This window comes from Arsenophonus endosymbiont of Crataerina pallida (assembly GCF_964020125.1).
Classification (GTDB): domain Bacteria; phylum Pseudomonadota; class Gammaproteobacteria; order Enterobacterales; family Enterobacteriaceae; genus Arsenophonus; species Arsenophonus nilaparvatae.
Window position 1 is genome coordinate 3,717,196 of sequence record NZ_OZ026540.1, and the last position, 56,569, is coordinate 3,773,764.

64 protein-coding genes, 5 tRNA genes, 3 rRNA genes, 4 pseudogenes and 1 other annotated feature (2 of these 77 running past the window's edge) are annotated in these 56,569 nt (G+C 38.2%); of the genes and pseudogenes, 21 read left to right on the top strand and 55 right to left on the bottom strand.

Features of this window, described 5'->3' with window-relative positions:
* Positions 1-490 carry the start of an NADP-specific glutamate dehydrogenase gene (gene gdhA / locus AACL31_RS20045; RefSeq protein WP_310512028.1) on the bottom strand. It extends 851 nt beyond the left edge of the window, so only the first 490 of its 1,341 coding nucleotides appear in the window; it begins with the start codon at positions 488-490; the stop codon falls past the left edge of the window.
* 257 nt (positions 491-747) lie between these two features.
* Positions 748-1,179 carry a universal stress protein UspA gene (uspA, locus tag AACL31_RS20050; protein ID WP_032115767.1) on the bottom strand — a complete coding sequence of 144 codons (432 nt, stop codon included), beginning with the start codon at positions 1,177-1,179 and terminating at the stop codon, positions 748-750.
* A 455-nt stretch (positions 1,180-1,634) separates the two neighbouring features.
* Here uspA and uspB point away from each other — a divergent pair, with 455 nt between their 5' ends.
* Positions 1,635-1,910, top strand: coding sequence for a universal stress protein UspB (gene uspB, locus AACL31_RS20055; RefSeq protein WP_238565692.1), 276 nt, complete (start codon positions 1,635-1,637; stop codon positions 1,908-1,910).
* A 116-nt stretch (positions 1,911-2,026) separates the two neighbouring features.
* Here uspB and pitA read toward each other — a convergent pair whose 3' ends face one another.
* Positions 2,027-3,514 carry an inorganic phosphate transporter PitA gene (gene pitA / locus AACL31_RS20060; protein ID WP_310512027.1) on the bottom strand — a complete coding sequence of 496 codons (1,488 nt, stop codon included), beginning with the start codon at positions 3,512-3,514 and terminating at the stop codon, positions 2,027-2,029.
* A 290-nt stretch (positions 3,515-3,804) separates the two neighbouring features.
* Here pitA and AACL31_RS20065 point away from each other — a divergent pair, with 290 nt between their 5' ends.
* On the top strand, positions 3,805-4,998 hold the full coding sequence (locus AACL31_RS20065; protein WP_310512026.1) for an NAD(P)/FAD-dependent oxidoreductase: 1,194 nt from the start codon (positions 3,805-3,807) through the stop codon (positions 4,996-4,998).
* Between the two features lie 521 nt (positions 4,999-5,519).
* Here AACL31_RS20065 and pckA read toward each other — a convergent pair.
* The 4 genes and pseudogenes from pckA to AACL31_RS20085 form a co-directional block, all read right to left on the bottom strand.
* Positions 5,520-7,142: a phosphoenolpyruvate carboxykinase (ATP) gene (gene pckA, locus AACL31_RS20070; RefSeq protein WP_339053598.1), complete on the bottom strand. Its 1,623-nt coding sequence runs from the start codon at positions 7,140-7,142 to the stop codon at positions 5,520-5,522.
* Between the two features lie 198 nt (positions 7,143-7,340).
* Positions 7,341-8,208: pseudogene (hslO, locus tag AACL31_RS20075) on the bottom strand (Hsp33 family molecular chaperone HslO).
* A 26-nt stretch (positions 8,209-8,234) separates the two neighbouring features.
* Positions 8,235-8,650, bottom strand: a pseudogene (gene hslR / locus AACL31_RS20080) (ribosome-associated heat shock protein Hsp15).
* Positions 8,651-8,677: 27 nt separating this feature from the next.
* Positions 8,678-10,810, bottom strand: a complete 2,133-nt coding sequence (locus AACL31_RS20085) for an IgaA/UmoB family intracellular growth attenuator (protein WP_310512024.1) — start codon at positions 10,808-10,810, stop codon at positions 8,678-8,680.
* A gap of 349 nt (positions 10,811-11,159) precedes the next feature.
* Here AACL31_RS20085 and nudE point away from each other — a divergent pair, with 349 nt between their 5' ends.
* From nudE to trpS, 11 genes are all read left to right on the top strand, one after another.
* Complete coding sequence (nudE, locus tag AACL31_RS20090) at positions 11,160-11,711, top strand: ADP compounds hydrolase NudE (protein ID WP_310512023.1); 552 nt, start codon at positions 11,160-11,162, stop codon at positions 11,709-11,711.
* Between the two features lie 60 nt (positions 11,712-11,771).
* Complete coding sequence (locus AACL31_RS20095; protein ID WP_339053599.1) at positions 11,772-12,263, top strand: hypothetical protein; 492 nt, start codon at positions 11,772-11,774, stop codon at positions 12,261-12,263.
* A gap of 16 nt (positions 12,264-12,279) precedes the next feature.
* Entirely contained in the window at positions 12,280-12,564 is a 285-nt protein-coding gene (locus tag AACL31_RS20100) for a hypothetical protein (protein WP_310512021.1), read from the top strand.
* Between the two features lie 116 nt (positions 12,565-12,680).
* Positions 12,681-13,322 (top strand): hypothetical protein, encoded by a 642-nt coding sequence (locus AACL31_RS20105; RefSeq protein WP_339053600.1) that lies wholly within the window; start codon positions 12,681-12,683, stop codon positions 13,320-13,322.
* A gap of 621 nt (positions 13,323-13,943) precedes the next feature.
* The gene (gene aroK / locus AACL31_RS20110; protein ID WP_310512019.1) at positions 13,944-14,465 is read left to right on the top strand and encodes a shikimate kinase AroK; all 522 of its coding nucleotides are present in this window, start codon (positions 13,944-13,946) and stop codon (positions 14,463-14,465) included.
* Positions 14,466-14,520: 55 nt separating this feature from the next.
* Positions 14,521-15,615 carry a 3-dehydroquinate synthase gene (aroB, locus tag AACL31_RS20115; protein ID WP_310512018.1) on the top strand — a complete coding sequence of 365 codons (1,095 nt, stop codon included), beginning with the start codon at positions 14,521-14,523 and terminating at the stop codon, positions 15,613-15,615.
* A 125-nt stretch (positions 15,616-15,740) separates the two neighbouring features.
* Entirely contained in the window at positions 15,741-16,613 is an 873-nt protein-coding gene (locus AACL31_RS20120; RefSeq protein WP_310512017.1) for an SPOR domain-containing protein, read from the top strand.
* A gap of 79 nt (positions 16,614-16,692) precedes the next feature.
* Positions 16,693-17,553, top strand: coding sequence for an adenine-specific DNA-methyltransferase (gene dam, locus AACL31_RS20125; protein WP_310512016.1), 861 nt, complete (start codon positions 16,693-16,695; stop codon positions 17,551-17,553).
* A complete protein-coding gene (gene rpe, locus AACL31_RS20130; protein WP_310512015.1) occupies positions 17,553-18,224 on the top strand; it encodes a ribulose-phosphate 3-epimerase in 672 nt (223 codons plus the stop codon). Before dam ends, rpe begins: the two co-directional genes overlap by 1 nt.
* A complete protein-coding gene (locus AACL31_RS20135; RefSeq protein WP_310512014.1) occupies positions 18,224-18,928 on the top strand; it encodes a phosphoglycolate phosphatase in 705 nt (234 codons plus the stop codon). Before rpe ends, AACL31_RS20135 begins: the two co-directional genes overlap by 1 nt.
* 1 nt (position 18,929) lies before the next feature.
* Positions 18,930-19,973: a tryptophan--tRNA ligase gene (gene trpS, locus AACL31_RS20140; RefSeq protein WP_310512013.1), complete on the top strand. Its 1,044-nt coding sequence runs from the start codon at positions 18,930-18,932 to the stop codon at positions 19,971-19,973.
* Between the two features lie 302 nt (positions 19,974-20,275).
* Here trpS and sodA read toward each other — a convergent pair whose 3' ends face one another.
* Positions 20,276-20,902, bottom strand: a complete 627-nt coding sequence (sodA, locus tag AACL31_RS20145) for a superoxide dismutase [Mn] (RefSeq protein ID WP_310512012.1) — start codon at positions 20,900-20,902, stop codon at positions 20,276-20,278.
* A 341-nt stretch (positions 20,903-21,243) separates the two neighbouring features.
* On the opposite strand from sodA, the pseudogene acs reads away from it, so the two are divergent.
* A pseudogene (gene acs, locus AACL31_RS20150) lies at positions 21,244-23,201 on the top strand (acetate--CoA ligase).
* Between the two features lie 155 nt (positions 23,202-23,356).
* Here acs and rrf (AACL31_RS20155) read toward each other — a convergent pair.
* The 4 genes from rrf (AACL31_RS20155) to AACL31_RS20170 all read right to left on the bottom strand — a co-directional run bounded on the left by rrf (AACL31_RS20155) (position 23,357) and on the right by AACL31_RS20170 (position 27,245).
* Positions 23,357-23,472: ribosomal RNA gene (gene rrf, locus AACL31_RS20155) — 5S ribosomal RNA — on the bottom strand.
* A gap of 149 nt (positions 23,473-23,621) precedes the next feature.
* Positions 23,622-23,737 (bottom strand): 5S ribosomal RNA (gene rrf / locus AACL31_RS20160).
* Between the two features lie 154 nt (positions 23,738-23,891).
* Positions 23,892-26,796: ribosomal RNA gene (locus AACL31_RS20165) — 23S ribosomal RNA — on the bottom strand.
* Between the two features lie 373 nt (positions 26,797-27,169).
* Positions 27,170-27,245 (bottom strand) — tRNA-Glu (locus AACL31_RS20170).
* A gap of 87 nt (positions 27,246-27,332) precedes the next feature.
* Positions 27,333-27,573 (bottom strand) — a sequence feature (16S ribosomal RNA rRNA prediction is too short).
* A gap of 188 nt (positions 27,574-27,761) precedes the next feature.
* Here AACL31_RS20170 and AACL31_RS20175 point away from each other — a divergent pair.
* A complete protein-coding gene (locus tag AACL31_RS20175; RefSeq protein ID WP_310512439.1) occupies positions 27,762-28,292 on the top strand; it encodes a gamma carbonic anhydrase family protein in 531 nt (176 codons plus the stop codon).
* 72 nt (positions 28,293-28,364) lie between these two features.
* Here AACL31_RS20175 and aroE read toward each other — a convergent pair whose 3' ends face one another.
* From aroE to dprA, 4 genes are read right to left on the bottom strand one after another with little or no spacing between them, the layout of a single operon-like run.
* Positions 28,365-29,186: a shikimate dehydrogenase gene (gene aroE, locus AACL31_RS20180; protein WP_290605735.1), complete on the bottom strand. Its 822-nt coding sequence runs from the start codon at positions 29,184-29,186 to the stop codon at positions 28,365-28,367.
* 5 nt (positions 29,187-29,191) lie between these two features.
* Positions 29,192-29,761 (bottom strand): Sua5/YciO/YrdC/YwlC family protein, encoded by a 570-nt coding sequence (locus tag AACL31_RS20185; RefSeq protein ID WP_310512440.1) that lies wholly within the window; start codon positions 29,759-29,761, stop codon positions 29,192-29,194.
* A gap of 24 nt (positions 29,762-29,785) precedes the next feature.
* Positions 29,786-30,328, bottom strand: a complete 543-nt coding sequence (locus AACL31_RS20190; RefSeq protein WP_310512441.1) for a DNA topoisomerase family protein — start codon at positions 30,326-30,328, stop codon at positions 29,786-29,788.
* A gap of 34 nt (positions 30,329-30,362) precedes the next feature.
* Positions 30,363-31,418 (bottom strand): DNA-processing protein DprA, encoded by a 1,056-nt coding sequence (dprA, locus tag AACL31_RS20195; protein ID WP_310512442.1) that lies wholly within the window; start codon positions 31,416-31,418, stop codon positions 30,363-30,365.
* Between the two features lie 125 nt (positions 31,419-31,543).
* On the opposite strand from dprA, the gene def reads away from it, so the two are divergent.
* From def to mscL, 5 genes are all read left to right on the top strand, one after another.
* Positions 31,544-32,059, top strand: a complete 516-nt coding sequence (gene def / locus AACL31_RS20200) for a peptide deformylase (protein WP_032116407.1) — start codon at positions 31,544-31,546, stop codon at positions 32,057-32,059.
* 34 nt (positions 32,060-32,093) lie between these two features.
* The gene (fmt, locus tag AACL31_RS20205; protein WP_310512443.1) at positions 32,094-33,068 is read left to right on the top strand and encodes a methionyl-tRNA formyltransferase; all 975 of its coding nucleotides are present in this window, start codon (positions 32,094-32,096) and stop codon (positions 33,066-33,068) included.
* 49 nt (positions 33,069-33,117) lie between these two features.
* Positions 33,118-34,398, top strand: a complete 1,281-nt coding sequence (gene rsmB / locus AACL31_RS20210; protein ID WP_310512444.1) for a 16S rRNA (cytosine(967)-C(5))-methyltransferase RsmB — start codon at positions 33,118-33,120, stop codon at positions 34,396-34,398.
* 49 nt (positions 34,399-34,447) lie between these two features.
* Positions 34,448-35,824 carry a Trk system potassium transporter TrkA gene (gene trkA, locus AACL31_RS20215; protein ID WP_310512445.1) on the top strand — a complete coding sequence of 459 codons (1,377 nt, stop codon included), beginning with the start codon at positions 34,448-34,450 and terminating at the stop codon, positions 35,822-35,824.
* 89 nt (positions 35,825-35,913) lie between these two features.
* Entirely contained in the window at positions 35,914-36,300 is a 387-nt protein-coding gene (mscL, locus tag AACL31_RS20220; RefSeq protein WP_310512446.1) for a large-conductance mechanosensitive channel protein MscL, read from the top strand.
* Between the two features lie 37 nt (positions 36,301-36,337).
* Here the strand turns inward: mscL and arfA are convergent.
* The 37 genes and pseudogenes from arfA to AACL31_RS20405 form a co-directional block, all read right to left on the bottom strand.
* Positions 36,338-36,463 (bottom strand): annotated as a pseudogene (gene arfA, locus AACL31_RS20225) (alternative ribosome rescue factor ArfA); the annotation flags it as partial.
* Positions 36,464-36,539: 76 nt separating this feature from the next.
* Positions 36,540-36,953, bottom strand: a complete 414-nt coding sequence (gene zntR / locus AACL31_RS20230) for a Zn(2+)-responsive transcriptional regulator (RefSeq protein ID WP_310512447.1) — start codon at positions 36,951-36,953, stop codon at positions 36,540-36,542.
* A gap of 122 nt (positions 36,954-37,075) precedes the next feature.
* Positions 37,076-37,465, bottom strand: a complete 390-nt coding sequence (gene rplQ, locus AACL31_RS20235; RefSeq protein ID WP_310512448.1) for a 50S ribosomal protein L17 — start codon at positions 37,463-37,465, stop codon at positions 37,076-37,078.
* A gap of 37 nt (positions 37,466-37,502) precedes the next feature.
* Entirely contained in the window at positions 37,503-38,492 is a 990-nt protein-coding gene (locus AACL31_RS20240; protein ID WP_310512449.1) for a DNA-directed RNA polymerase subunit alpha, read from the bottom strand.
* A 25-nt stretch (positions 38,493-38,517) separates the two neighbouring features.
* Positions 38,518-39,138, bottom strand: a complete 621-nt coding sequence (gene rpsD / locus AACL31_RS20245) for a 30S ribosomal protein S4 (protein ID WP_180816976.1) — start codon at positions 39,136-39,138, stop codon at positions 38,518-38,520.
* 35 nt (positions 39,139-39,173) lie between these two features.
* The gene (gene rpsK, locus AACL31_RS20250; RefSeq protein WP_310512450.1) at positions 39,174-39,563 is read right to left on the bottom strand and encodes a 30S ribosomal protein S11; all 390 of its coding nucleotides are present in this window, start codon (positions 39,561-39,563) and stop codon (positions 39,174-39,176) included.
* Positions 39,564-39,578: 15 nt separating this feature from the next.
* The gene (gene rpsM / locus AACL31_RS20255; protein ID WP_032116398.1) at positions 39,579-39,932 is read right to left on the bottom strand and encodes a 30S ribosomal protein S13; all 354 of its coding nucleotides are present in this window, start codon (positions 39,930-39,932) and stop codon (positions 39,579-39,581) included.
* 148 nt (positions 39,933-40,080) lie between these two features.
* Positions 40,081-40,197 carry a 50S ribosomal protein L36 gene (rpmJ, locus tag AACL31_RS20260; RefSeq protein ID WP_032116397.1) on the bottom strand — a complete coding sequence of 39 codons (117 nt, stop codon included), beginning with the start codon at positions 40,195-40,197 and terminating at the stop codon, positions 40,081-40,083.
* A gap of 43 nt (positions 40,198-40,240) precedes the next feature.
* On the bottom strand, positions 40,241-41,566 hold the full coding sequence (gene secY, locus AACL31_RS20265; protein WP_310512451.1) for a preprotein translocase subunit SecY: 1,326 nt from the start codon (positions 41,564-41,566) through the stop codon (positions 40,241-40,243).
* A 7-nt stretch (positions 41,567-41,573) separates the two neighbouring features.
* Positions 41,574-42,008, bottom strand: a complete 435-nt coding sequence (rplO, locus tag AACL31_RS20270; protein ID WP_310512452.1) for a 50S ribosomal protein L15 — start codon at positions 42,006-42,008, stop codon at positions 41,574-41,576.
* A 3-nt stretch (positions 42,009-42,011) separates the two neighbouring features.
* Positions 42,012-42,191, bottom strand: coding sequence for a 50S ribosomal protein L30 (gene rpmD, locus AACL31_RS20275; RefSeq protein ID WP_310510223.1), 180 nt, complete (start codon positions 42,189-42,191; stop codon positions 42,012-42,014).
* A gap of 6 nt (positions 42,192-42,197) precedes the next feature.
* Positions 42,198-42,698 carry a 30S ribosomal protein S5 gene (rpsE, locus tag AACL31_RS20280; protein WP_310512453.1) on the bottom strand — a complete coding sequence of 167 codons (501 nt, stop codon included), beginning with the start codon at positions 42,696-42,698 and terminating at the stop codon, positions 42,198-42,200.
* Between the two features lie 14 nt (positions 42,699-42,712).
* A complete protein-coding gene (gene rplR / locus AACL31_RS20285; protein WP_032116393.1) occupies positions 42,713-43,066 on the bottom strand; it encodes a 50S ribosomal protein L18 in 354 nt (117 codons plus the stop codon).
* Positions 43,067-43,075: 9 nt separating this feature from the next.
* On the bottom strand, positions 43,076-43,609 hold the full coding sequence (gene rplF, locus AACL31_RS20290; RefSeq protein ID WP_032116392.1) for a 50S ribosomal protein L6: 534 nt from the start codon (positions 43,607-43,609) through the stop codon (positions 43,076-43,078).
* Positions 43,610-43,623: 14 nt separating this feature from the next.
* Positions 43,624-44,016, bottom strand: coding sequence for a 30S ribosomal protein S8 (rpsH, locus tag AACL31_RS20295; RefSeq protein ID WP_026823166.1), 393 nt, complete (start codon positions 44,014-44,016; stop codon positions 43,624-43,626).
* A 33-nt stretch (positions 44,017-44,049) separates the two neighbouring features.
* Positions 44,050-44,355: a 30S ribosomal protein S14 gene (gene rpsN, locus AACL31_RS20300; RefSeq protein ID WP_026823167.1), complete on the bottom strand. Its 306-nt coding sequence runs from the start codon at positions 44,353-44,355 to the stop codon at positions 44,050-44,052.
* 12 nt (positions 44,356-44,367) lie between these two features.
* On the bottom strand, positions 44,368-44,907 hold the full coding sequence (gene rplE / locus AACL31_RS20305; protein ID WP_063654796.1) for a 50S ribosomal protein L5: 540 nt from the start codon (positions 44,905-44,907) through the stop codon (positions 44,368-44,370).
* Between the two features lie 15 nt (positions 44,908-44,922).
* Positions 44,923-45,237, bottom strand: coding sequence for a 50S ribosomal protein L24 (gene rplX, locus AACL31_RS20310; RefSeq protein ID WP_290608051.1), 315 nt, complete (start codon positions 45,235-45,237; stop codon positions 44,923-44,925).
* Between the two features lie 12 nt (positions 45,238-45,249).
* A complete protein-coding gene (gene rplN, locus AACL31_RS20315; protein WP_026823170.1) occupies positions 45,250-45,621 on the bottom strand; it encodes a 50S ribosomal protein L14 in 372 nt (123 codons plus the stop codon).
* 179 nt (positions 45,622-45,800) lie between these two features.
* On the bottom strand, positions 45,801-46,055 hold the full coding sequence (gene rpsQ, locus AACL31_RS20320) for a 30S ribosomal protein S17 (protein WP_310512454.1): 255 nt from the start codon (positions 46,053-46,055) through the stop codon (positions 45,801-45,803).
* Complete coding sequence (gene rpmC, locus AACL31_RS20325) at positions 46,055-46,246, bottom strand: 50S ribosomal protein L29 (RefSeq protein ID WP_026823172.1); 192 nt, start codon at positions 46,244-46,246, stop codon at positions 46,055-46,057. The genes rpsQ and rpmC overlap by 1 nt, the downstream gene beginning before the upstream one ends.
* Positions 46,246-46,656, bottom strand: a complete 411-nt coding sequence (rplP, locus tag AACL31_RS20330; protein WP_032116388.1) for a 50S ribosomal protein L16 — start codon at positions 46,654-46,656, stop codon at positions 46,246-46,248. The genes rpmC and rplP overlap by 1 nt, the downstream gene beginning before the upstream one ends.
* Positions 46,656-47,366: a 30S ribosomal protein S3 gene (gene rpsC / locus AACL31_RS20335; RefSeq protein WP_032116387.1), complete on the bottom strand. Its 711-nt coding sequence runs from the start codon at positions 47,364-47,366 to the stop codon at positions 46,656-46,658. Before rpsC ends, rplP begins: the two co-directional genes overlap by 1 nt.
* A gap of 17 nt (positions 47,367-47,383) precedes the next feature.
* Positions 47,384-47,716: a 50S ribosomal protein L22 gene (rplV, locus tag AACL31_RS20340; protein ID WP_026823175.1), complete on the bottom strand. Its 333-nt coding sequence runs from the start codon at positions 47,714-47,716 to the stop codon at positions 47,384-47,386.
* Positions 47,717-47,730: 14 nt separating this feature from the next.
* The gene (rpsS, locus tag AACL31_RS20345) at positions 47,731-48,009 is read right to left on the bottom strand and encodes a 30S ribosomal protein S19 (RefSeq protein ID WP_032116386.1); all 279 of its coding nucleotides are present in this window, start codon (positions 48,007-48,009) and stop codon (positions 47,731-47,733) included.
* A 14-nt stretch (positions 48,010-48,023) separates the two neighbouring features.
* Positions 48,024-48,848 carry a 50S ribosomal protein L2 gene (rplB, locus tag AACL31_RS20350; RefSeq protein WP_310512455.1) on the bottom strand — a complete coding sequence of 275 codons (825 nt, stop codon included), beginning with the start codon at positions 48,846-48,848 and terminating at the stop codon, positions 48,024-48,026.
* Between the two features lie 19 nt (positions 48,849-48,867).
* On the bottom strand, positions 48,868-49,170 hold the full coding sequence (gene rplW / locus AACL31_RS20355; protein ID WP_032116384.1) for a 50S ribosomal protein L23: 303 nt from the start codon (positions 49,168-49,170) through the stop codon (positions 48,868-48,870).
* Complete coding sequence (gene rplD, locus AACL31_RS20360; RefSeq protein WP_310512456.1) at positions 49,167-49,772, bottom strand: 50S ribosomal protein L4; 606 nt, start codon at positions 49,770-49,772, stop codon at positions 49,167-49,169. Before rplD ends, rplW begins: the two co-directional genes overlap by 4 nt.
* Positions 49,773-49,788: 16 nt before the next feature.
* On the bottom strand, positions 49,789-50,418 hold the full coding sequence (rplC, locus tag AACL31_RS20365; protein ID WP_310512457.1) for a 50S ribosomal protein L3: 630 nt from the start codon (positions 50,416-50,418) through the stop codon (positions 49,789-49,791).
* A gap of 32 nt (positions 50,419-50,450) precedes the next feature.
* Positions 50,451-50,762 carry a 30S ribosomal protein S10 gene (rpsJ, locus tag AACL31_RS20370; protein WP_001181005.1) on the bottom strand — a complete coding sequence of 104 codons (312 nt, stop codon included), beginning with the start codon at positions 50,760-50,762 and terminating at the stop codon, positions 50,451-50,453.
* A 295-nt stretch (positions 50,763-51,057) separates the two neighbouring features.
* Positions 51,058-51,534: a bacterioferritin gene (gene bfr / locus AACL31_RS20375; RefSeq protein WP_310512458.1), complete on the bottom strand. Its 477-nt coding sequence runs from the start codon at positions 51,532-51,534 to the stop codon at positions 51,058-51,060.
* A gap of 148 nt (positions 51,535-51,682) precedes the next feature.
* Positions 51,683-51,886, bottom strand: coding sequence for a (2Fe-2S)-binding protein (locus AACL31_RS20380; RefSeq protein ID WP_310512459.1), 204 nt, complete (start codon positions 51,884-51,886; stop codon positions 51,683-51,685).
* A gap of 166 nt (positions 51,887-52,052) precedes the next feature.
* Positions 52,053-53,237 carry an elongation factor Tu gene (gene tuf, locus AACL31_RS20385; RefSeq protein ID WP_032116381.1) on the bottom strand — a complete coding sequence of 395 codons (1,185 nt, stop codon included), beginning with the start codon at positions 53,235-53,237 and terminating at the stop codon, positions 52,053-52,055.
* Between the two features lie 128 nt (positions 53,238-53,365).
* Positions 53,366-53,441 (bottom strand) — tRNA-Thr (locus tag AACL31_RS20390).
* 6 nt (positions 53,442-53,447) lie between these two features.
* Positions 53,448-53,522: transfer RNA gene (locus tag AACL31_RS20395), tRNA-Gly, on the bottom strand.
* 98 nt (positions 53,523-53,620) lie between these two features.
* Positions 53,621-53,705: transfer RNA gene (locus AACL31_RS20400), tRNA-Tyr, on the bottom strand.
* Between the two features lie 24 nt (positions 53,706-53,729).
* Positions 53,730-53,805 (bottom strand) — tRNA-Thr (locus AACL31_RS20405).
* Between the two features lie 397 nt (positions 53,806-54,202).
* On the opposite strand from AACL31_RS20405, the gene coaA reads away from it, so the two are divergent.
* On the top strand, positions 54,203-55,201 hold the full coding sequence (coaA, locus tag AACL31_RS20410) for a type I pantothenate kinase (RefSeq protein WP_339053601.1): 999 nt from the start codon (positions 54,203-54,205) through the stop codon (positions 55,199-55,201).
* A gap of 41 nt (positions 55,202-55,242) precedes the next feature.
* Here the strand turns inward: coaA and birA are convergent, their stop codons facing one another.
* Together birA and murB are read right to left on the bottom strand one after the other, a co-directional pair.
* Positions 55,243-56,205, bottom strand: a complete 963-nt coding sequence (birA, locus tag AACL31_RS20415; RefSeq protein WP_339053602.1) for a bifunctional biotin--[acetyl-CoA-carboxylase] ligase/biotin operon repressor BirA — start codon at positions 56,203-56,205, stop codon at positions 55,243-55,245.
* A protein-coding gene (gene murB, locus AACL31_RS20420) for a UDP-N-acetylmuramate dehydrogenase (protein WP_310513079.1) crosses the window boundary here: on the bottom strand, positions 56,202-56,569 show its 3' portion. 673 nt of this gene lie beyond the right edge of the window; only the last 368 of its 1,041 coding nucleotides appear in the window; the start codon falls outside the window, past its right edge; the stop codon is at positions 56,202-56,204. Before murB ends, birA begins: the two co-directional genes overlap by 4 nt.

Here is a 56,569-nt window from a genome sequence, read left to right on the forward strand (position 1 = left end):
CATCGGTATAAGGACCTAAATGTCGGAAAAGCTCTGTTATCAATGCCTGACAAAAACGCATAACTTCTGCCTGGCTTTTTCCTTTAGGATCAAAATCTGAGCCACCCTTACCGCCACCCATAGGTAAAGTGGTTAACGCATTTTTAAAAGTTTGTTCAAAGCCGAGAAATTTTAAAATTGATAAATTAACTGAAGGATGAAAACGCATTCCACCTTTAAAAGGGCCAATTGCCGAATTAAATTGTACCCGCCAGGCTCGATTAACTTGAACATTTCCCTTATCATCTACCCAACAAACACGAAACTGAAGCACCCTTTCAGGCTCTACTATTCTTTGCAGTAATGCCTGTTCACAATATTGAGGATTATCGCGTAAAAACGGCGCCAGGGAAGTAAAAACTTCACGCACAGCTTGTAAGAATTCAGGTTGATGAGCATAACGTGATTGGATTGGTGTTAGGAATGTCTCTAAAGATAAACCATCTTTCATACAAAATTCCTTAGATTAAAAAATAAATTAAGATATTTTCATACTTATTAACATTTATTTTTGCAGAATGACCTGCTAGGTGTGAATTTACTTATTGAATATATCACTAATTTATCTCTATTTTTAATGAGATTTTTTGTGTCTTAATCACATTTTCTGGCAAAATATAAGTCGATTTAATTTATCGAAAATTAATAAAAAAACACTTGAATAATCAAGTGTTTTTATTGAAAAAATTGATTTACCAATAAATATTATCAATCACTATCTTTTAATGGCACAATTAGCATATCAACATGAACAGTATTAATCAGCTGGCGAGCCGAGGACATTAACTTACTCCAGAAATCTTGATGATGACCACAAACAACTAAATCTACCTTGTATTCCTTGATTGCATCAACCAAAACCTGCCCAAGATCACCTCGGCCACTCAATTCTTTTTCAATCTTATAATCAGCTTCTTTGGCTAATTTAGTCAATGCATGGTGAGTTTCCTTAGTGATACGCTGCTCCATATCACCAAGATTTACATCAATCAAGCCGGTATAAAGATCAGAATAATTTACATCAACATGAATTAAAGAAACTTTTGCATTATAAGGTTTTGCCATGGAGACAGCTTTATCGACTAAAACTTTACTTTCTGGGGATAAATCAACTGTAACAAGAATATGTTTGTAAGCCATATCTAGATCCTTTCAAACGTAGCTCTTAAAAAAGAACACCTGTTTTTATGATAAATACTTAGCGGTCAAACCTGATAGTTTAATATCATCTTGAACATAGTTTAATAAAAATTTTACCCATAAATTATGAAAAATAGATACCTTCAGAATAATTAGCATAGACCAAATTAGTTAAATTTTCCATAATTTAGCATAAAAATCATAGTGTTGAAGATATCAATTATTTGTTAAAAAATATACATCATAAAAATTAAACTGATAAAAATAATCCCAATGGGTCATTTTGTGAAGTTGTTAGATTATTCTACAATTAAAATAAACCGGCAACTGATAAGCAAATATCTTCTTTTGCACTTGCTAAAAACAATATCAGTGGCTAAATCTGTATTTTTTGAGGTCATTATCTTAATATGCATGTATGGTTTTGGGCATTATGTATACTTTGCATCATAAATATGATGCGATATTTTTCTTCAATCCGAGTATTACTTTTTATTTTGCGGGAATCTGATCCCTTGCTCTATCAATCTGTTGATGGCAACGGATTCTTTACCGCCCATGGCCAATGGACTAAGCATATAAAACTAATCCGTTATATTAATACTCAACAATACACTAATCATCACGATCCCGAAGTTATTTTACGTTGTGAACGTATTCGCAAACAATTCATGTTAATTAGTGGATTAAGTATTATTGTTTTTATAAGTTTAATATGGAACATTTGGTGATATTAATGGACTCAAGTAATATTTAAATGATATAGAATATATTATTCAATGAAAAAAATAGCGATGTCCAAATTAAGCATCACTATTTTTTGTTATATATAGTTTATCTGATATGTCTATATAAATTTTAATGATATCCAATAAAACAAACCAGAAAGTATAATAGAAATAGGTAATGTAAATAACCAAGCCAGTAATATATTTTTAATTGTTTTAGCTTGTACACCACCACCATCAACAACCATTGTACCGGCTACCGCAGAAGATAAAACTTGTGTTGTTGATACAGGCATACCAGTATAACTTGCAACACCAATGGAAACTGCCGCAGTAACTTGAGCAGAAACACCTTGCGCATAAGTCATACCTTTTTTACCAATCTTTTCACCAATCGTTATAGCAACACGTTGCCAACCAATCATAGTACCGACAGAAAGCGCCAAAGCAACGGCAATAATAATCCACAGTGGCGCATACTCCACTGTATTAAGCAAATCGTTACTCAAGTTACGCAGAAAACGAGCATCCGAAGAGGACGTCTCTGGTAGTTTAGCTACATCTAATGCTGTATCAGATAAACACATTAATAATCGGCGCATTTGATTACGTTGTTCAGGTTTTAGTGCTGAATAACTTTGAATATCCGTCAACATCAGTGATGTCTGTTTTAGCACAGTAATAGGACGTGAATTATCACAATGGAATTTCTCATCTAAAATTTCCAATTCCGACTCATGTTGTGACTTATTAACAATATGTTTTACCGCTGACTGATGCTCTTCATAATAATGTTGTAGATGCACTATCGCGTCATGGGTACGAGTTATATCATAACCACTGGCATTCATATTAAGCACAAACCCGGCAGGCGCCACGCCAATTAACACCAGCATAATAAGACCAATACCCTTCTGACCATCATTAGCACCATGAGAAAAACTGACGCCAACGGCAGATAAAATCAATGCAGTACGTGTCCAAAAAGGGGGTTTTCTTTTACCATCTTTCTTCTCTCGCTCAGCCGGTGTTAAATGAATACGACGACGTTTTTTCGTACCACTCCAATAACGGCGTAAAAAGAAAATTAGCAATCCAGCTATAACAAAACCAATAGCAGGAGAAAGGATGAGGGAAAGAAAGATTTCAATAACTTTTGGGATGTTCAATGCATCCACTATAGAGGAGTCGGTCACTAATGCATTGGTTAAACCAACACCAATAATGGCACCTATTAATGTATGTGAACTAGAAGCCGGTAACCCCAAATACCAGGTACCCAAATTCCAAATAATGGCCGCCAATAGCATGGAAAAAACCATTGCCAGGCCATGAGCAGAACTTACATTCAAGAGAAGATCTGTTGGCAACAAATGCACAATAGCATAAGCAACACTCAAGCCACCTAAAATAACGCCAAAAAAGTTAAAAACACCAGCCATAACAACCGCAAATTGAGCTCGCATTGCTCGAGTATAGATAACCGTTGCTACTGCATTTGCGGTATCATGGAAACCATTAATTGCTTCGTAAAATAGCACAAATAATAGCGCTAGTACTAATAACAGACCGGTGTAAAAATCCAAACCAGTAAATAAATGTAGCATAAACCTTAAGCCAATTTGTTGAATATGAACTCAATACATTATCAGTGACAAACGTTAGCGGTGGAAGCAAAATCTACATCTTTTTTGACTTTAATTGACAAAAAAAACAAATAAAACAAAAATATTCTTTACTTTCATTAAGTTAATAAAATAAAGAATATGTAGATTTATAGTGCTTACTAACATTTGTCCACACAAATTTAAATCGTAATAAATATTTTACGCTATTTAATAAAAAACGCGCTATTTGTATTATTAATAAATATCTTTTCAGATAAAAGAGAAATTTTGTGGAAAAATTTGACGTAATCATTATAGGTGCAGGAGCGGCCGGTCTATTTTGTGCAGCCAATGCAGGCCAAAAAGGATTAAAAGTACTGATATTGGATAATGGCAAAAAAGCGGGTAGAAAAATTTTAATGTCTGGTGGCGGACGATGCAACTTCACCAATCTTTATATTGATCCTAATGCTTATATATCTACTAATCCCCATTTTTGTAAGTCAGCACTGGCTCGCTTTACCCAATGGGATTTTATTGAGTTAGTACAAAAACATCATATTTCTTATCATGAAAAAACATTAGGTCAACTTTTTTGTGACAATAGCGCACAAGATATTGTCGATTTACTATTAACTGAATGTAAAGTAGCTGGCGTTAGTTTACGCTTGCAAAGCGAAATCACTCAGATAAAAAAAATAGATAATAAATTTTTAGTGTATGTTAATGAAAAAATTATTAGTTCAAACGCACTAATTTTTGCTAGCGGTGGCCTTTCAATGCCTAAATTGGGGGCAACTCCTTTTGGTTATCGTATAGCTGAGCAATTTGGCCATACCATCCAACCGACGCGAGCAGCTTTAGTGCCTTTCACATTACATAAGGAGCTGCTTGACGTTTTACACACACTTTCTGGCATTGCTATTCCAGTAAAAATCAGTTCACAAAATGCCATGACATTCCAAGAAAATCTTCTGTTTACACATAGAGGATTATCAGGCCCAGCTATTTTGCAAATCTCAAGTTACTGGCAACCTGGGGAGCATATAAGTATTAATTTATTTCCCAATATTAATCTTATCGATTGTTTAATCCATGAACAAACTATTCATCCTAATCTATCGTTAAAAAACTTATTAACAAAATATCTACCTAAACGACTTATCGAGACATTACAAGTATTAAAAAAAATCCCAGATAACTCGTTAAAACAGCTTAATATGAAACAGATAAATACGATTGCGGAAATGCTACACAACTGGCAGATACAACCAAATAGCACAGAAGGTTATCGTACCGCAGAAGTCACTCTTGGAGGCGTTGATACAAATAGTATTTCCTCAAAAACGATGGAATCAGAAAAAGTAGCCGGACTCTACTTTATTGGTGAAGTGGTTGATGTTACTGGTTGGTTAGGCGGATATAACTTTCAATGGGCATGGAGTTCAGCTTGGGCGTGTGCTCAACACCTGACAAAATCATAACTATCTCGTTATAGTTAAATTCTTAATATTGTCAGCTAAAGTGATCTAGCCATTTGCTATCAACGATAAAATCAATTGTTTTTAAATTGTGAATTAAATATCATATAAATATATTATAATTATCAATATATTATCACAATGAATGATTTTTTTACATTTATATTAAAAAAATCACTTTACAAATGATAGTGATAACCATTATCATTAAAACACTTTCAGATGAACCTTTCTGGGATCATATGAAAGGACGACGTTGCTCACATTGCTTCCAGTGTTTACTTATGCCAGCCTAGCGCTGGCACATTTTTAACTTTTATCAATTTTTAACAAAATGTTTTAATAGACCTCACTTCTTGATTTATATCCTATCCGCTCTAACAGAACCGCAAAACGATAGAGAAAATTTAAGCAAAATTTTGCTGTTCCTTTTCAGTTCATGAATATTCACAACTAAATAAAAAGTGCATAGAATATAAAAGCTATGCACTTTTTATTTTACTATTGACAACTCTTATTGAAAATTACAGCTCAGGGCCAGCTTTCACAAGTGCCGCCCCAACTGGGGTATCAGTATATTTTTCAAAGTTATTAATAAATCGCTTAGCCAAATCTTTAGCTTTAACTTCCCATTGGCTGTTATCTGTATAAGTATGACGAGGATCCAGAATATTGTTATCAACTCCTGGCAAATTGGTAGGTACAGCTAAATTAAAAATGGGTAAATTTATGGTTTCTGCTTTATCTATATCCCCATTTAAGATCGCATCGATAATTGCACGAGTATCTTTGATCGAAATACGTTTAGCCGTTCCATTCCAACCGGTATTAACCAGATATGCTTTTGCACCAACCGCTTTCATTCGCTTACCTAATACTTCAGCATATTGAGTAGGATGTAATGTCAGAAAAGCCGCGCCAAAACAGGCTGAAAAAGTTGGCGTTGGTTCAGTTATACCGCGCTCAGTGCCCGCTAATTTAGCGGTAAAACCCGACAAAAAGTGGTACTCAGTTTGTTCAGGCGTCAAACAAGATACCGGCGGCAAAACACCAAATGCATCAGCTGTCAAAAAAATAACTTTTGTCGCATGGCCTGCTTTTGAAATCGGTTTAACAATATTATTAATATGATAAATAGGATAAGAAACGCGGGTATTTTCTGTTTTGGTTCCATCATTAAAATCAACAGAGCCATCAGTCAAAACAGTGACATTTTCTAATAATGCATCTCGTTTGATCGCATGATAAATATCAGGCTCTGCCGCTTCAGACAAATGTATGGTCTTAGCATAACAACCACCTTCAAAATTAAACACACCATCATCATCCCATCCGTGTTCATCATCACCAATTAATTTACGTTTAGGATCGGTCGAAAGAGTTGTTTTTCCTGTGCCAGACAAACCAAAGAAGATAGCCACATCACCTTTTTCACCAACATTAGCGGAGCAATGCATTGACGCAATTCCTTTTAATGGCAGCAAATAATTCATGATCGAAAACAATCCTTTCTTCATTTCACCGCCATACCAAGTACCGCCAATCAGTTGCATACGCTCAGTCAAATTAAACGCCACAAAATTTTCTGAGTTTAAGTCTTGAGCCTGCCAGTTGGGATTAGTACATTTTGCGCCATTCATTACAACAAAATCTGGTTGAAAATCAATCAATTCTTGTTCAGTAGGTCGAATAAACATATTTTTGACAAAATGTGCCTGCCAGGCAACTTCGGTAATAAAACGCACTTTCAAACGGGTATCTGCATTTGCACCGCAAAAAGCGTCAATGATAAATAAACGCTTACCTGACAATTGGTTAGTCACCAAATCTTTTAATGATTGCCAAACCGCTTCGGTCATCGGTTTGTTATCATTTTTTCCTTTACCTTGATCCGCCCACCAAACAGTATCCTTAGAAACGTTATCACGAACGATATACTTATCCTTTGGTGATCTACCAGTAAAAATACCGGTATCAACCGCTACTGCGCCTAAGTTGGTTTCAATCCCACGTTCATAGCCTTTTAAAGAAGGTTTTGTTTCTTCTGCAAATAGTTGTTCATATCCTGGGTTATAAACAATTTCAGTTACTTGATGAATACCATATCTAGCCATCTCTTCTGGAGTAATCTTTTTTTTTGCACTCATTAATTTATGCTCCTAAATGAATATTAACCTTAATTAGGACATATCATAAATTTTTACTCGAAATTAACAGTGATAAAAATCAATAAATTTCATCTAAACTATTTTCTGAACTAAAAATGCGATCTAGAGCACAATCAACGCTACAGTAAAAAAATGTATTTATATCCTTTATTACGGTATAAAATAAGCAATACCGACTCAATGAATTTGCTGTTTTTTAATTCGCTTCAATTCCTCTATATCTTGTTTATTAAACAGATAGACAGCCCCACAAAATTCACATTCAATATCAATTTCACCACGTTCATGCAATATATGCTCAATATCTTCATCAGAAAGAGATAGCAAAATGTTTTCACAACGCTTTTTTGAACAACTGCAATGAAAGGCGACTAGCTGTGGATCATATAATGTCACATCTTCTTCATGATAAAGACGATGAAGAATTTCCTTTGGCTCTAAAGTAAATAGTTCCTCGCCCTTAATCGTAGCGGTTAATTGCACAGATGATCAAATTGATGCTGACTTTCAATACCAACAGAGGGCAATACCTGCAATAATATTCCACCAGCAGCAGGCTCACCATTTATTTCACCTGAATGAATAAACGTGTCTGCAACTGTTCTGATTGTTTAAAATAATCATCCAAACATTCCGCTATTGTATTACCTTCCAATGCAACAACACCTTGATAACGCTCACCATTTGTTGGTGTAATTGTGATCACCATATAACCTTGGCCAACCATCTGTTTTAATGATGATTGAGCAGTAACTGAACCTTCAATACGAGCAACACCTCTCATTTGTTGGTGATTATTTCCGTTTATTACCAACATTTTTACCGGGCCATCTCCCTGAATTTGTATGGTAATATCACCTTCAAATTTTAAAGTTGCTGTTAATAAACTAGTGGCAACTAACAATTCACCCAATAATAGATTAAGTGCTGACGGATAATCGTGTTGATCGAGCATCTTTTTATAAGTTTCATTAACTGAAACTAGCTCACCACGAACAGCATCATCTTGAAACAAAAAACGGTGTAACTGGTCATGTTTAGACATATTTTCTCTCATTGCTAAAGTTGTCATCAAAATGACTCATTTAAATTTGTATGCTTAAATTTAATCAGGTTACGTCGTTCTTTCTTATCAGGACGACTTTCTGGGTTTGGCATGGTTAATGAATTAGTTTTACGCGCTAAAGCCAATCTTTCTCTATTAACAATACTGTCTTGTGTTTCACGATATAACGCTCTTGCTTCTGATGCGCCCGTCGCTGATCGCTAATGGCCAATATTTCTATAGTTAACTCATCATTTCCTTGTCTTAATTTTATAATGGCATGCTTTTCAACGACTTTACTTGGTTTACTTCGCTGCCCATTATAGTGAACTTTGCCACCCTCAATCATTTTACGAGCAATTGCTCGAGTTTTATAAAAACGTGCAGCCCATAACCATTTATCTAAACGAATAATCAAATCCATATCTGACTGTGTTTTCATACTCTTTTCATTAGGTTAAATATTTTTTTACTGGTCAGTGGAAGAGACAATATTGAAACAATGCTCATAATATTGCCGAATACTTTTTAATCGCCACTTATTTATACGCTTACGTGTAATAACCAGAATAAGATTTAATATAAAAGTTGCCATTAAAACCAAGTTTAATAGAAAAGCACTAATATAGCGTAAAAGTAACATAGAACTAGGTTTACTATGTAAAATAATATGACGCGTACCTTTTGCATCGACAAATAATTTAGTAATAATACCTTCTGCTTCAAAAGGAGTATGCATTAAAATATCTGACAATTTTTGCAGCTCTTGCCATTTTTGTAATGGAGAATAAGAATCAACAACAGGAGAGTGGAATGAAACTAAATCTACAAACGGTTTTCCTTCATCACTGATAAGTAATACACCTCTGGTCGGTGGTGTATTCAATAACGCCGCTGCTTTTTCTATTTCTCTATTAATATAAAAAGATGTCGTTTCATTAACCAGTTTTTCCAAGGTTTCTGCCCCACCAGGCCGCAATATCACATTGGTACCCGCTAATTTTCCATTTTTAGCTCTGGTAACAAGTACCGACCATTCATAGGTATCACTTAAATTAACTAACGCGCTCTTTAAACGAAAACACTCATTATTAAGTGGGCATAATGAATTTGTTTTTAAGATGATATCAGCGAAATTATCAAGTAAATTCATACCAGATTTCATAATCTCTCGTCGAAGTTGCTGATTAACTTTACGATCCAAATTATTAAAATAAAGCTGCTGTTTAACTGTTGTTGAAAGAGAAAAGACTTTTTCAACTATATCAGATTCAGGTATAGGAGATGGGTTTATATTATTCCAGTAAATACCTGAACAATCAAAAGGAAGAAAATCAAACCTATTTCCTTTTTCTATAAAATCAATAGGTACATAGCACATACCCACACCTTTAACTGCAATATAGTCACCAATCTGTAACGGCATCACTTCCAATTCAGCATAATTTGTTGTCTGTAGATAATTTTCTCCATTAAGCCAATGAAAAATTAATCTCGCGGGTAAATGAACTGGTTCATAGAAATGAAGTAATAACATAAGGAAAAAACTGGTTATCACCAACATTAAATTTTTGCCATATCTTTTACATGGATAACGACGAGCCTCTTCATGTAAAGATAAATAACGTCCTTGACGAACAACGTAACCGTTTGCATACATATCAATATTAATAGCCTGATCAATCTCATATTCCAGAAATGGCTCCCAATGAGATGGATAAATAAGATCAATTCCAGCCAATGAAATATTATGTTTTTTACCTTTATCAAACTCACCAAATAAACCCCATCGTTTAGGTTTACCTACCACACAACGAATATCCTGTTGATATCTCTTACGAAAAATATATGGCCGATAAAGAAGATAAACTCCAATAATAAAAGTTAGCCCGCCAAACAACATTAACCAAGGAAAAAAAATAATAATAGCGAATAACGAAAGTGCACAAACAATTAGCCCAACACAAATAACACCACCGCCCCACAAACTAAACGATCGATTAAGTTTATACTCTTCTAATGTCTCTTTTCTGACCTTAATAAACTTTACTAACTGCTGACCACTCTCTTGAATAATGGCATTAACTGGTGGAAATGTTATTTCTTTAGTTAAATGAAACTCTTTAAAATTTTGCTTAAAATCACCCAAGAAATGATTATTTACTGAGATAACAAGCGGTAAGGTATCCGTATCAACAACATCCATAACATTTTGAGTTGTTAAGTAAGGTTCTAATTGTCGGGGTAAATGAACTTCTTTAGAATCAATAAAATAGCGCCATAAATTATCTTGATCGTTGATTAAAGAGAAGCGTGTTATTGCATTACAGCCAGTAGAAACCCAGGCATTTCTTTTAGGAAAATCAAATAATTTTCTTATTGTAGCCTCTTTTGTCTTTATTAAGATTTGTTCAGAATTGGTATATTTAAGATAGTCACAAATTATCTGATATTCATCAGACGTAATTTTACGATAATTAGCTTGTATTAAGAAAGGTAATCTATGTATATCATTACCTTTTTTTCCTTTCACAAACAAAAAGAAAATTAATATAAACAAGCAAATAATTAAAATAACCAATATAACAAAAGGTAAGCTCATTTCTTCCCCGATGTAACGAATAATGCCTGTGCAGAATAACAACCCTTTCAATAGCTCTAAATAAGGTAATTCCTATTCTAGTTTTATGTTTTTAATATTAATAACAATGAGTTACGATTTGTCATTATTTATTTTAACAACATAGTCGTTCAATTAATAAGTAATATAATAAAAATATTACTAAAACTCTCTTATTATAATAATCACCTCTGGCTAAATTTATTGATATATTATCACTAAAAAGATAGATTGAATGACAATTGATTTCAGCAAAAAATCAAAAGATTATCTTCGCTCTTAATATAAAAAGTTATAATCTATTCAACAAATTTTGTCCGGGACACAGTATATGAAACAAATCAAAAAACCCAAAATTTTGAATATAAAAAATATTGCTGAATCTAGACTTTTTCGTATCCAATCTGTTGATCTTGAATTTAGTAATGGCGTTAAGCGTCTTTATGAACGAATGCAGCCAACAATAAATGAAGCCGTACTGATCGTTCCTATTATTAATGACGAATTAATTTTAATTCGTGAATATGCTGTTGGTATTGAAGAGTATGAACTAGGTTTTCCTAAAGGAGCTATTGATAAAGGAGAAACTGCCATACAAGCTGCTATAAGAGAATTAAAAGAAGAAATTGGTTATGGCGCAAAATATATTGAATTACTAGCAAAACTAACAATATCACCCGCCTATTTTTCCAACAAAATGAATATATTCATTGCACAAAATCTCTATGAAGAAAAACTGGAAGGCGATGAACCAGAGCCATTAGAACAAATTCGTTGGCCAATCGAAAACATGATGCAACTTCTTGATGTTAAAGACTTTAACGAAGCAAGAAATATTAGCGCCCTATTTTATGCTCAACGTTATCTCAAAAACATTTGCTAATTTTAATTAAGTCCTAATATTGTGAAATGAAATAGGGTCTATCTAATAACCCTAATTTCAATGACAAAAATTAAAGAATATTTTACTGTTCAAAAGAGTTCTTGGCTATTTCCATCTTCAGAAATAACGATTGTACCTACCAAAAATTCTTTAATCATTAATGAATTGAATCAACAGCGGAAAAACAGCAGACAACATATCAACACATTAAAAACCCAACTCATACAAAATATAACAAAAAACAAATTAAATACCTTGATAAACCAAAGGAAACAACAAATAACAGACTTACTAACTTCAATGCAGACTACCACCCATGCTTTTGAGCAATTTAAATTTCCGCCACCTACTTCAGGTGAAAAACTTATCTACTGGCAACAACAAAATCAAAATAATCGCGTAGATTACTATTTCACAATTTTAGCAAGCTACTATCAATTAATAGCTTTTATCGAAAACTTACAAAAAACACATCCACTACTACTTATTCATCAGCTAAAAATAACACCCAAAAAAATAATTTACATTGCGAATTCATTCTTTCATCCATGACAAAAAGCCTAACATAATGAATTTACTTACTTTAATATCAATTGTCTTATTAATAACATTATTTAGCGTTAATGTTATAGCCGCCAGAGAGCCATTTACACCGCCAAAAACAGAGGAAATCATTGAAAACAATGTTACCCCCACAATATCGATAGCTGAAGAAAAGAGTGATATACATTATCTAAGTTATCCCCTGCAATATGTGGAAGCGGAATTACTAGCATCTCAACTTTCACAAAATAATCCGCCTTTACTCTCAAAAAAAGAAAAGTTTTTGCCGATAAACAGACCAATAACTTAATTTTTGAGGATACACAGAGACATATTGAGCGTCTTCAATCGTGGCTAAAAAAAATTGATATACCTCAACAACAAGTCCAAATCACAGCCTATATTATAAATACAAGTCGAGAAGCTTTGTATGAGCTGGGTATCTTTTGGGAACTTAGTACAGATAAAATCAATCAAGTAGGGATCAATCGACTTAATATTCATCAACCAGCACCGTCTTCAATTCCACATATCGCATTTAATATTGCTAAAATTAAAAGTCACTTATTGTCACTGGAATTAAGTGCTTTAGAACAAGAAAATCAGCTATCTATCATTGCCAGCCCCAGATTAATGGCCTCTCATAATCAATCTGCCAGCATTAAACAAGGCACAGAAATCCCTTATGTCATTCAAAGTAATAAAAAAAATCAGATAAAATTTAAAGAAGCAATTTTAGGAATGGAAGTTACTCCTACTATTTTACGAGGAGGTAAAGTTCGTCTATCGCTAAAAATCAGTCAAAATAGCCCCAATACCACTCTGCTAGCAAATACTTACCAACATATTGCAATTAATAAACAAGAAATATCAACCCAAGTTACTATTAATCATGGAGAAACACTTATTTTAGGTGGGATTTTTCAGCAGAAAAAAAACAGTCAACAACAAAAAATCCCCTACCTGGCAGACATTCCTTTTTTTGGTCATTTATTCACCAAAGATGGAAAACAAACTTACCATAGAGAATTAATCATATTTATAACACCACAATTAATTAATATTTAACAAAATATAGTAACTAATAATTATTTTTTATAATATAACTTCATCCTAAGCAGCACCCAAGAGAGCAAAAATCATCCGATTATTGTGAATAGTGGATTATAAATTTGACGATAAGAAAGATTTAGCTTACAAGGTTAGCTATTTAGCGAAATAAATATTGTTGTGCGCACACTCGATAATAAAACCTTTATATGTACGATTAGAGTTGCATTTTTAGCTAATCTATTGCGATAATTTTTATATCCAATTTAATATCATTCATAATTGGCAACAAATAATACATTTTCCGTATAGATATCGACGTGGTTTTCAAATTGATTGATGTTAAACTTAGTGCGCAAACAAACTTAAAGACGAATACTTGAGCTTCGTAATACTATATATTACGTATTACGAGACATTCGGGATTTTAAACCTGTGAAGAAATACTGCTATCAGTTATGTTCCAAAAACAGGCCCTTCCGATATAATTCAGAAAAAACTGAATGTATTTGGGATTTTTTTGCTTTTATATGCAAGAAAAGATGTCAATACTCATGAGGTTTCAATTATAGGTCCCGTTGCTAATTTGATTGGCGGGGCGGGTTATCATTAACGAATAATCTTAGTAATACCAAAAACATGGCAGAGAAACGCAATATCTTTCTGGTTGGGCCTATGGGCGCCGGAAAAAGTACTATTGGTCGCCAGCTAGCGCAGCTACTTAGTATGGAGTTTTTTGATTCCGATCAAGAAATTGAACGACGTACTGGTGCTGATGTGAGTTGGGTATTTGATTTGGAAGGCGAAGAAGGTTTTCGGGAACGTGAAGAAAAAATTATCAATGAGCTTACAGAAAAACAAGGCATTGTTCTAGCAACAGGGGGGGGATCGGTAAAATCAAAAGAAACACTCAACCGTCTTTCTGCTCGCGGGGTAGTCGTTTATCTTGAAACTACGATTGAAAAACAAATGGCACGAACTCAACGCGATAAAAAAAGACCTTTATTGCAAGTAGATCAGCCTGCTCGTGAAGTTTTAGAAAAACTCGCTCATGAACGTAATCCACTTTATGAAGAAATCGCAGACATTACTATTCATACCGACGATCAAAGTGCAAAAGTAGTTGCTAACCAAATCATTGGATTATTAGAAAATACTTAATTTCAATAAATCAATATGAATGACTGATTGACCATGCCATAAAGGTAAAATCAATATGGAAAAATTGACAGTTACACTCGGTGAACGGAGTTACCCTATTCGTATAGCTTTTGGTTTACTTAACTCACCTGATGCTTTTTTGCCGCTTAAAAGTGGCGAATACGCAATGATTGTAACGAACAAAACGCTACATTCCATTTATTCTGCAAGAGTAAAATATACTCTTACAAAAATGGGCGTCAAAGTTGATGAGATCATTCTACCTGACGGAGAACAGTACAAATCATTAGCTACTCTTGATACTGTCTTCACTGCTTTATTGGAAAAAAATCATCCTCGAAGCACCACCCTTATTGCCCTTGGGGGCGGTGTTATTGGTGACTTGACAGGATTTGCTGCCGCCTGCTACCAAAGAGGCGTTCGTTTTATCCAAGCACCAACCTCGCTTTTATCTCAAATTGACTCATCTGTTGGAGGAAAAACAGCAGTCAATCATCCATTAGGTAAAAACATGATTGGTGCTTTCTATCAGCCAATATCAGTTATTATTGATTTAGATAGTCTAAAAACATTACCAGTACGTCAGTTTTCTTCAGGCTTAGCTGAAATTATTAAATATGGCATTATTCTAGATTATGATTTTTTTTGTTGGCTAGAAAAAAACATTAATAAACTATTTGAATTAGATGAAAAAACAATAAGTTATTGCATACGACGTTGTTGTGAATTAAAAGCAAAAATCATTGCTATAGATGAAAAAGAAACCAATGGACAACGTGCATTATTGAACTTAGGACATACCTTTGGTCATGCCATTGAAACTGAATTAAACTATGGTTGTTGGCTACACGGTGAGGCAGTTGCTGCAGGTATCGTGATGGCTGCAAAAACCGCAGAGTTAATTGGCCAATTTGATAATAATGATACTCAACGCATTTTAAACTTACTGAGGCAAGCAAATCTCCCTATTAAGGGACCAGCAAAAATGGCTGCTGAAGCCTATTTACCTCACATGATGAGAGATAAAAAAGTAGTTAATAATCAACTCAATCTGGTGCTACCCAAATCTATTGGCAACGCAGAATTATATACTAATATAAGCCATGAGATTGTTTTAAAAGCAATTAAACAATGCCTACATACAGATTAAACCGTGATTGAGATAGCAAGATAGCCATAGTGACACTATAATAAATATCCGTATTTTAGAATCAAATTGTACAAAAAATCATCTTTATCCATGATATGAGGTCATTCACCTTAAAGGGAGGGGAAATGGACGAGTTTAAACCAGAAAGAGATCCTCAAGATCAGAGTAACTTCCGGCCAGACACTTCAGACAGGCCTGTATTACGTTCACGTCAGCAAGGATCTAAACACCATCTAGCTTCTCGGCAACATGTCATGATTGGTATCGCTGTTTTGGTTCTATTATTACTCATTATCGCGATTAGCTCAGCACTTAAAGCGCCAACAGATCATGAGAAACAAAATACCTCTACAACAATAAATGAACGTAACATTGATATTTCTAAATCAACATCACTATCAAATGAGTCCCCTTTATCCCAAGAACAAAACCAACCACAAAACGTAACCATGCCTTCAATTAGTGATACACCGACTGAAAGTTCCTTACCTCCAGCCAACCAAGGGCAAGGTAAACGTATTGAAATCCCTGGTGACGTTGTTGATGCTTTACGCCAGGGACAAACATTACCTAATGCAAAGCAACAACTCGTTGAAAATCCAACATCAACGCCATCATCAACAAAACTTCCCGCTACTACACCACCTAAAATCGTTGAACCAATTAAAACTAATCCTGAAACAAAAACAAAACCTATAGTTAGAACACATACAAATCAAAGTGGAGATTTATTATCGGCTCCAGCGAGTAATTACACACTACAATTAAGTAGTGCGAGCCGTTCTAACTCACTAGAAGCATTTGCTAAAAACAATCGCTTAACTAATTATAAAATCTATAAGACCATACGCAATGAACGACCATGGTATGTTCTTATCCACGGTAATTACCGCTCAGTCAGTGAAGCAAAAAACGCAATTTCAACTTTGCCCGCTTCTGTTCAGGAAAAAAAACCCTGGGTTAGAAAATTTCAGCAAGTTAAGCAAGATCAAAAATAAAGAATCATTAGGCGCAAATATGCTGTCCTAAACAGAGATATATCAAAAACTCTGGAACATTTAGATAAAATATGGCGGCATGAAGAAAAAACGCGCTTTTCTAAAATGGGCTGGCGGTAAATATCTTCTGGTAGAAGAAATTAAAAAATATCTACCAGAAGGTGATTGTCTGGTAGAGCCATTTGTCGGGGCAGGTTCAGTATTTTTGAATACCAACTATAATGCTTACATCCTAGCTGACATTAATAATGATCTTATCAATTTATATAATACTGTAAAATATCATACTGATACATTTGTGCAGAATTCACGCCAGCTTTTTAACAACGAGTTTAATACGCCTGAGCAATACTACCGTTTACGTACTGAATTCAACTTATGTAATAATCCTAGACGTCGTAGTGAACTATTTTTATATCTTAATCGTCATTGCTACAATGGTCTTTGTCGTTACAACTCAAAAGGGGAATTTAACGTTCCATTTGGGCGCTATAAAAAACCTTATTTTCCTGAAGATGAACTCTATTGGTTTGCAGAAAAAGCACAAAAAGCTATTTTTGTCTGCCAAACCTATCAAGAAACATTACTATCAGTAAACAAAAGTGCTGTTGTTTACTGTGATCCACCCTATACACCTCTTTCTGATACGGCTAATTTTACCGCATATCATACAAATAGTTTTGGCAACAAAGAACAATACAATCTGGCTCAAATTGCTTATCACTTATCATCAACTCGCGGAATACCCGTATTAATATCAAATCATGATACACCAGCGACTAGAGAATGGTATCATCACGCCAAGCTAAATGTTGTTAAAGTACGTAGAACAATTAGTCGTAATAGCCTTGCTCGTAGAAAAGTCGATGAACTTTTGGCATTTTATAATCCAACTTATAAAAAAAACGCAAAAGGTAAAAAAACAAATCGGAGACAATAATGAAAGATTTTCTGATTGCCCCCTCTATTTTATCCGCAAATTTTGCATGTTTAGGTGAAGATACTGGGAAAGTCATTAAAGCTGGAGCTGATATTATCCATTTTGACGTAATGGATAACCATTATGTTCCAAATTTAACTTTTGGCCCAATGGTATGTAAAGCATTGCGAGATTATGGTATCAAGGCACCCATTGATGTGCATTTGATGGTAAAACCAGTAGATCGACTGATTCCTGACTTTGCTAAAGCTGGTGCAACCTATATTACCTTTCACGCTGAAGCAAGTGAGCATATTGATCGCACATTACAATTAATTAAAGATAACGGTTGTAAAGCTGGTTTAGCTTTTAATCCTGCTACACCATTAAACTATTTAGATTACGTGATAGATAAATTGGATATGATCCTAATCATGTCGGTAAATCCTGGTTTTGGTGGACAATCTTTTATTCCACAAACCCTAAATAAATTGTGTCAAGTTCGTAAAATGATCGATGAAAACGGTTATAATATTCGCCTAGAAGTTGATGGCGGGATCAATGTTAATAATATTATTAATGTTGCAAATGCAGGTGCTGACACCTTTGTCGCAGGTTCTGCAATTTTTAATCAACCAGATTACAAAACTGTCATTGATGCTATGCGTAAAAAGTTAGCTGAGGCAATTTAATGGCATTTAAAAAATTAACCAAGATTAAAGTTATTGCATTTGATTTGGATGGTACATTAGTCGACAGTGCAGGCGGATTAGCTGATGCTTTAGATCGTGCTTTAATCATTCAGCAATTACCCGCTGCGGGCAAAGAACTTGTTTCCACCTGGGTTGGTAATGGTGTCGATATTATGATAGAACGCGCATTAACTTGGGCAAATGTTAAAATCACACCAGAAATCAAAAATAATACTCGCCAATTATTTGATAAAATTTATGCAACTACAGTAATAACTGGTAGTCAGCTTTTTCCTGGAGTAAAAGAAACATTAGCAGAAATAGCCAAACAACCTTTACCAATGGCAATCGTCACCAATAAACCTACGCCATTTATTGACCCTTTATTAAAAAAATTAACCATTGATTGTTATTTTTCTTTAATATTAGGGGGCGATGACGTAAAAGAGAAAAAACCCCATCCTGCTCCACTGTATCTTACAATGGGAAAATTTGGCCTACATAAAGATCAATTATTATTTGTCGGTGATTCTCATAATGATATCTTAGCCGCTAAAGCTGCAGATTGTCCTTGTGTGGGTTTAACTTACGGATATAACTATGGTGAATCTATCGCATTAAGTAAACCAGATTATGTATTAGATAACTTTGCCGATCTACTTCCTGCGTTAGGACTACCACCTTTGACAACTCTGGGATCATAACATGAATACACCCCCTATAAATTCAACTAATACCGACAAAAAGCCTATTGTATTCAGTGGGGCTCAACCGTCTGGGGAATTAACCATCGGCAACTATATTGGCGCATTACGCCAATGGGTTCACATGCAAGATAATTATGACTGTATTTATTGTATTGTTGATCAACATGCCATTACAGTTCGTCAAGACCCCAAAGAATTAAGAAAACGTACGCTTGATACATTAGCCTTATACCTAGCTTGTGGTATTGATACTAAAAAAAGTATTATTTTTGTTCAATCCCATGTTCCGCAACATACTCAACTTAGTTGGGCGCTTAACTGTTATACCTATTTTGGTGAATTAAGCCGCATGACACAATTTAAAGACAAATCAACCCGTCATGCTGAAAATATTAATGCTGGATTATTTGATTATCCAGTATTAATGGCTGCCGATATTTTACTTTACCAGACAAACCAAGTCCCGGTTGGTATTGATCAAAAACAACATTTAGAATTAAGCCGCGATATTGCTCAACGTTTTAATTCGCTCTATGGTGAAATATTTACTGTACCCGATCCCTTTATTCCTGAAAAAGGAGCGCGGGTTATGTCTCTACAAGAACCACAAAAAAAGATGTCAAAATCAGATGATAACCGCAATAATGTAATAACTTTATTAGAAAACCCTAAATCAGCGGCTAAAAAAATAAAACGTGCCCTTACTGATTCTGACGAGCCACCGCAAATTTATTATGATACAGAAAACAAACCGGGTATTTCTAATCTGATAGATATCCTTTCTGGTGTAACAGGCACATCTACCTCTGAGATAGAAAAACAATTTACCGGAAAAATGTATGGCGATCTTAAAAACACCGTTGCTGAAGCTGCTTCGGATATGCTAATAAATATTCAAAGCCGTTTTGATGAATTTCGTAATAACGAAAAACTATTGAATGACATTATGTCTGAAGGTGCTAGCAAAGCAGAGGCTCGCGCTCAAGTAACCCTTAGTAAAGTTTATGACGCGATAGGTTTTATTAGTCCTATAAAAAAATAATGCTCTTCTCCCTCCTAAAACTCGAGGGAGATTGACATTAAGAATAAATTTAAAAATTAATAAAAATAAATAGTTAAAACAAATATAAATCTTTATTTTATTAATATATTTATTGAATGATATAGATAACAAAATACCATTTAGCGAAACAAAAAGTTTCTTTTATTTGTTTATATATAATTAATTAGAGTTAAAATTTTTTTCATTACTATAATTTTAATTCGTCATTAAAAAATATTAGTAGGCCAGTAAATAATCTGGCACCACTAACATTGATATTAAACAAACAGATAAAGTCAATGCTATTTTACTTTTTCTGCAAAACGTTTTGCCGCTTCATCCCAATTAACAACTGACCAAAAGGCTTTAATATATTCAGGGCGACGATTTTCATATTTAAGATAATAAGCATGTTCCCAAACATCAAGCCCTAAAATAGGATAACCGGAAACACCAGAAATATATTCCCCCATTAATGGGTTATCTTGATTAGCTGTCGAAACAACCGCCAGCTTTCCATCCGACTTCAATACTAACCACGCCCAGCCGGAACCAAAACGAGTGGCTGCTGCTTTTTCAAAGATTTCTTTAAAATTCTCAACGCTAGCAAAATCACGTTCAATCGCAGATTTCAACTCACCCTTTAGTTCAGTACCTGTTTTCAAACCGTTCCAAAACATACTATGATTGGCATGCCCACCTGCATTATTGCGTAAAAAAGTACGCTTATCGGCAGGCACCTTATCTAAATTTTGAATTAAATCATCTATATCAAGTTTAGCAAGCTCAGGAAAATCTTTTAACGCATCATTAGTATTATTGACATATGTTTGGTGATGTTTGGTATGATGGATCTTCATTGTCCTTTCATCAAAATGTGGCTCTAGTGCCCCATATTCATAAGGCAGGGAAGGTAATGTATAGCTCATCCGCATTAACTCCTGTTACTTAAATATAAAATAAATGTTTCAATCAATCCTTATTTTACAAGGATTACCATAATAATGAAAACAATTATAAACAATATATTTTTTAAAGTTTTTATTTCTCTATAAAAAAATCGACATATTAGCTCATTAGATTAAAATAAAATTTTTTCATAAAAACCATCAATTAAAACAATTTAAATAGAATAATTAATAAATAACAAATCTAAAATAAAACACCATCATTTACGTGATCACTTACACAAAAAAAAACAAATTCTTTTTCATAGGTTTAGTTAACTGCTCTTTGACATATGATTAACACAAATGAGGAGAAGAAAAATATGATATCAACGTTCAAGTACCCCATTCCTACTGAAATTGCCGCACATGCCTTAGTTAATAAAAAACAGTACCAACAAGATTATCAATTATCACTTGAAGATTCTGACGCTTTTTGGCGAGAAAAAGGTCAAATTGTTGACTGGATAAAACCCTATACCAAAGTAAAAAACACTTCATTTGATCCAGGGCACATTAACATCCAATGGTTTGAAGATGGTACCTTAAATTTAAGTGCTAACCGTCTAGATCGCCATTTACAATTACGCGGTGATCAAACTGCAATCATTTGGGAAGGCGATGATCCATCACAGTCTTATCATATAACTTACCGCCAACTTCATCATGATGTCTGCCTATTTGCCAATGCATTAAAAAAATTAGGCATCAAAAAAGGGATGTTGTTGCTATTTATATGCCGATGATACCTGAATCAGCCATCGCCATGTTAGCATGTACCCGCATTGGAGCTATTCACTCTGTTATCTTTGCTGGTTTTTCACCAGAAGCTATTGCAGGTCGCATTATTGACAGTAAAGCTAAACTGATCATTACCTCAGATGAAGGGTTAAGAGCAAATCGTACTATACCACTGAAAAAAAATGTTGATGAAGCGTTAAAAAATCCAGCAATTGAAAGTATTAATAATGTTATTGTTTTTAGACGAACAGGTAATCAAATCGATTGGCAGGAAAAACGTGATCATTGGTGGCATGAAGTTATTAAAGGCCTCAACGCTGACTGTCCCGCTGAAGAAATGAATGCGGAAGATCCTTTATTCATTCTTTATACATCTGGTTCAACAGGCAAACCCAAAGGCATCTTACACACTACTGGTGGCTATTTAGTTTATGTTTCTATCACTTTCAAATACGCATTTGACTACCAGGCAAAAGAAATTTATTGGTGCACTGCTGATATAGGCTGGGTAACAGGCCATAGTTACTTAATTTATGGCCCACTATCCAATGGAGCCACCACGCTAATGTTTGAAGGTGTACCTAACTATCCAAGTATAAATCGCATGGGCCAAATAGTTGATAAGCATAAAGTAAATATTCTTTATACCGCACCAACCGCAATTCGTGCTTTGATGGCAGAAGGAGATAAAGCTATTGAAGCAACTCAGCGTAATTCTTTAAGGATTTTAGGCTCTGTCGGTGAACCTATTAATCCGGAAGCTTGGGAATGGTACTACAAAAAAATAGGTAATGGTCATTGCCCTATTATTGATACTTGGTGGCAAACAGAAACCGGTGGTTTTATGCTTTTTCCCTTACCGGGAGCAACTGAACTTAAACCAGGATCAGCAACACTACCTTTTTTTGGTGTTAAGCCCGCGCTTATTGATAATTTAGGTAATTTACTTGAGGGTATTGCTGAAGGCAATCTTGTCATCATGGATTCATGGCCAGGACAAGCTAGAACCATTTATGGTGACCATGAACGCTTTGAGCAAACTTATTTTTCACTATTTAAAGGTATGTATTTCAGTGGAGATGGTGCTCGCCGTGATGAAGATGGTTATTACTGGATAACCGGTCGTGTTGACGACGTTTTAAATATTTCTGGTCATCGTTTAGGTACAGCCGAAATCGAATCTGCACTTGTAGCGTTCCCTAAAATTGCTGAGGCTGCCGTCGTTGGTGTCCCACATAATATTAAAGGACAAGCTATTTATGCCTACATTACATTAAATCATGGTGAAGAACCTTCAGCAGAACTTTATAATGAAGTACGCAATTGGGTGCGTAAAGAAATTGGACCAATAGCAACACCAGATATTCTTCACTGGACTGATGCATTACCAAAAACACGCTCAGGTAAAATTATGCGACGTATTCTAAGAAAAATTGCCACTGGTGATATAAATAATCTTGGTGATACATCAACGTTAGCGGATCCTAGTGTTGTTGAAAAACTACTAGAAGAAAAGGATTCGATTAATATTTCTAGTTAGATTAGTCAATTACCTATAATAAATGTCAAAAATATTAATAAAGCTAGTCGATAAAATAGATATAATTCAACTATAAAATATATTATTCATTAAGTTAGATTTATTATTTACATATACAGAAAAGCCACCTTAATTAGGTGGCCTTAATATTTTAAGCTTAGCAGTTCCCTACTCTCACATGGGGAGACCCCACACTACCATCGGCACTACGGCATTTCACTTCTGAGTTCGGCATGGGATCAGGTGGAGCTACCGCGCTATAGCTACTAAGCAAATTCTTTGCTATTTATATTTTAACGAACGTTTAAGCAGCCTATCCATCATATTAATAATTAAAAGTATAGATAAATAACGACTAGCCAAACTGTTCTATCACAGATCCATTTCGCTAACGGTCTTTCCCATTAGCCTTAAATTAAAGTCTGGCAGCTCCCTACTCTCACATGGGGAGACCCCACACTACCATCGGCGCTACGGCATTTCACTTCTGAGTTCGGCATGGGGTCAGATGGGACCACCGCGCTATTACCGCCAAACAAATTCTTTTCTATTTATCCCGTCTTATTTCGCTGCCTTACAGTCTGCTCACCTACCTCAGTAGCGAACACACCTCGGCCTTCAGTAAAATTCGACCAGATTCAATCTCAAAACAAGCTAAAATTCTCTCTCTCAAAACACCTTCGGTGTTGTCAGGTTAAGCCTCTCGGGTCATTAGTACTGGTTAGCTCAACGTATCGCTACGCTTACACACCCAGCCTATCTACGTCCTCGTCTCGAACACCCCTTATAGGACATTACTGTCAGGGAAGACTCATCTTGAGGCAAGTTTCCCGCTTAGATGCTTTCAGCGGTTATCTCTTCCGCACTTAGCTACCAGGCGATGCCATTGGCATGACAACCTGTACACCAGTGGTGCGTCCACTCCGGTCCTCTCGTACTAGGAGCAGCCCCCCTCAATCTTCCTTCGCCCACGACAGATAGGGACCGAACTGTCTCACGACGTTCTAAACCCAGCTCGCGTACCACTTTAAATGGCGAACAGCCATACCCTTGGGACCTACTTCAGCCCCAGGATGTGATGAGCCGACATCGAGGTGCCAAACACCGCCGTCGATATGAACTCTTGGGCGGTATCAGCCTGTTATCCCCGGAGTACCTTTTATCCGTTGAGCGATGGCCCTTCCATTCAGAACCACCGGATCACTAAGACCTACTTTCGTACCTGCTCGCGCCGTCACGCTCGCAGTCAAGCTGGCTTATGCCTTTGCACTAACCTCACGATGTCCGACCGTGATTAGCCAACCTTCGTGCTCCTCCGTTACGCTTTGGGAGGAGACCGCCCCAGTCAAACTACCCACCAGACACTGTCCTCAGCCCGGATTACGGGCCTAAGTTAGAACATCAAACATTAAAGGGTGGTATTTCAACGTTGGCTCCATGCAGACTGGCGTCCACACTTCAAAGCCTCCCACCTATCCTACACATCAAGGCTCAATGTTCAGTGTCAAGCTATAGTAAAGGTTCACGGGGTCTTTCCGTCTTGCCGCGGGTACACTGCATCTTCACAGCGAGTTCAATTTCACTGAGTCTCGGGTGGAGACAGCCTGGCCATCATTACGCCATTCGTGCAGGTCGGAACTTACCCGACAAGGAATTTCGCTACCTTAGGACCGTTATAGTTACGGCCGCCGTTTACTGGGGCTTCGATCAAGAGCTTCGCCTTACGGTTTACCCCATCAATTAACCTTCCAGCACCGGGCAGGCGTCACACCGTATACATCCACTTTCGTGTTTGCACAGTGCTGTGTTTTTAATAAACAGTTGCAGCCAGCTGGTATCTTCGACTGGCTTCAGCTCCGGATGCAAGACCCTTCACCTAATGCCAGCGTGCCTTCTCCCGAAGTTACGGCACCATTTTGCCTAGTTCCTTCACCCGAGTTCTCTCAAGCGCCTGAGTATTCTCTACCTAACCACCTGTGTCGGTTTGGGGTACGATTAATGATTACCTATCGCTTAGAGGCTTTTCCTGGAAGCTGGGCATCAACTACTTCACCACCTTGGTGGCTCGTCATCACGTCTCAGTGTTGTAGCAGTGCGGATTTGCCTGCACTACCCACCTACTCGCTTAAACCGGGACAACCGTCGCCCGGATAGCCTAGCCTTCTCCGTCCCCCCCTTCGCAGTAACCCTTAGTACGGGAATATTAACCCGTTTCCCATCGACTACGCTTTTCAGCCTCGCCTTAGGGGTCGACTTACCCTGCCCCGATTAACGTTGGACAGGAAACCTTGGTCTTTCGGCGAGCGGGTTTTTCACCCGCTTTATCGTTACTTATGTCAACATTCGCACTTCTGATACCTCCAGCAGACCTCTCAGTCTACCTTCTACGGCTTACAGAACGCTCCCCTACCCAACAACATCTAAATGTCGCTGTCACAGCTTCGGTGCATGGTTTAGCCCCGTTACATCTTCCGCGCAGGCCGACTCGACCAGTGAGCTATTACGCTTTCTTTAAATGATGGCTGCTTCTAAGCCAACATCCTGGCTGTCTAAGCCTTCCCACTTCGTTTCCCACTTAACCATGACTTGGGGACCTTAGCTGGCGGTCTGGGTTGTTTCCCTCTTCACGACGGACGTTAGCACCCGCCGTGTGTCTCCCGTGATAACATTCTTCGGTATTCGTAGTTTGCATCGGGTTGGTAAGTCGGGATGACCCCCTAGCCGAAACAGTGCTCTACCCCCGAAGATGAATTCACGAGGCGCTACCTAAATGGCTTTCGGGGAGAACCAGCTATCTCCCGGTTTGATTGGCCTTTCACCCCCAGCCACAAGTCATCCGCTAATTTTTCAACATTAGTCGGTTCGGTCCTCCAGTTAGTGTTACCCAACCTTCAACCTGCCCATGGCTAGATCACCGGGTTTCGGGTCTATACCCTGCAACTTAACGCCTAGTTAAGACTCGGTTTCCCTATGGCTCCCCTATGCGGTTAACCTTGCTACAGAATATAAGTCGCTGACCCATTATACAAAAGGTACGCAGTCACACCCTTTCGGGTGCTCCCACTGCTTGTACGTACACGATTTCAGGTTCTATTTCACTCCCCTCGCCGGGGTTCTTTTCGCCTTTCCCTCACGGTACTGGTTCACTATCGGTCAGTCAGGAGTATTTAACCTTGGAGGATGGTCCCCCCATATTCAGACAGGATAACACGTGTCCCGCCCTACTCTTCGAGTTCACAACACTTACCGTTTCAGATACGGGGCTATCACCCTTTATTGCCGGCCTTTCCAGACCCTTCTCCTGCGGTAAATATTGATGTTGACTCTGGGCTGCTCCCCGTTCGCTCGCCGCTACTGGGGGAATCTCGGTTGATTTCTTTTCCTCGGGGTACTGAGATGTTTCAGTTCCCCCGGTTCGCCTCGTTTGACTATGAATTCATCAAACGATAGTGCATTAATGCACTGGGTTTCCCCATTCGGACATCGCCGGCTAGTACGCTTCATATCAGCTTACCGACGCTTTTCGCAGATTAGCACGTCCTTCATCGCCTCTGACTGCCTAGGCATCCACCGTGTACGCTTCATTCGCTTAACCTCACAACCCGAAGGTGTCTTCTACTGTCTTTTTGTTGGGTTATGGCTGCGCGTCCACCAATTCTTTGTTGGGCAGTGCGCGCAATGCTCACGTACTTTAGTACGCTGCGCTTGCTGTGCGCTGGCCGCCTCGAATTGCTGACTGCTCGCTCATAACGCTTCATCATGACAACAAAAACCCAACTGATTGGAGTTTTGAGAGTTCTCCACACTATTTTTTCAATAATGTGTGTTTCAATTTTCAGCTTGTTCCAGATTGTTAAAGAGCATAATTGGTAAACCAACTCACTAAATTGGTTTAATCATTATTGCGTAAAGCACAAACAGTGCACAACACTAAAAGCGTGATGCACCGCCTTTCTAAATCACTAAAGTGGCGTCCCCTAGGGGATTTGAACCCCTGTTACCGCGGTGAAAGGGCGATGTCCTAGGCCTCTAGACGAAGGGGACTTCAAGCTCTTTAGTCAATCTTAGATTGGCTTTACGCGCTATTTCATCAGACAATCTGTGTGAACACTCACATTCCATCTATCTAGGTAAGGAGGTGATCCAACCGCAGGTTCCCCTACGGTTACCTTGTTACGACTTCACCCCAGTCATGAATCACAAAGTGGTAAGCGCCATCCAAAAGGTTAAGCTACCTACTTCTTTTGCAACCCACTCCCATGGTGTGACGGGCGGTGTGTACAAGGCCCGGGAACGTTTACTCAACTATTTTTTTGCGTTTTTAATTTATATGAATATATTTTCGTCATAATGAATTAAAATTCTACGAAATTAGCTCGATCTTATAGTATCCATTCAACTTTATGATTTAATAAAATTCAAAGATAAGACTATATGGTATTTTATTAGATCTAAATTCACTTCATTTGATTAAAAGAATATTTAATAATATAAAATACAAATTTATCTATTCACTGTTTGTTAACTAATTCAAATAGTTTACTTAGGATAAAAATAGCAATGACTTCTAATATAAGACCTTATTTGCATTCAAAACCTGTTATTGGAAATAGTGTGTTTATCGATCCAACTGCTGTGATAATTGGCGATGTACGTATCTCTGATAATGTAAGTATTTGGCCACTAACTGTCATACGTGGTGATGTCAATTATATATCTATCGGAGCAAGAACTAATATTCAAGATGGTTCAGTACTTCATGTTACTCATAAAAATAAACTTAATCCCCAAGGATATCCTCTTATTATTGGCGAAGACGTTACCATTGGACACAAAGTTATGTTGCATGGATGTACTATTGGTAACCGAACTTTGGTTGGAATGGGTTCAATTATTTTAGATGGCGCAAAGATTGAGGCTGATGTCGTTATCGGTGCAGGTAGTTTAGTCACTCAAGGCAAAAAATTAGAAAGTGGTTATTTATATATTGGTAGTCCTGTAAAACAGATTAGAAAATTATCGTCAGAAGAGTTAGAAGGCTTAGTTCAGTCCGCAACTAATTATGACAATTGGAAAAATAATTACTTATAAGTGTATTATTAAAGATGCTATCCTTAATTGTTACCTGATATCGTTATCATTTTTTCCGTATAAATATACCAACTAATTTATGTCAGCATTTTCTTTTAATCGCTGTAATACAGATGAAATATCAGGTAATTTACCGTGCCATAGTTTAAAAGCAAAAGCCGCCTGACCGACTAACATACCAATACCATCAGCATATTTTAATACTCCGTGGGTTTTCGCTAATGTTAAAAATGGTGTTTCATTTAATCGATAGAACATGTCATAACAAAAAACATTTTGCTTAAATATATTGGATGAAATAGCAGGAACTTCCCCTGCAACACCAGAAGATGTCGCATTGATCACTAAATCATACTCAGCGGAATGAATAGACTCCAACATCAATGAATTAATATGCCCTATAGCAGAAAATTGTTTTGCTAGTTTATCTGCTTTGCTAAATGTTCGATTCGTAATCGTTATTCGACAGCCATAATTTAAAATAGGAGCTATAACACCACGTGCTGCACCACCAGCACCAATTACTAATATATGCATTCCCTTTTCAATAAAGCGCAAACGCTCAAGATCTAAAACTAAACCTATTCCATCGGTATTATCACCAAGTAATCTATGATCATCTAACCTCTTGATAGTATTAATTGAACCACATATTTGAGCTTGTTCAGTTAATTCATCAACTTTATGGTAGGCTAATTCCTTGAAGGGTAAAGTAATATTTGCTCCCTTTCCTCCTCGGCAAAAAAAATCATCTAATTTTTCTTCAAATTTATTTAAAGGAACTAGCACTTTTCCATATTCATATTTAATACCAGTTTGCTCAGCAAATAATTTATGAATAAGTGGTGATTTACTATGTACTACTGGATTTCCAAATACCGCAAATTCTTCCATTTGCATTACCCTTTTCGATACAAGTGACCTGTCATTATATCTCGAATTTCAGATGGATTCTTACGTCCTCCAACAGAACCCTCTAAAACGGATACTTGGCCATTAAACTGAGCAATAACTTCTTCTTTTGTTCTGCATGGTGATAATCCATTTAAATTAGCACTAGTAGAAATCAATGGTTTGCCATATAAAAAACAAAGCTTTTTAATTAATTCAAAATTTGTAATACGAACCGCAAGTGAATCAAATTTTCCTGTTAACCATTTTGGTATGTCTTTTCTAGCGGGCACTACCCAAGTTATAGCCTCAGACCCTGTTGAAAGCATCATTTCTTTTTGTAAATTAGTTAATTTATTATCATCAATATAAGGTGTTAATTGTTTATAGTCTCCAGCTATTAAAATTAGTCCTTTTTTCCATGAACGCTGTTTTAATAATAATAACTTACGGACTGCTTTATCGTTATAAGGATCACATCCGAGGCCAAAAACAGCTTCTGTCGGATAGGCTATAATTTTACCTTCCTTTAGCGCTAAAATAATATTCCGAAATGAAGGGGATATTTCATCAACCATACCAATTTATTCCATTTATTTTTATTACTGCTGTTTATTACATAATTTATTTGCACAAAATATTTTCATATTTTGTGAAACCTTTTTTTCTATTAATAATGGATACTGACAGAAAGAACATTTACCAGAAATTGGTTTAGCATTCAGCACAAATTGACATTTAGGATAACAATTACAACCATAAAATACTTTGCCAAAACGTGATGTTCTTTGCAGTAATTCACCACCTTGACACTGTGGACATCCAACTAATGTTTCATCAGGTTTATCAATTAACTCTGTATGTTCACATTTAGGATAATGACTGCAACCAATAAACATACTAAAACGTCCTTGCTTCAAAACCAAATTATGCCCACATTTGGGACAAAAATAATCCGGTAATTCTTTAATTATTTGACTGTCTACTGCTTGTTTTAATGGCCGAACATAATCACATTTAGGATAGTTAGAGCAAGCTACAAAAGGCCCATAGCCCCCATTTCGAATAATAAGTTCACTTTGACATTTAGAGCAATGCTCCTTATCTTCACCTGCCATTTTTCTAAAAAGGGTTGGCTTTTGCATTCTCATCTCACTTTAATTACTCAACTCTAATATATCAACCAGACACAAAGATAATTTTACTCATCAATTCAAATTCCAATAATTGAGCAGATACCTCAGTAATTGATAAGCCACTTCTTTCAGCAATTAAATCTATAGGCGTTGGTTCATAATTAATATAACGCAATATATTATTCATAGAATTATCGATCGATAGATTATCAGATAGGATTTTATTTTCTGGTAACCATTGTAGTCCACTGTTTAAATATTCAATAACATCTTGAGGCGAAGAGGCTAAATAAGCCCCCTGTTGAATTAACCAGTGATTACCTTCATATAAGGTATTTCCTAACGCACCTGGTAAAGTAAAAATATCTTTACCTTGCTCCAATGCACATTTAGCTGTAATTAATGAACCACTTTTTAATCCAGCCTCAATCACAACGACTGCTTTACTTAAGCCACTAATTATACGATTTCGACGCGGAAAATTCTTGGCTAATGGAGGAGTATCTGGTAGATATTCTGATACTAACGCCCCTTGCTCCTTAATTTTATCCGCCAAACTAGTATGTTGGGTTGGATATAATTTATTTAAACCACTACCTAATACAGCAACAGTTATTCCATCATGTTTTAATGCAGTTTTATGGCTAATTCCATCAATACCTATTGCTAAACCACTGGTAATTGTAAATTTGTGATGTACCAGTTCCTGACTAAATATTTGAGCCCATTTCTCACCATAAAAATCATTATAACGACTCCCTACCAAAGCAATTTGAGTAGAAGAAAGCGCTTTCTCTTTACCAGCAACGAAGAGTATAATTGGTGGCGAATATATCTGTTTTAATAAATATGGATAATTTGGATCGGATAACGTAATGAGTTTATGCTCGCTTACATCAAGGCATTTCATTGCCGCATAAATAGCTTTTGAATTTGCATGAGTAAATTGTATACATTGATTCGGTGATAACCCACATGCCCGAAGAGAAGCAATTTTAACATTATTTAATGCAATAAGTTTTTCTACAATTGCAGCAGCATTGACAGTTGAAAGATGAGAGACCATTCTCATACGTAACCATATTTCCATTGGATCCATATACTTTCCAGACTTAATTGGCAATAAGTGTGTTCCATTTATAACCAATACTGTCAATCATAATGAGAAATGTCTAGAATAGGTATTAAATAACTTTCACTTTTTGGATATAGCTTTAAACATTTATGTCAGTATTAAATATATTACATTACCCAGATGAGCGTCTTCGCAAAATTGCAGAACCGGTAAAAAAAGTTGATGCAGAAATACAACGTATCGTGAATGATATGTTTGAAACGATGTATGAAGAAGAAGGTATTGGTTTAGCCGCAACACAGGTTAATATTCATCAAAGAATTATTGTTATAGACGTTTCAGAATCTCGTAATGAAAGATTGGTACTTATAAATCCTGTTATCCTAGAAACAGCTGGTGAAACTGGAATTGAAGAAGGTTGTCTTTCTGTACCGGAACAACGGGCATTTGTATCTCGTGCTAAATGGGTCAAAATTAAAGCCTTAGATATCAATGGGAAAGAGTTTGAATTAGAAACTGATGATCTACTTGCTATCTGTATTCAACATGAAATAGATCATCTAAATGGCAAATTATTTATTGACTATCTTTCTGCATTAAAACGCCAACGCATTAGGCAGAAAATTGAAAAGCTTGAACGTCTAAAAGCTAAAACAACAAAATGATATTTATCATATTTTATAATATAGGGATCTTTACGTGTCAGACTGTCTACGAATCATTTTTGCCGGCACCCCAGATTTTGCAGCACAACATTTAGCTGCATTACTTGGTATCAAGGATAAGTATCAAATTGTTGGCGTTCTGACACAACCTGATAAACCAGCTGGAAGAGGGCGAAAACTCGCATCAAGCCCAGTAAAAACGCTAGCCGAAGAAAATAATATTCCTATTTTTCAGCCAACAACTCTAAAAACAGCAGACAGTCAGCGCTGGATTGAAAATCAGCATGCCGATGTTATGGTTGTTGTCGCATATGGCCTAATTTTACCTGAAATTGTATTAAATATGCTACCAATGGGCTGCCTGAATGTTCATGGCTCACTACTACCCCGCTGGAGAGGCGCAGCGCCAATTCAACGCTCAATTTGGGCTGGTGATAAAGAAACCGGTATTACGATTATGCAAATGGATATTGGTCTGGATACCGGAGATATGCTTTACAAAGTTAGCTGCCCTATTGAACTAAAAGATACTAGCGCAACCCTATATCAAAAACTTGCAAAACTAGGCCCTATTGCACTCCTACATACTCTTGATTTACTCACTTCAGGTCAAGCAAAACCAGAAGAACAAAATGATACATTCGCTAACTATGCTGAAAAACTGAGTAAAGATGAAGCATTAATTGATTGGACACTTTCGGCTGAAGAAATTGAGCGATGTATCCGTGCATTCAATCCTTGGCCAGTAAGTTATTTTATTGTTGCAGATCAACCTATTAAAGTTTGGTATGCCGAAGTCATTGATCATGAAATTGACGCTTCACCACTGGGAACAATTTTAAGTGCCGATAAAACAGGGATTAAAGTGGCAACCGCGAAAGGTATTTTAAATATCTTAAAAATACAACCGGCCGGTAAAAAAATAATGTTAGCTAGTGATTTTCTAAACTCTCGTCACGGATGGTTTATTCCTGGCAGAATAATAAATTCAGCATTGCAACCAAATTAGTAATAAATTTCTTGTTTGCATTTATGATTAGTGGGTAATTATATTTAACATGAATAAAAAATATAACCTTAGAAGCATTTGTGCCCAAGTCATTGCCCAGGTTATTGATCAAAAACAATCATTAAGCACTGTACTTCCCGAATGGCAAAAAAATATATCAGATAAAGATAAGGCTCTTTTACAAGAACTCAGTTTTGGTGTACTTAGAGTGTTACCCTTATTGGAATGGTTTATTCAACAATTAATAACTAAACCATTAAAGGGAAAAAAACGCATTATTCACTATCTTATTATGGTAGGAATTTACCAACTTCATTTTACTCGTATTCCCCCACACGCCGCACTAGCAGAAACTGTTGATGGTGCTATCACACTGAAACACCCTCAACTAAAAGGCTTAATTAATGGTGTATTAAGACAATTTCAACGGCAAGAACAAACATTAAATGCAAAAGCCAATAATAATGAAAGCAATTATTTACATCCTAAATGGCTATTAGAAAAAATTCAGCAAGTTTATCCTGCTCAGTGGGAAGAGATTCTTGAGGCCAATAACCAAAAACCACCTATGTGGCTAAGAGTAAATCAATTGTATCATTCTACTCACGATTATCTAATACTATTACAGCAAGCAGGTATAGAGGCCTGTTTAAGCAAAGACAGTAAATTCGCTATCAAATTACAAAAACCGTGTGCGGTTAACCAATTACCAGGCTTTGACCAAGGTTGGGTAACAATTCAAGATTTATCTGCTCAACAATGCGTTGAATTACTAGCACCTAAAAATGGTGAATATATCCTTGACCTTTGCGCAGCTCCAGGTGGTAAGACAACTTATATACTAGAACTTGCTCCCAAAGCTGATGTTTTAGCGGTTGATATTGATGAACTACGAATAAAACGTATCCAAGAAAATCTTAATCGACTAAAATTACATGCAAGAGTTATTGTTGGTGATGGACGTAGACCACTAGAATGGACATCGGGTGCAAAATTTGATCGTATATTGCTAGATGCACCTTGCTCTGCGACAGGTGTAATTCGTAGGCATCCGGATATAAAATGGTTAAGAAAACCGACAGATATCCAGCAGTTAGTTAAATTACAATATGAAATTCTAGAAGCTATCTGGCCTTATTTAAAAACCAATGGCATCCTGGTTTATGCAACTTGCTCAATTTTACCGGATGAAAACAAAGAACAAATACAGAAATTTCTTTTTCATCATCCTGAAGCATCTTTAAATAACAATATGGAACTAGGCCAACAAATATTACCCCCTCAACGTGGAGGAGACGGTTTCTTTTATGCTTCTCTGATAAAAAATTAACACTACTATTTTGAATAAATACTCAATCTGGCAGTAAGATAAAAATATAATGAAAATTATCATATTAGGTGCAGGACAAGTTGGTGGAACACTTGCAGAAAATTTAGTTGATGAAAACAACGATATCACTATCGTTGATACTAATACTGAACGTTTGCGCCAGCTACAAGATAAATTTGACCTAAGAGTTGTCAGTGGGCATGGGTCATACCCTAGGATCCTAAGGGAAGCCGGTGCTGAAGATGCTGATATGTTAGTCGCTGTGACAAATTCAGATGAAACTAATATGATTGCATGCCAAATTGCTTATTCTCTTTTTAATACGCCAAATAAAGTTGCTAGAATACGCGCATCTGAATATATCAAAGAAACTGAAAAACTTTTTACACCTGATCACATACCGATTGATTATCTTATTTCTCCAGAGCAGCTTGTCATTGATTATATTTATAAATTAATCCAATATCCTGGTGCACTTCAGGTTGTTAACTTCGCCAGTGGTAAAGTAAGTATTGTTGCTGCAAAAGCCTACTATGGAGGTTCATTAGTAGGAAATTCCCTCTTAAATTTACGCGAACATTTACCCCATATTGATACCCGAATTGCTGCTATATTTCGCCAAGATAGACCCATTCGACCACAGGGATCCACTATTATTGAGGCAGGAGATGAAATCTTCTTTGTTGTAGCCACTGAGCATATTCGTGCTGTAATGAGCGAACTGCAACGACTGGAAAAACCCTACAAGCGAATTATGATAGTTGGTGGTGGCAATGTTGGTGCAGGTCTAGCAAAACAGCTAGAAAAAGATTACAGCGTTAAATTAATAGAACGTGATCAAGAAAGAGCAACCGAATTAGCAGAACTATTACATGATACAATCGTGTTTTATGGTGATGCTTCAGATCAAGAGCTTTTAGCGGAAGAACATATTGAGCAAACAGATGTTTTTATAGCACTGACTAATGATGATGAAGCCAATATTATGTCAGCTATGCTTGCCAAAAAAATGGGCGCAAAGAAAGTGATGGTTCTTATCCAACGTTCTGCTTATGTTGATCTGGTACAAGGAGGAGTCATTGATATCGCTATATCACCTCAACAAGCAACAATTTCCGCTTTATTAGGACATGTTCGTAAAGCAGATATAATTAATGTTTCATCCTTACGTAAAGGCGTTGCTGAAGCGATAGAAGCTATTGCTCACGGTGATGAAAACACATCCAAAGTTGTTGGTAGAAAAATTTCAGAAATAAAGCTTCCTCCAGGCACAATTATCGGTGCTATTGTTCGTGATGATGAAGTCATCATTGCAAATAGCTATCATATTATTGAACAAGATGATCACCTCATTATGTTCATTACTGATAAAAAGCATGTTCCTGAAGTAGAAAAGATCTTCCAACCTAGCCCATTCTTTTTGTAAAAATTTTGATAGAAATATATTAATAGATATTATAATTTAAACATTCTTATAAAATTTTACGTTCTATTTTGATTAACGGTGAGGGGACTATGAGCTTTTTAAAAGAATTCCGTGAATTTGCAATGAAAGGCAACGTTATTGATCTAGCTGTGGGTGTTATTATTGGTGCAGCATTTGGCAAAATTGTTTCTTCTCTTGTTGCAGATATTATTATGCCTCCCCTTGGATTACTTATCGGCGGTATTGATTTTAAGCAATTTCATCTTGTCTTAAAGGAAGCCCACGATAATATACCTGCTGTTACTATGAATTATGGTGTATTTATTCAAAATGTTTTTGATTTTCTAATCATCGCTATAGCAATTTTTATTGCGATAAAACTTATAAATAAATTGCGTCGGGAAAAAGAAGAAGCACCAACTAAAGAAGTCACATTATTAACTGAAATTCGTGATTTATTAAAAAAACAAAAATAATCAAAACTAGTGGGTTAGTAATAATAAATTTTTAAAATTTTCTTTGATAACTCCCTTTTCCTTTTTTATTTTTTTTAATTCGTTGCCTAAACAGAGGATTATACAGTATCGCCTCTACTGCAATCTTCTTTATAAGGCCTCGTTTATGCTGATAATTTGCCATACCAAATTCTCCAATATCAATGACTTTTTAAATAAACATCTATAAAATTTTATTTCATCCAAAACGGACATATCATTTAATGTTTACTGGCGCCTTGTTCGAGGATCTCTAAAATTGAACATCCAGTACTAACATGTTTACTACCACAACAAGCCGCACTGAGCATTTTTAATGAATTTCTCATTCTCTCCATCTCTATAATTTTAATTTCAATATCCTGCAAACGAGCATCTACAATATTTTTCGACTCCTGGCAAGTATGATGGGCAGGATCAATGCGAATAGACAATAATTCTGAAATAGATTCCAAAGTAAAGCCTAACTGCTTAGCATAACGAATAAAACGTAAACGTTGTAAATCTTTTTTGCTATAAAGACGATAACCACTTTCTGTACGATTAGGACGTTCCATTAGCCCTTGTTTTTCATAGAAACGAATTGTATCGGTTGTAACATCTGCTAACTTAGCTAATTTACCTATATGATACATAACCACCTCTTATATATGTATAAATATTATCCACTATGATAGCAAACTATGAAATGACAAAAAGTTAATTTTTAGATAATAAAAAACCGGGATTAATCCCGGTTTTTTATGTAATTGCAAATTTATTCTGTAGTTACTTCTACTTGAGACTCAACAGTACGATCAACAAGCTCGATGTAAGCCATCGGCGCATTGTCACCTGCACGGAAGCCACACTTCATAATACGAGTATAACCACCTGCACGGGTCGCGAAGCGCGGTCCAAGTTCATTAAATAATTTTGCCACGATCTCATCATCACGAGTACGGGCAAATGCCAGACGACGATTAGCTACGCTGTCGGTCTTGGCAAGAGTAATCAGTGGCTCAACGACACGGCGCAACTCTTTCGCCTTTGGTAAAGTTGTCTTGATAATCTCATGACGAACTAAAGAGCCAGCCATGTTACGAAACATAGCTTGGCGATGGCTACTATTGCGGTTCAATTGACGACCACTCTTACGATGGCGCATGACCTTATCCTTCTCAGTAAAACCTTAACCTGTGATCTCATTCATCAGCAATACTTGCTGGAGGCCAATTTTCTAGACGCATGCCTAGCGATAAACCTCTTGATGCCAAAACATCCTTAATTTCAGTAAGTGATTTTTTACCAAGATTAGGCGTTTTAAGCAACTCAACTTCAGTGCGCTGAACCAAATCACCGATGTAGTGGATAGCTTCTGCTTTTAAACAGTTAGCAGAGCGGACAGTCAATTCCAGATCGTCAACTGCGCGCAGCAGAATCGGATCAAACTCTGGCTTCTCATCTTTAACTTCAACCTTAGCAATATCGCGTAAATCAACGAAAGCTTCGAGTTGTTTAGCCAAGATAGTTGCTGCTCGACGAATAGCCTCTTCTGGATCGATTGTGCCGTTAGTTTCCATCTCGATAACCAGCTTATCCAAATCAGTGCGTTGTTCTACACGCGTCGCTTCAACATTGTAGGCAATACGCTCTACAGGGCTATAGCATGCATCAACTAATAAACGACCGATTGGGCGCTCATCTTCTTCCGAATGAATACGGGCAGAAGCCGGCACATATCCACGACCACGCTGTACTTTAATACGCATATTAATAGCAGCGCTTTCATCAGTTAGATGGCAGATAACATGTTGCGGCTTGACGATTTCGATATCATCATTAGGGGTGATATCGGCGGCAGTCACAGGGCCAATTCCAGATTTATTCAAGGTCAGAATAACTTCATCTTTACCGTGAACTTTTACCGCCAGCCCTTTCAGGTTAAGGAGAATCTCCAGGATATCTTCCTGCACACCTTCTTTAGTGCTGTACTCATGCAGTACACCATCAATTTCAACCTCGGTCACAGCACAGCCCGGCATAGACGAAAGCAAAATACGGCGTAGTGCGTTACCAAGAGTATGGCCAAAGCCACGTTCTAACGGTTCAAGGGTTACCTTGGCGTGCGTCGAACTAATTTGCTCGATATCAACCAGGCACGGTTTAAGAAACTCTGTCACAGAACCCTGCATTGTGTCCTCTCTTTGGTACTAAGCTTTACTTAGAATAAAGCTCGACGATCAGGTGTTCGTTAATGTCAGCAGACAGATCAGCACGTTCAGGAATACGTTTGAACACACCTTCCATCTTAACCGCATCAACCTCCAGCCAATTTGGCTTCTCACGCTGTTCAGCAAGTTCTAAAGCAGCCTTAATACGAGACTGTTTTTTTGCTTTTTCACGAACGCTGATAACGTCATTCGGGGAAACCTGATAAGAAGCAATATTAACGACTTGACCATTTACCATGATAGCTTTATGGCTAACCATCTGACGTGCTTCCGCGCGTGTTGCGCCAAAGCCCATACGATAAACAGTATTGTCTAAACGACCTTCAAGCAAATTGAGCAAATTTTCGCCCGTATTACCTTTCAACCGTGTTGCTTCTTTATAATAGTTACGGAATTGACGTTCTAGAACACCGTAAATACGCCGAACTTTTTGTTTCTCACGTAACTGAACACCATAATCAGATAGACGCGGTTTACGTGCGCCATGCTGTCCTGGTGCCTGTTCTAATTTACACTTGGTGTCAATCGCGCGAACGCCAGACTTAAGAAAAAGATCTGTACCCTCGCGACGGCTCAGCTTGAGCTTAGGACCCAAATATCTAGCCATTTTCTTTCTCCAACAATCCTAAAAACGCAACGTAATTAAACACGACGTTTCTTCGGTGGACGACAACCGTTATGAGGGATCGGAGTCACATCAGTAATGTTAGTAATGCGTAAACCAGCCGCATTTAACGCACGGATAGTTGACTCACGGCCAGGACCAGGTCCTTTAACCATAACTTCTAAGTTTTTGATTCCGTACTCTTTCACTGCCTCAGCACAACGTTCTGCTGCAACTTGAGCGGCAAACGGAGTAGACTTACGAGAACCACGAAAACCAGAACCACCTGCGGTTGCCCAACCCAATGCATTACCTTGACGATCAGTAATGGTAACAATTGTGTTGTTAAAAGAAGCATGGATATGAGCCACACCGTCTGAAACTTGTTTTCTTACACGCTTACGTGCACGAATAGGTGCTTTTGCCATTATTCAATACCCCGACTATTTCTTGATCGGCTTACGCGGGCCCTTACGGGTACGCGCATTAGTCTTAGTACGTTGACCACGCACAGGAAGACCACGGCGGTGACGTAAACCACGATAGCAACCAAGATCCATTAAGCGCTTGATGCTTAGGGTAACTTCACGACGCAAATCACCTTCAACAATGTATTTAGCAACTTCGTCACGTAACTTGTCGATTTGCTCTTCAGACAGCTCACTGATCTTAACATGCTCAGCAATACCAGTTGCTGCACAGATTGACTGTGAGCGAGTTTTGCCGATGCCGTAAATCGATGTTAATGCGATTACGGTATGTTGATCAGGAATGTTAATGCCTGCTATACGGGCCACTATGCACTCCTAAAGTTAAATACTGCATAACTGTGCTGAAAAGCCCGCTTTCAGGATACTCAAACAGTTATACATTTTTTTAGATAAAAAGTTTGGCTGGCTAATTTAGCCAGCTCAACCCAACTTTACAAGAAAAAAATGCTTTTTCTTAACCTTGACGTTGTTTATGTCTTGGTTCAACGCTGCAAATCACACGAACAATGCCTTCACGTCTAATGATTTTACAGTTACGGCATAATTTTTTGACTGAAGCACGAACTTTCATTTTTACTCTCCGTAACTTCCTAAGCAAATTAATTTAAAGACAATTATTTGCCTTTAAGATTTGCCTTTTTCAATGCAGACTCATATTGACTGGACATCATAAGAGTTTGCACTTGAGCCATAAAGTCCATAATAACGATGACGACAATTAAAAGTGAAGTACCACCAAAATAGAATGGAACTTTCATTGCGTCACGCATGAACTCCGGGATTAAGCAAATAAAAGTAATATACAATGCACCTACTAATGTTAGGCGTGTCATTACTTTGTCAATATACTTGGCCGTTTGCTCTCCCGGACGAATTCCTGGTACAAATGCACCGGACTTCTTCAGGTTATCTGCTGTCTCTCGCGGATTAAAAACTAATGCCGTATAAAAGAAACAGAAGAAGATGATTGCAGATGCATAAAGTAACACATAAAGCGGTTGTCCTGGCTGCAAATACATTGAAATAGCTGTCAGCCAACCCCAACCTGTTCCATCACCAAACCAGGAAGCTATTGTACCTGGGAACAGTATAATACTGGAAGCAAAAATTGCAGGAATAACACCTGCCATATTTACCTTTAATGGTAAATGTGTGCTTTGTGCAGCATAAATGCGACGACCTTGTTGACGTTTTGCGTAGTTAACCACTATGCGGCGCTGACCACCTTCCATAAAGACAACAAAATAAGTCACAGCAAATACTAAAACTGCAATCAACAACAACAGGAGGAAGTGCAAATCGCCTTGCCGAGCTTGCTCAATTGTATGGCCGATGGCCGGCGGGAGCCCCGCAACTATACCTACAAAGATAATGATAGAGATACCGTTTCCAATACCTCTTTCAGTAATTTGTTCGCCTAGCCACATCAGAAACATTGTTCCTGTCACTAAACTAACAACGGCCGTGAAATAAAACGGAAAACCAGGATTGATTACCAATCCTTGCATTCCAGCCATATTTGGTAAACCTGTCGCAATACCAATAGATTGGAATATCGCTAATACCAAAGTACCATAACGCGTATATTGACTAATCTTACGGCGACCGGCTTCCCCTTCCTTCTTAATCTCTGCTAGACGTGGATTAACTACAGTCAGTAATTGGACAATAATCGATGCCGAAATATACGGCATAATTCCCAATGCAAAGATAGAAGCACGACTAAGTGCACCACCAGAGAACATATTAAACATTTCAATGATGGTGCCTCTTTGCTGTTCAAGCAATTTGGCAAGCACAGTGGCATCAATACCAGGAATAGGAATAAAAGAACCAATACGGAAAACAATCAGCGCCCCAATAACAAACAAAAGCCTGCGTTTAAGTTCGCCTATGCCACCTTTAGCACTTTGAAAATCTAAACCTGGTTGCTTCGCCATCTGTAACTTATTCCTCGATTTTACCGCCAGCCGCTTCAATTGCAGTCCGTGCACCTTTTGTTACACGAAGACCACGTACAGTTACTGGACGATTAACTTCACCAGAAAGAATAACTTTCGCATATTCTATTTGAATGCCAACTATATTAGCAGCTTTCAGCGTATTCAGAACAATGACATCGCCTTCAACTTTAGCAAAGTCTGACAAACGAACTTCTGCAGTAATCATTGCTTTACGTGAAGTAAAACCAAATTTTGGTAAACGACGATATAGAGGTATCTGACCGCCTTCAAAACCACGACGTACGCCACCGCCAGAACGAGACTTCTGACCTTTATGACCACGTCCGCCAGTTTTACCTAAACCGGAACCAATACCGCGACCTACGCGTTTAGGTGCATGTTTAGCACCTTCAGCTGGAGACAGAGTATTTAAGCGCATCTGTTACTCCTCAACTTTAACCATGTAGGAAACCAAATTGATCATGCCGCGGACCGCTGGTGTATCTTCACGTTCTACAGTATGACCGATACGACGCAGACCTAAACCGGTCATGGTTGCCTTATGTTTTGGCAAACGACCAATAGTACTGCGAAATTGTGTAATTTTAATAGTCTTAGCCATGGTCCATTACCCCAGAATTTCTTCGACGGATTTACCACGCTTAGCTGCGACCATTTCTGGAGACTTCATACTGTCTAAAGCATCCAGCGTTGCACGAACAACATTAATTGGGTTCGTGGAACCATAGGTTTTAGCCAGTACGTTATGAACACCCGCGACTTCCAAAACAGCACGCATTGCACCGCCTGCGATGATACCCGTACCTTCATAAGCAGGTTGAATAAACACACGAGAACCTGTGTGAGCACCTTTTACAGGATGATACAAAGTACCATTATTGAGAGCGACGTTTTTCATATTGCGACGGGCTTTTTCCATCGCTTTCTGGATTGCTGCCGGAACTTCGCGTGCCTTACCGTAGCCAAAACCAACACGACCGTTACCATCACCAACGACAGTTAGTGCTGTAAAACTAAAAATACGGCCACCTTTAACGGTTTTTGCTACACGATTTACCGCGATCAGCTTTTCCTGCAGTTCGCCAGCTTGTTTCTCGATGTGAGCCATCTTACACCTCTACCTTAGAACTGAAGGCCAGCTTCACGGGCAGCATCTGCCAGTGCCTGGACTCGACCATGATATTGGAAACCAGAACGGTCAAAAGCAACTTCTTTGATGCCTTTTTCCAACGCGCGCTCAGCAATTAATTTACCAACTGCTGCTGCGGCTTCTTTGTTTCCTGTGTACTTTACTTGCTCATTGATAGTTTTTTCTGTAGTAGAAGCAACCACCAAAGTTTCAGAACCGTTTGGTGCAATAACCTGCGCATAAATATGTCGAGGGGTACGGTGTACCACCAAGCGCGTTGCACCCAGTTCATGTAGTTTGCGGCGTGCGCGGGTCGCACGACGGATACGAGCTACTTTCTTATCCATAGTGTTACCTTACTTCTTCTTAGCCTCTTTAGTACGCACGATTTCATCGGCGTAACGAACACCTTTACCTTTATAAGGTTCAGGACGACGGTAAGCACGCAATTCTGCTGCAACTTGGCCAATTGCCTGTTTATCTGCTCCTTCCAACACAATTTCAGTCTGTGAAGGACATTTTGCAGTAATACCTGCTGGCAGTTCATGCTCTACCGGATGAGAGAAACCTAAGGACAAACTTACAGTATTGCCTTTAATAGCTGCACGATAACCGACACCAACCAGCTGAAGTTTCTTAGTGAAGCCTTCGGTAACACCAATAACCATTGCATTCAATAAAGAACGCGTCGTACCCGCTTGCGCCCATGCATCAGCAAAACCTTCACGAGCTGCAAACGTTAATTGATTATCGGCATGTTTGACTTCAACAGCTTTATGGATTGTACGAGTAAGCTCGCCATTTTTACCTTTAATCGCTATATCCTGACCGTCAAGTTTAACTTCTACGCCGGCAGGAATGACGACAGGTGCTTTTGCCACACGAGACATTCTTTCCTCCCGAATTAAGCTACGTAGCAGAGAATTTCGCCACCTAAACCTGCTTGGCGAGCTGCACGATCAGTCATGACACCTTTAGAAGTAGAAATAATCGCAATGCCTAAACCAGCCATAACCTGTGGTAGCTCATCTTTTTTCTTATAGATGCGCAAACTTGGGCGGCTTACACGCTGAATGCTTTCTACAACAGCCTTACCTTGGAAATATTTCAATGTAATTTCCAATGTTGGCTTGATGTCGCCTTCAATTTTATAATCTTCGATATAACCTTCTTCCTTAAGCACTGTAGCAATCGCTACTTTTAGCTTAGCGGAAGGCATGTTGACCGCAGCTTTATTAGCGGCCTGACCGTTACGGATACGGGTTAGCATATCCGCGATGGGATCTTGCATGCTCATCTGTCTTTACTCCCGTGATTCAATTGGTGATAATTACCAGCTAGCCTTTTTAAGACCCGGGATTTCACCGCGCATAGCGGATTCACGGACTTTAATACGGCTTAGACCAAATTTCCGCAGAAAACCATGCGGACGCCCAGTTTGACGACAGCGGTTACGCCGACGAGAAGGGCTGGAATCACGTGGTAGCGTTTGCAGCTTAAGAACAGCATTCCAACGATCTTCATCAGATGTATTCACATCAGAAATAATAGCTTTCAATTCTGTGCGCTTTGCAAAGAATTTTTCAGCTAATTTTGCACGTTTTACATCACGTGCTTTCATTGATTGTTTAGCCATGAATACCCTGCCTTACTTACGGAACGGAAAGTTAAACGCCATCAACAGTGCAAGACCTTCATCATCTGATTTCGCACTAGTGGTGATAGTAATATCTAAACCACGTACACGATCCACTTTATCATAATCGATTTCAGGAAAGATGATTTGTTCACGTACACCCATGCTGTAGTTACCGCGACCATCAAATGATTTAGTGGATAAACCACGGAAATCACGGATACGTGGTACAGCAATAAAAATCAGACGCTCAAAGAATTCCCACATACGTTCGCCACGCAGGGTCACTTTACAGCCGATTGGATAGCCCTGACGGATTTTGAAGCCTGCAACAGATTTGCGCGCTTTGGTGATAAATGGTTTTTGCCCTGTTATTGCCGCTAAATCAGCAGCTGCATTATCAAGCAGCTTTTTATCGGCAACAGCTTCACCAACACCCATGTTCAGGGTGATCTTCTCGACCCGAGGGACTTGCATGACAGAATTGTAGCCAAACTGAGTCATCAGCTTTTGGACTACCTCGTCTTTGTAGTAATCATGCAGTTTCGCCATCGTATACTCCAAAAATTACTTAATAGTTTCACTGTTAGATTTGAAGAAACGCACTTTTTTGCCATCTTCAATTCTAAAACCTACTCGGTCAGCCTTGCCAGTTGTCACATTAAAGATTGCAACGTTAGAAACATCAATTGCTGCTTCTTTTTCGACGATGCCACCTGGTTGACTCAGAGCCGGAACAGGCTTCTGATGTTTCTTAACCAGATTAATCCCTTCAACAATGACTTTACCAGAAGAAAGAACCTGTTTTACTTTACCGCGTTTGCCTTTATCTTTACCAGCTAACACGATAACTTCGTCATCACGACGGATTTTCGCTGCCATTGTGCCCGCTCCTTAGAGTACTTCTGGTGCCAGAGAGATAATTTTCATAAACTTCTCAGTACGAAGTTCACGAGTTACCGGCCCAAAAATACGCGTACCGATAACTTGCTCACTTGTATTGTTTAACAACACACAAGCATTGCCATCGAAGCGAATGACAGAACCGTCAGGGCGACGAACACCCTTCTTGGTGCGCACCACTACCGCTTTCAGGACATCACCTTTTTTCACTTTACCGCGTGGAATTGCTTCTTTAACAGTAATTTTGATGATATCACCTACATCTGCGTAGCGACGGTGCGAGCCACCTAGAACCTTGATACACATTACGCGACGTGCGCCGGAGTTGTCGGCTACGTTCAGCATAGTCTGTTCTTGGATCATTTTAGTGCTCCGCTAAATGTCAACTACAACTAAGCCGCTTCTTATATAAATTGAAGAGGCAGTACAATTACCCATACATGAGGGGGCAGCATTATAACACCACAACATCAATATGGACAGAAAAAATAAACGGCCGCTTTATTAAGAGCCGCTTATTCTATTATGAAATGGCTATCCTATTACAGAACAGCTTTTTCTACAACGCGAACAAGTGTCCATGACTTTGTTTTGGACAGTGGGCTGGTTTCATGGATTTCCACTAGATCACCGATACCACATTCATTGTTCTCGTCATGTACATGCAATTTGGTCGTACGACGGATAAACTTACCATATAAAGGATGTTTTACCATACGCTCAATAGCAACGACAATAGATTTCTCCATCTTATCGCTAGTTACACGACCTTGCAAAGTACGGATTTTATCGCTCATTACGCACCCGCCTTTTCAGTCAATAAAGTCTTAACGCGTGCAATATCACGACGTACTTGTTTCAACAGGTGAGACTGTTGCAGCTGTCCACTTGCTGCCTGCATACTCAAGTTAAATTGCTCACGTAGCAGGTTAAGCAGTTCAGTATTCAACTCTTCAACGCTTTTTTCGCGCAGCTCTTTTGCTTTCATTACATCACCGTCTTAGTTACAAAGGTGGTTTTGATAGGCAGTTTTGCTGCTGCCAACTTGAATGCTTCACGAGCTAGCTCTTCTGGAACACCGTCCATTTCATAAAGAACTTTACCAGGCTGGATCAAGGCAACCCAATACTCTACGTTACCTTTACCTTTACCCATACGCACTTCAAGTGGCTTTTCAGTAATAGGTTTATCTGGAAACACACGAATCCAGATTTTACCCTGACGCTTAACTGCACGGGTCATGGCACGACGTGCCGCTTCAATCTGACGTGCAGTCAGACGTCCACGACCCACTGCCTTCAGACCGAAAGTGCCGAAGCTAACATCCGTACCTGCAGCCAGACCACGATTGCGGCCTTTATGCATTTTACGGAATTTCGTACGCTTTGGTTGTAACATCAGCGACTCTCCTTGCGGCCTTTACGCTGCTGCTTTTTAGGTTGAACTGTAGGTTTCTCTACCTGTTCAACAGCAGCCATACCACCCAGAATCTCACCTTTGAAGATCCATACTTTAACGCCGAGTACCCCATAAGTGGTGTGCGCTTCTGCAGTGTTATAATCGATATCAGCACGCAAGGTGTGCAATGGCACACGGCCTTCACGATACCACTCAGTACGTGCAATTTCAGCGCCGCCTAAACGACCACTGACTTCCACTTTTATGCCTTTTGCACCTAGACGCATAGCATTCTGTACCGCTCGTTTCATAGCTCGACGGAACATAACACGACGTTCCAGCTGTGAAGCGATACTATCAGCAACTAATTTAGCATCCAGTTCAGGCTTACGTACTTCAGCAATATTGATTTGCGCAGGGACACCAGCAATATCTGCTACTGTTTTACGCAGTTTCTCGACATCTTCACCTTTTTTACCGATAACGATACCAGGACGAGCAGTGTGAATAGTTACACGGATGCTCTTCGCAGGACGTTCGATAACGATACGTGAAATAGATGCCTTTGCCAGTTCTTTATTCAGATACTGGCGTACTTTAAAATCGCTGTCTAGGTTGTCAGCGAATTCTTTTGTATTCGCATACCAAGTAGAGTTCCAAGGTTTGACAATACCCAGGCGAATACCATTAGGATGTACTTTCTGACCCATTGCTAGTCTCCAGAGTCTCAGCGATCGGACACAACCACAGTAATGTGGCTGGTGCGCTTCAAAATACGATCTGCACGGCCTTTCGCGCGAGGCATGATGCGTTTCATAGTTGGACCTTCGTTAACGAAAATTTTCGTCACTTTTAAGTCATCAATATCAGCACCATCGTTGTGCTCGGCGTTAGCGATAGCAGACTCAAGTACTTTCTTCACTAAACCAGCAGCTTTCTTGTTGGTATAGTTCAGAATTTCTAGAGCTTGCGACACTTTCTTACCGCGAATCAGATCAGCCACTAAACGAACCTTCTGAGCAGAAGAACGAGCGTGGCGATGCATAGCGATAGTTTCCATCTCTTCCTCCTACCTTAACGTTTCTTGGCCTTTTTATCGGCCGCATGGCCGCGATAAGTACGAGTCGGCGCGAATTCACCCAATTTATGACCAACCATTTCGTCGGTAACAAAAACTGGAACATGCTGACGACCATTATGGATAGCGATGGTCAAACCGATCATGTTAGGAAAGATCGTTGAACGACGGGACCAAGTCTTGAGAGGTTTTTTGTCTCCGCTTTCCACCGCTTTCTCTACCTTCTTCAGCAAGTGCAGGTCAATAAAAGGACCTTTCTTGAGAGAACGTGGCATGGTTTATCCTCTAATTATTTTTTAGAACGGTGACGTACGATATATTTATCAGTACGCTTATTGCTACGGGTCTTTTTACCTTTGGTTTGAACGCCCCAAGGTGTTATTGGGTGTTTACCAAAGTTACGACCTTCACCACCACCATGTGGATGGTCTACTGGGTTCATCGCTGTACCACGAACGGTAGGGCGAATTCCACGCCAGCGGCTAGCACCAGCTTTACCCAGAACACGCAGCATATGCTCCGCATTACCAACTTCACCTAATGTCGCACGGCACTCAGAAAGTACTTTACGCATTTCGCCAGAACGTAAACGGATAGTTACATAACTACCATCACGTGCAACGATTTGCACATAAGCACCGGCTGAACGCGCCAGCTGACCACCTTTACCCGGTTTAAGCTCAACATTATGAACCGTTGAACCGACAGGAATATTACGCATAGGTAAAGCATTACCTGCTTTAATTGCTGCATCTGCACCAGACTGAATTTGGTCTCCGGCTTTTAAGCCTTTTGGTGCCAGAATATAGCGACGCTCTCCATCTTTATAGAGAACTAATGCAATATTCGCCGAACGATTTGGATCATATTCCAGACGCTCAACAGTAGCAGCAATACCATCTTTATTGCGTTTAAAGTCAATTAGACGATAATGCTGTTTGTGACCACCACCAATATGACGCGTAGTAATACGGCCATTATTGTTACGTCCACCGGTTTTGTTGCTTTTTTCTAGCAACGGAGCATAAGGTTTACCCTTATGCAGCTCAGGGTTAACCACTTTAACTACGTGGCGACGGCCCGGAGACGTAGGTTTACATTTAACAACTGCCATTGTTCTTTACTCCTCCGACTTACTCTGCACCACCGATGAAGTCCAGATTCTGGCCTTCTTTCAGAGTGACGTAAGCTTTTTTCCAGTCGCTACGACGACCAATTCGCTGACCGTGGCGTTTGGTTTTGCCTTTAACTAGTAAAGTATTTACACCTTTGACTTCAACTTCGAACAGTTTCTGTACGGCAGCCTTAATCTCTGCTTTAGTCGCATCTTTCGCTACTTTAAGCACGATGGTGTTACTTTTTTCCATCGCTGTAGAAGCTTTCTCAGAGACATGCGGCGCACGTAGTACTTTTAGCAGACGTTCTTCACGGATCATGCTAGCATCTCCTCAATTTGCTTCACAGCATCAGCAGTCATAACTACTTTGTCGAAGGCAATTAGGCTAACAGGATCGATACCGATTGCATCGCGAACATCAACTTTATATAAGTTACGGGCTGCTAAAAACAAGTTTTCATCAACCTCATTCGTGACGATCAATACGTCATCCAGCGCCATTTCCTTTAATTTTTGTACCAGAAGCTTAGTTTTCGGCGCTTCCAGTGCAAATTTCTCGACAACAATTAGACGATCCTGACGTACCAATTCAGACAAGATGCTTTTCAAAGCACCGCGGTACATCTTTTTATTTACTTTTTGACTGTGGTCCTGTGGTCTCGCTGCGAAAGTAACACCACCAGAGCGCCAAATTGGGCTCTTAACTGAACCAGCACGTGCACGACCAGTACCTTTTTGACGCCATGGCTTTTTACCAGAACCTGAAACCTCAGCACGAGTTTTCTGAGCACGAGTATCTTGACGAGCACCAGCTGCATACGCAACAACTACTTGATGCACAAGCGCTTCATTGAAATCACGCCCGAAGGTAGTTTCGGAAACAGTCAGCGCGCTTTGCGCGTCTTTCATTACCAATTCCATTCCTATCTCCTCGACGTTACGCCTTAACAGCTGGTTTTACAATCAGGTTGCTACCAGTTGCACCTGGAACAGCACCCTTGACCAACAGCAGATTACGTTCAGCGTCAACGCGTACTACATCCAGACTTTGAACAGTTACACGTTCATTACCCAATTGGCCTGCCATTTTCTTGCCTTTAAATACCTTACCCGGAGTTTGGTTTTGACCAATAGAACCCGGAACACGGTGTGACAAGGAGTTACCATGAGTAGCGTCCTGAGTGCGAAAATTCCAGCGTTTAACCGTACCAGCAAAACCCTTACCTTTGGAGGTACCAGTAACGTCGACTTTCTTGACGTCAGCAAAAATTTCAACACTAATGCTTTGACCTACAGTAAACTCTTCGTTTTCACTCAAACGAAATTCACGTAGGATACGGCCAGCTTCAACACCAGCTTTAGCAAAATGCCCAGCATCAGGTTTCTTTACACGGTTTGCTTTTTTGCTACCGGTAGTAACCTGAATTGCATTATAACCATCTGTTTCCAGGCTCTTAACCTGAGTCACTCGGTTATTTTCAATTTCGATAACAGTTACAGGAATAGAAACACCATCTTCAGTGAAGATACGTGTCATTCCTACTTTCTTCCCGACTAAACCAATCATTGTTTCAACCTCTCAATCGCGCAACGACCTGATTAACCCAGGCTGATCTGCACATCTACACCTGCAGCCAGATCCAGACGCATCAGAGCATCAACGGTTTTCTCAGTTGGCTCAACGATGTCAACCAGACGCTTATGAGTACGAATTTCGTACTGATCACGTGCATCTTTATTAACATGCGGCGAAATCAGAACGGTAAAACGTTCTTTACGTGTAGGTAACGGGATCGGACCACGTACTTGAGCGCCAGTGCGCTTAGCAGTTTCAACGATTTCCGCAGTTGATTGATCAATTAAACGATGATCAAAGGCTTTCAGGCGGATACGGATTCTTTGGTTCTGCATGAGACCAGAGCTCCAACTATTTATAAACGTAAAAAATTACTCCTCGCACCCATTTCGATTGATAGGGGAGTGTAATCATTCTCATAATAACCTCCAAATCGGAGGTATTGTTTTTTAACGCAGTTTTACTGCTTACTAGCCTTTACGGCCAGGCTCTTGAAATTAAAGAGCCCGTGCATTATACGTAATTTCAGGATAAGAGCAAGCCGTAGATAAAAAAATTGCATAAAATTTATTTATAAAAATCTTATGCAATAATATTTGTTAAAATCTTAATCAATAAATACCAATTAAATCATGTCTCTTCACCCAGCTGAGATTGTAGGTAATTTTTTAGGTCTATGTTTGCTATCAAATCCAATTGCGTTTCTATCCAATCAATATGTTTTTCTTCATCCGTTAGTATTTCAATCATTAAATCGCGACTAACATAATCACTAACTGAATCCGCATAAGCAATTGCTGAACGCAAATCTTTCGCCCCATCCAATTCAAGCAGTAAATCTGATTTAAGCATTTCTTCAACATTCTCACCAATATTTAATTTACCTAAATCCTGCAAATTTGGTATACCTTCAAGAAAGAGGATCCTTTCTATATATTTATCAGCATGTTTCATCTCATCAATAGATTCTTCATATTCAATATCATTAAGACGTAATAAACCCCAATTTTTAAACATACGGGAATGTAAAAAATATTGATTGATTGCAACAAGCTCATTACCCAATAATGTATTTAAATGGGTGATCATTTTTTTATCGCCTTTCATTTTTTATCCTCCACTTCCAGTATCTAAAGTGTAGATAGAAATTATTAGACGAACAGAATAGAAAAATATTTTTATTGAAAAGCGAAGAGTAATTTATTAATTAAAACTAGAAAGGTTCTTTGATAGCATTTAAATTTATTCTATTAATTCATTGTACTGCGTCAATATCAGTAACAACAGATAAATTTATTTGCTCATTTTGAATTAGCTGAGTTGCTTGAGGCAAGCATTTTCCACAATGGCTACCAATATATACACACTTCTTTAATCCACTAATGGATGTTATGTGATTATCGCGAACTAAAGTTTTTATTGTTTTATCACTAATTCGATTACATAGACAGACGTACATTTTTAATACCGACCAGTTAAAATCTCATCAGCAATACTAAATGATAATGATTTTCATTTCAATGTTAGTTTGAGTTATATACTCAAAAAATTAGATTATCGGTAATAATTTTACAGCGATCATAAAAAAAGAGGCTTTCGCCTCTTTTTTCAAATTCAATATCAAATCAAGCAATAATTTTAGCAACGACACCGGCACCGACTGTACGGCCACCTTCACGGATCGCAAAACGCAATCCTTCATCCATCGCGATTGGCGCTATCAACGTCACTTTCATGTTGATATTATCACCTGGCATTACCATCTCTACGCCTTCTGGCAACTCGATTGTGCCCGTTACATCCGTCGTTCTAAAATAAAACTGTGGACGGTAACCTTTAAAGAATGGCGTGTGGCGACCGCCCTCATCTTTGCTCAAAATATATACTTCTGATTCAAATTGAGTATGCGGATTGATTGAACCTGGTTTTGCTAATACTTGACCACGCTCTACATCTTCACGCTTGGTACCACGTAATAATACACCTACGTTCTCACCTGCACGACCTTCGTCCAGCAGTTTGCGGAACATTTCTACGCCCGTACACGTCGTTTTGGTCGTCTCTTTAATTCCGACGATTTCAACTTCTTCACCAACCTTAACTACACCACGCTCTACACGGCCTGTTACTACGGTTCCACGGCCTGAGATCGAAAATACGTCTTCGATTGGCAACAAGAACGGTTTATCTATCGCACGCTCTGGCTCTGGGATGTAGTCATCTAATGCTTTCGCTAACTCTAGAATTTTCTCTTCCCACTCAGCAACGCCTTCCAGCGCCTTCAACGCTGAACCTTTGATTACCGGCGTGTCGTCTCCTGGGAAATCATACTGAGAAAGAAGCTCACGCACTTCCATTTCAACCAATTCCAGCAACTCTTCATCATCAACCATATCACATTTGTTCAGGAAAACGATGATGTAAGGAACACCTACCTGGCGACCTAATAGGATATGCTCACGTGTTTGTGGCATTGGACCATCTGTTGCCGCAACCACTAAAATCGCGCCGTCCATTTGTGCCGCACCGGTGATCATGTTTTTTACATAATCTGCGTGGCCTGGGCAATCAACATGGGCATAATGGCGGGTTGGCGTATCATATTCTACGTGAGAGGTAGAAATTGTGATACCGCGCGCTTTTTCTTCCGGTGCATTATCAATTTGATCAAATGCACGTGCACTACCGCCATAAGTTTTCGCTAATACGGTGGTGATTGCTGCAGTTAAAGTTGTTTTACCATGGTCAACGTGGCCGATTGTACCAACGTTAACGTGCGGTTTTTTACGTTCAAATTTTTCTTTAGACATTAGATTGTCCCTCTAAGACACGGAATCGGTGGTTACACCACATTAACCAAGCAGTAAAAGTCATATACTCGTTGCTTGTTTTTTCGCAGGAAAAAAATCAGGGAACAATTAAGAACACATTCTAGGAGTGGTGCTGATAGGCAGATTCGAACTGCCGACCTCACCCTTACCAAGGGTGTGCTCTACCAACTGAGCTATATCAGCACATCTTGGAGCGGGCAGCGGGAATCGAACCCGCATCATCAGCTTGGAAGGCTGAGGTAATAGCCATTATACGATGCCCGCGATGAACTCGGCTACCTGACTTTAATCAGCTGCAAATTTTATCTTAAGTATTTTGCATCGAGGTAGCATTTTAAGCTGAACACTTAAGATGAAACTTATGGTGGTGGGAGAAGGATTCGAACCTTCGAAGTCTGTGACGGCAGATTTACAGTCTGCTCCCTTTGGCCGCTCGGGAATCCCACCTTTTACTTATATTCAAATTTTTAATGGTGCCGGCACCAAGAGTCGAACTCGGGACCTACTGATTACAAGTCAGTTGCTCTACCAACTGAGCTATGCCGGCATCAGGTGCTGCGCATTCTAGGTAGAGAACGAGCATGTTGCAACAAAAAAATTAAAATATTTGTTCTTTTGCTTATAAAACACTCACTTTAACCTTTTTTGCTGCTTTTTTCTATAGTAAATGTTTAAATACTCAACAGTATAAATTTTTTATTTACTATTTACTCTAGTGAAAAATGACATCAAATTTTTCTCACTAATAAAAACGTATCGTAAAACATACAATATTATTTCATTGCTAAAAATAAAAAACGGATGAATTGTGATCAATTATTTAATTAATACAAAAAAAACAGAAAAAACTCTACGCCTAAAGATATTCAATCGTTATTATGCAATCTATTTTTTTATTGGTTATGAATGATTATGACAACCTGTACACAGGTAAATGTTGACTTATGAAACAACAACAAAACTTTTCAATAACACCTTATTTAGAATTTGATCGTGAACATTGGGCAACATTACGTGATTCTGTTCCACTAGAGCTACTAACGGATAAAGAGTTGCTGGAACTGAAGGGTATCAATGATGAAATTTCAATGGATGAAGTAAATAAAATTTATCTTCCTATTTCACGGCTACTTAATTTCTATATCAGTTCAAATTTACGTAGACAAACAGTTTTACAACAATTCTTAGGTACTAATGGTACTAATGGTACTAATGGTACTAATGGTACTAATGGTACTAATGGTACTAAAGTACCTTATGTTATCGGTATTGCAGGCAGTGTTGCAGTTGGTAAAAGTACCACAGCTCGCCTATTACAAACTTTATTAAGTCGGTGGCCCGAGCATCGTAAAGTTGATCTTATTACAACAGATGGTTTCTTATACCCAAATCAGATTTTAAACGAACGTGGAATAATGAAGAAAAAAGGATTTCCGCAATCCTATGATATGCACCGTTTAGTAAAATTTGTTTCTGATATAAAATCTGGAGTCAAACAGGTTACCGCTCCGGTATACTCCCATTTTACTTATGATATCGTTCCCGATAAAAAGCAAGTGATTGAGCAGCCTGATATTCTTATTTTGGAAGGTTTAAACGTTTTGCAAAGCGGAATGGATTATCCGCATGCTCCCCATCATGTTTTTGTATCTGACTTTGTCGATTTTTCAATTTATGTTGATGCCCCGGAAAATTTATTGAAAAAATGGTATATCAGTCGATTTTTGAAATTTTGCCAAGGCGCTTTTTCCGACCCTCACGCCTATTTCTACCATTATTCTAAATTAGAGCAAGAAGAAGCGATCAATACAGCTAAAACAATATGGGAAGAAATTAATAAAATAAATTTGGAAGAGAATATAATACCAACCAAAGAAAGAGCCAGTTTGATCATGACTAAAGGCTCTAATCATTCAATTACAAATGTTAGATTAAGAAAATAATTTCAGACATTGAGTCGATGATTAGCTTCGACTCAATTGTTCTAATTATCTGGCCGTAATGAAATTTCACCACCTATATAAGAAACAATTTCACCATTTTGTTCTAACAAAATTGCGCCGTGTTCATTAATACCTTTCACGATACCGATTTCAAGGTGATCACCAATATGTAATCTTACTTTTTTATGTAAAAAATTATCCAACTCCAGCCAACGCTTAATAAAAGGAACAAGACCATATTTCTCAAATTGCACTAATTCATGACGTAATGCCATAATGATCTGACCTGCGATCACATTTCTTTCTATTTGAATACCAGCCTGCTCAAGATTAATCCATCCTTGATTAATATTTGTTTCATAATTACGACTCATTGCAATATTAAGCCCAATACCAATCACAATATGTGCCGCATCGCCAGTTTTACCTACCATTTCAATTAAAATACCTGCAAACTTTTTTTCATTAAGATAAAGATCATTAGGCCATTTAACTTTTATATTACTACCGCTCAATTTATTAAGGGTCTCAGCTATCACAATCCCCGCAACCAAGCTTAGACCCATGGCAGCAGCCGGCCCTTGGTCTAAATGCCAGTACAATGATAAATAAAGATTACAGCCGAAAGGAGAAGCCCAATATCGACCACGCCTCCCTCTACCGGCTGTTTGATATTCTGCAACACAAGCATCACCAGAACTTAATTGATCAATGCGCTCAAGTAGATATTGATTGGTAGAATTAATAACCGGTTTTACTATTATATTTCCGCGTCTCACTAAACCATAAATTCGCTCGTAGTCTAATAAATCCATTTTTCTAGTAAGTTGGTAACCCTTACTAGTAATAGTATTAACCTCAATACCCCATTTACGTAGTGTGTGAATATGTTTATTAATACCAGCTCGCGTCATGCCAAGTAATTCACCCAACTGCTCGCCTGAATGTATACTACCATCAGAAAGTATTTTGATGAGTTTTAAAGGAATAGTTACATCTTTCATGAAATAGCATCCATAGCATTTAATTCACCATATTTACCAATAAAACGCACTTCTGGTTCTAGTGTAATAGCAAATTTCTCTATAACCTTTTTTCGGATATAACGGGCTAAATCTACAATATCTTCTCCAGTCGCATTATTTTTATTAATTAAAATCAATGCTTGCTCCTTATGTACTGCCGCGCCACCACATTGATAACCCTTTAGATCACATTGATCAATGAGCCATCCAGCAGCAAGCTTTACTGTACCATCAATTTGAAGATATTCTGGACATCGAGGATAATGGGCCTTTATTTCATTTGCCGCCATACTAGAAATAACGGGATTTTTAAAAAAACTACCCGCATTTCCTACCAAAAATG

Coding starts and splice junctions, on each gene's coding strand:
- uspA (WP_032115767.1), bottom strand. CDS start 1,179: ATGGCTTACAAACATATTCTTGTTACAGTTGATTTATCCCCAGAAAGT.
- uspB (WP_238565692.1), top strand. CDS start 1,635: ATGATGCGATATTTTTCTTCAATCCGAGTATTACTTTTTATTTTGCGG.
- pitA (WP_310512027.1), bottom strand. CDS start 3,514: ATGCTACATTTATTTACTGGTTTGGATTTTTACACCGGTCTGTTATTA.
- pckA (WP_339053598.1), bottom strand. CDS start 7,142: ATGAGTGCAAAAAAAAAGATTACTCCAGAAGAGATGGCTAGATATGGT.
- AACL31_RS20085 (WP_310512024.1), bottom strand. CDS start 10,810: ATGAGCTTACCTTTTGTTATATTGGTTATTTTAATTATTTGCTTGTTT.
- nudE (WP_310512023.1), top strand. CDS start 11,160: ATGAAACAAATCAAAAAACCCAAAATTTTGAATATAAAAAATATTGCT.
- AACL31_RS20095 (WP_339053599.1), top strand. CDS start 11,772: ATGACAAAAATTAAAGAATATTTTACTGTTCAAAAGAGTTCTTGGCTA.
- AACL31_RS20100 (WP_310512021.1), top strand. CDS start 12,280: ATGAATTTACTTACTTTAATATCAATTGTCTTATTAATAACATTATTT.
- aroK (WP_310512019.1), top strand. CDS start 13,944: ATGGCAGAGAAACGCAATATCTTTCTGGTTGGGCCTATGGGCGCCGGA.
- aroB (WP_310512018.1), top strand. CDS start 14,521: ATGGAAAAATTGACAGTTACACTCGGTGAACGGAGTTACCCTATTCGT.
- AACL31_RS20120 (WP_310512017.1), top strand. CDS start 15,741: ATGGACGAGTTTAAACCAGAAAGAGATCCTCAAGATCAGAGTAACTTC.
- dam (WP_310512016.1), top strand. CDS start 16,693: ATGAAGAAAAAACGCGCTTTTCTAAAATGGGCTGGCGGTAAATATCTT.
- rpe (WP_310512015.1), top strand. CDS start 17,553: ATGAAAGATTTTCTGATTGCCCCCTCTATTTTATCCGCAAATTTTGCA.
- AACL31_RS20135 (WP_310512014.1), top strand. CDS start 18,224: ATGGCATTTAAAAAATTAACCAAGATTAAAGTTATTGCATTTGATTTG.
- trpS (WP_310512013.1), top strand. CDS start 18,930: ATGAATACACCCCCTATAAATTCAACTAATACCGACAAAAAGCCTATT.
- sodA (WP_310512012.1), bottom strand. CDS start 20,902: ATGAGCTATACATTACCTTCCCTGCCTTATGAATATGGGGCACTAGAG.
- AACL31_RS20175 (WP_310512439.1), top strand. CDS start 27,762: ATGACTTCTAATATAAGACCTTATTTGCATTCAAAACCTGTTATTGGA.
- aroE (WP_290605735.1), bottom strand. CDS start 29,186: ATGGAAGAATTTGCGGTATTTGGAAATCCAGTAGTACATAGTAAATCA.
- AACL31_RS20185 (WP_310512440.1), bottom strand. CDS start 29,761: ATGGTTGATGAAATATCCCCTTCATTTCGGAATATTATTTTAGCGCTA.
- AACL31_RS20190 (WP_310512441.1), bottom strand. CDS start 30,328: ATGCAAAAGCCAACCCTTTTTAGAAAAATGGCAGGTGAAGATAAGGAG.
- dprA (WP_310512442.1), bottom strand. CDS start 31,418: ATGGATCCAATGGAAATATGGTTACGTATGAGAATGGTCTCTCATCTT.
- def (WP_032116407.1), top strand. CDS start 31,544: ATGTCAGTATTAAATATATTACATTACCCAGATGAGCGTCTTCGCAAA.
- rsmB (WP_310512444.1), top strand. CDS start 33,118: ATGAATAAAAAATATAACCTTAGAAGCATTTGTGCCCAAGTCATTGCC.
- trkA (WP_310512445.1), top strand. CDS start 34,448: ATGAAAATTATCATATTAGGTGCAGGACAAGTTGGTGGAACACTTGCA.
- mscL (WP_310512446.1), top strand. CDS start 35,914: ATGAGCTTTTTAAAAGAATTCCGTGAATTTGCAATGAAAGGCAACGTT.
- zntR (WP_310512447.1), bottom strand. CDS start 36,953: ATGTATCATATAGGTAAATTAGCTAAGTTAGCAGATGTTACAACCGAT.
- rplQ (WP_310512448.1), bottom strand. CDS start 37,465: ATGCGCCATCGTAAGAGTGGTCGTCAATTGAACCGCAATAGTAGCCAT.
- AACL31_RS20240 (WP_310512449.1), bottom strand. CDS start 38,492: ATGCAGGGTTCTGTGACAGAGTTTCTTAAACCGTGCCTGGTTGATATC.
- rpsD (WP_180816976.1), bottom strand. CDS start 39,138: ATGGCTAGATATTTGGGTCCTAAGCTCAAGCTGAGCCGTCGCGAGGGT.
- rpsK (WP_310512450.1), bottom strand. CDS start 39,563: ATGGCAAAAGCACCTATTCGTGCACGTAAGCGTGTAAGAAAACAAGTT.
- rpmJ (WP_032116397.1), bottom strand. CDS start 40,197: ATGAAAGTTCGTGCTTCAGTCAAAAAATTATGCCGTAACTGTAAAATC.
- secY (WP_310512451.1), bottom strand. CDS start 41,566: ATGGCGAAGCAACCAGGTTTAGATTTTCAAAGTGCTAAAGGTGGCATA.
- rplO (WP_310512452.1), bottom strand. CDS start 42,008: ATGCGCTTAAATACTCTGTCTCCAGCTGAAGGTGCTAAACATGCACCT.
- rpmD (WP_310510223.1), bottom strand. CDS start 42,191: ATGGCTAAGACTATTAAAATTACACAATTTCGCAGTACTATTGGTCGT.
- rpsE (WP_310512453.1), bottom strand. CDS start 42,698: ATGGCTCACATCGAGAAACAAGCTGGCGAACTGCAGGAAAAGCTGATC.
- rplR (WP_032116393.1), bottom strand. CDS start 43,066: ATGGATAAGAAAGTAGCTCGTATCCGTCGTGCGACCCGCGCACGCCGC.
- rplF (WP_032116392.1), bottom strand. CDS start 43,609: ATGTCTCGTGTGGCAAAAGCACCTGTCGTCATTCCTGCCGGCGTAGAA.
- rpsH (WP_026823166.1), bottom strand. CDS start 44,016: ATGAGCATGCAAGATCCCATCGCGGATATGCTAACCCGTATCCGTAAC.
- rpsN (WP_026823167.1), bottom strand. CDS start 44,355: ATGGCTAAACAATCAATGAAAGCACGTGATGTAAAACGTGCAAAATTA.
- rplE (WP_063654796.1), bottom strand. CDS start 44,907: ATGGCGAAACTGCATGATTACTACAAAGACGAGGTAGTCCAAAAGCTG.
- rplX (WP_290608051.1), bottom strand. CDS start 45,237: ATGGCAGCGAAAATCCGTCGTGATGACGAAGTTATCGTGTTAGCTGGT.
- rplN (WP_026823170.1), bottom strand. CDS start 45,621: ATGATCCAAGAACAGACTATGCTGAACGTAGCCGACAACTCCGGCGCA.
- rpsQ (WP_310512454.1), bottom strand. CDS start 46,055: ATGAGCGATAAAATCCGTACTTTGCAAGGTCGTGTAACTAGCGATAAG.
- rpmC (WP_026823172.1), bottom strand. CDS start 46,246: ATGAAAGCAAAAGAGCTGCGCGAAAAAAGCGTTGAAGAGTTGAATACT.
- rplP (WP_032116388.1), bottom strand. CDS start 46,656: ATGTTACAACCAAAGCGTACGAAATTCCGTAAAATGCATAAAGGCCGC.
- rpsC (WP_032116387.1), bottom strand. CDS start 47,366: ATGGGTCAGAAAGTACATCCTAATGGTATTCGCCTGGGTATTGTCAAA.
- rplV (WP_026823175.1), bottom strand. CDS start 47,716: ATGGAAACTATCGCTATGCATCGCCACGCTCGTTCTTCTGCTCAGAAG.
- rpsS (WP_032116386.1), bottom strand. CDS start 48,009: ATGCCACGTTCTCTCAAGAAAGGTCCTTTTATTGACCTGCACTTGCTG.
- rplB (WP_310512455.1), bottom strand. CDS start 48,848: ATGGCAGTTGTTAAATGTAAACCTACGTCTCCGGGCCGTCGCCACGTA.
- rplW (WP_032116384.1), bottom strand. CDS start 49,170: ATGATCCGTGAAGAACGTCTGCTAAAAGTACTACGTGCGCCGCATGTC.
- rplD (WP_310512456.1), bottom strand. CDS start 49,772: ATGGAATTGGTAATGAAAGACGCGCAAAGCGCGCTGACTGTTTCCGAA.
- rplC (WP_310512457.1), bottom strand. CDS start 50,418: ATGATTGGTTTAGTCGGGAAGAAAGTAGGAATGACACGTATCTTCACT.
- rpsJ (WP_001181005.1), bottom strand. CDS start 50,762: ATGCAGAACCAAAGAATCCGTATCCGCCTGAAAGCCTTTGATCATCGT.
- bfr (WP_310512458.1), bottom strand. CDS start 51,534: ATGAAAGGCGATAAAAAAATGATCACCCATTTAAATACATTATTGGGT.
- AACL31_RS20380 (WP_310512459.1), bottom strand. CDS start 51,886: ATGTACGTCTGTCTATGTAATCGAATTAGTGATAAAACAATAAAAACT.
- tuf (WP_032116381.1), bottom strand. CDS start 53,237: ATGTCTAAAGAAAAATTTGAACGTAAAAAACCGCACGTTAACGTTGGT.
- coaA (WP_339053601.1), top strand. CDS start 54,203: ATGAAACAACAACAAAACTTTTCAATAACACCTTATTTAGAATTTGAT.
- birA (WP_339053602.1), bottom strand. CDS start 56,205: ATGAAAGATGTAACTATTCCTTTAAAACTCATCAAAATACTTTCTGAT.